The sequence below is a fragment of the Levilactobacillus tujiorum genome (assembly GCF_012641185.1).
GTDB lineage: Bacteria > Bacillota > Bacilli > Lactobacillales > Lactobacillaceae > Levilactobacillus > Levilactobacillus tujiorum.
The window spans coordinates 1-57,671 of record NZ_JAAXLK010000014.1 but is presented as its reverse complement, the minus strand read 5'-3'; the positions used below and the strand labels follow the sequence as shown (position 1 = coordinate 57,671).

Annotated in this window: 44 protein-coding genes (1 of these 44 running past the window's edge); 17 read left to right on the top strand and 27 right to left on the bottom strand. The window is 48.9% G+C overall.

Annotation, left to right across the window (positions count from 1 at the left end):
• Together HF569_RS08050 and HF569_RS08045 are read right to left on the bottom strand one after the other, a co-directional pair.
• Positions 1-328 carry the start of a hypothetical protein gene (locus HF569_RS08050; RefSeq protein ID WP_168902028.1) on the bottom strand. It extends 407 nt beyond the left edge of the window, so 328 of the gene's 735 nt are visible here — the first part of the coding sequence; its start codon is at positions 326-328; its stop codon lies beyond the left edge, outside the window.
• 184 nt (positions 329-512) lie between these two features.
• Complete coding sequence (locus tag HF569_RS08045; RefSeq protein ID WP_168902027.1) at positions 513-731, bottom strand: hypothetical protein; 219 nt, start codon at positions 729-731, stop codon at positions 513-515.
• A 178-nt stretch (positions 732-909) separates the two neighbouring features.
• Here HF569_RS08045 and HF569_RS08040 point away from each other — a divergent pair, with 178 nt between their 5' ends.
• The 4 genes from HF569_RS08040 to HF569_RS08025 all read left to right on the top strand — a co-directional run bounded on the left by HF569_RS08040 (position 910) and on the right by HF569_RS08025 (position 6,708).
• Complete coding sequence (locus HF569_RS08040) at positions 910-1,851, top strand: nucleoside hydrolase (RefSeq protein ID WP_168902026.1); 942 nt, start codon at positions 910-912, stop codon at positions 1,849-1,851.
• Positions 1,852-1,986: 135 nt separating this feature from the next.
• Positions 1,987-2,925, top strand: coding sequence for a DMT family transporter (locus HF569_RS08035; protein ID WP_168902025.1), 939 nt, complete (start codon positions 1,987-1,989; stop codon positions 2,923-2,925).
• A gap of 243 nt (positions 2,926-3,168) precedes the next feature.
• Complete coding sequence (locus tag HF569_RS08030; RefSeq protein WP_168902024.1) at positions 3,169-5,619, top strand: glycoside hydrolase family protein; 2,451 nt, start codon at positions 3,169-3,171, stop codon at positions 5,617-5,619.
• Positions 5,620-6,198: 579 nt separating this feature from the next.
• Entirely contained in the window at positions 6,199-6,708 is a 510-nt protein-coding gene (locus HF569_RS08025; protein WP_168902023.1) for a hypothetical protein, read from the top strand.
• A gap of 168 nt (positions 6,709-6,876) precedes the next feature.
• On the opposite strand, the gene HF569_RS08020 is transcribed toward HF569_RS08025, so the two are convergent.
• The 5 genes from HF569_RS08020 to HF569_RS08000 form a co-directional block, all read right to left on the bottom strand.
• The gene (locus HF569_RS08020) at positions 6,877-8,505 is read right to left on the bottom strand and encodes an ABC-F family ATP-binding cassette domain-containing protein (RefSeq protein ID WP_168902022.1); all 1,629 of its coding nucleotides are present in this window, start codon (positions 8,503-8,505) and stop codon (positions 6,877-6,879) included.
• A gap of 130 nt (positions 8,506-8,635) precedes the next feature.
• Positions 8,636-9,496, bottom strand: a complete 861-nt coding sequence (locus HF569_RS08015; protein WP_168902021.1) for an AraC family transcriptional regulator — start codon at positions 9,494-9,496, stop codon at positions 8,636-8,638.
• 829 nt (positions 9,497-10,325) lie between these two features.
• Entirely contained in the window at positions 10,326-10,511 is a 186-nt protein-coding gene (locus HF569_RS08010; protein ID WP_168902020.1) for a hypothetical protein, read from the bottom strand.
• 130 nt (positions 10,512-10,641) lie between these two features.
• Positions 10,642-11,847 carry an MFS transporter gene (locus HF569_RS08005; protein WP_168902019.1) on the bottom strand — a complete coding sequence of 402 codons (1,206 nt, stop codon included), beginning with the start codon at positions 11,845-11,847 and terminating at the stop codon, positions 10,642-10,644.
• A gap of 98 nt (positions 11,848-11,945) precedes the next feature.
• The gene (locus HF569_RS08000) at positions 11,946-12,824 is read right to left on the bottom strand and encodes a LysR family transcriptional regulator (RefSeq protein WP_168849704.1); all 879 of its coding nucleotides are present in this window, start codon (positions 12,822-12,824) and stop codon (positions 11,946-11,948) included.
• A 114-nt stretch (positions 12,825-12,938) separates the two neighbouring features.
• Between HF569_RS08000 and HF569_RS07995 the strand changes: the two genes are divergently transcribed.
• Entirely contained in the window at positions 12,939-13,979 is a 1,041-nt protein-coding gene (locus HF569_RS07995) for a YeiH family protein (RefSeq protein ID WP_168902018.1), read from the top strand.
• A gap of 518 nt (positions 13,980-14,497) precedes the next feature.
• Here HF569_RS07995 and HF569_RS07990 read toward each other — a convergent pair.
• Positions 14,498-15,103, bottom strand: a complete 606-nt coding sequence (locus HF569_RS07990) for a cadmium resistance transporter (RefSeq protein ID WP_168902017.1) — start codon at positions 15,101-15,103, stop codon at positions 14,498-14,500.
• Between the two features lie 69 nt (positions 15,104-15,172).
• Here HF569_RS07990 and HF569_RS07985 point away from each other — a divergent pair, with 69 nt between their 5' ends.
• A complete protein-coding gene (locus HF569_RS07985; protein WP_168902016.1) occupies positions 15,173-15,511 on the top strand; it encodes an ArsR/SmtB family transcription factor in 339 nt (112 codons plus the stop codon).
• Between the two features lie 645 nt (positions 15,512-16,156).
• On the opposite strand, the gene HF569_RS07980 is transcribed toward HF569_RS07985, so the two are convergent.
• The 7 genes from HF569_RS07980 to HF569_RS07950 all read right to left on the bottom strand — a co-directional run bounded on the left by HF569_RS07980 (position 16,157) and on the right by HF569_RS07950 (position 25,261).
• Positions 16,157-17,692: a multicopper oxidase family protein gene (locus tag HF569_RS07980; protein WP_168902015.1), complete on the bottom strand. Its 1,536-nt coding sequence runs from the start codon at positions 17,690-17,692 to the stop codon at positions 16,157-16,159.
• A 90-nt stretch (positions 17,693-17,782) separates the two neighbouring features.
• Complete coding sequence (locus HF569_RS07975) at positions 17,783-19,576, bottom strand: heavy metal translocating P-type ATPase (protein ID WP_168902014.1); 1,794 nt, start codon at positions 19,574-19,576, stop codon at positions 17,783-17,785.
• Between the two features lie 126 nt (positions 19,577-19,702).
• Positions 19,703-21,040: a collagen binding domain-containing protein gene (locus tag HF569_RS07970; protein ID WP_168902013.1), complete on the bottom strand. Its 1,338-nt coding sequence runs from the start codon at positions 21,038-21,040 to the stop codon at positions 19,703-19,705.
• A gap of 178 nt (positions 21,041-21,218) precedes the next feature.
• Complete coding sequence (locus HF569_RS07965; protein ID WP_168849711.1) at positions 21,219-21,623, bottom strand: iron-sulfur cluster biosynthesis family protein; 405 nt, start codon at positions 21,621-21,623, stop codon at positions 21,219-21,221.
• Positions 21,624-22,260: 637 nt separating this feature from the next.
• Complete coding sequence (locus HF569_RS07960; RefSeq protein WP_168902012.1) at positions 22,261-22,632, bottom strand: GntR family transcriptional regulator; 372 nt, start codon at positions 22,630-22,632, stop codon at positions 22,261-22,263.
• Positions 22,633-22,670: 38 nt separating this feature from the next.
• Positions 22,671-24,491: an FtsX-like permease family protein gene (locus tag HF569_RS07955; protein WP_168902011.1), complete on the bottom strand. Its 1,821-nt coding sequence runs from the start codon at positions 24,489-24,491 to the stop codon at positions 22,671-22,673.
• Positions 24,492-24,502: 11 nt separating this feature from the next.
• Complete coding sequence (locus HF569_RS07950) at positions 24,503-25,261, bottom strand: ABC transporter ATP-binding protein (protein ID WP_168849713.1); 759 nt, start codon at positions 25,259-25,261, stop codon at positions 24,503-24,505.
• Between the two features lie 756 nt (positions 25,262-26,017).
• On the opposite strand from HF569_RS07950, the gene HF569_RS07945 reads away from it, so the two are divergent.
• The 3 genes from HF569_RS07945 to HF569_RS07935 all read left to right on the top strand — a co-directional run bounded on the left by HF569_RS07945 (position 26,018) and on the right by HF569_RS07935 (position 28,481).
• Positions 26,018-26,968 carry an aldo/keto reductase gene (locus HF569_RS07945; RefSeq protein WP_168902010.1) on the top strand — a complete coding sequence of 317 codons (951 nt, stop codon included), beginning with the start codon at positions 26,018-26,020 and terminating at the stop codon, positions 26,966-26,968.
• Positions 26,969-27,369: 401 nt separating this feature from the next.
• Positions 27,370-27,636, top strand: coding sequence for a hypothetical protein (locus HF569_RS07940; RefSeq protein ID WP_168902009.1), 267 nt, complete (start codon positions 27,370-27,372; stop codon positions 27,634-27,636).
• 191 nt (positions 27,637-27,827) lie between these two features.
• Positions 27,828-28,481: a TetR/AcrR family transcriptional regulator gene (locus HF569_RS07935; RefSeq protein WP_168902008.1), complete on the top strand. Its 654-nt coding sequence runs from the start codon at positions 27,828-27,830 to the stop codon at positions 28,479-28,481.
• Positions 28,482-28,886: 405 nt separating this feature from the next.
• On the opposite strand, the gene HF569_RS07930 is transcribed toward HF569_RS07935, so the two are convergent.
• The 3 genes from HF569_RS07930 to HF569_RS07920 form a co-directional block, all read right to left on the bottom strand.
• Positions 28,887-31,043: an L-type lectin family protein gene (locus HF569_RS07930; RefSeq protein ID WP_168902007.1), complete on the bottom strand. Its 2,157-nt coding sequence runs from the start codon at positions 31,041-31,043 to the stop codon at positions 28,887-28,889.
• Positions 31,044-31,626: 583 nt separating this feature from the next.
• Positions 31,627-33,750 carry a lectin-like domain-containing protein gene (locus HF569_RS07925; protein ID WP_168902006.1) on the bottom strand — a complete coding sequence of 708 codons (2,124 nt, stop codon included), beginning with the start codon at positions 33,748-33,750 and terminating at the stop codon, positions 31,627-31,629.
• 573 nt (positions 33,751-34,323) lie between these two features.
• Positions 34,324-35,526 (bottom strand): MFS transporter, encoded by a 1,203-nt coding sequence (locus HF569_RS07920; protein ID WP_168902005.1) that lies wholly within the window; start codon positions 35,524-35,526, stop codon positions 34,324-34,326.
• Between the two features lie 123 nt (positions 35,527-35,649).
• Between HF569_RS07920 and HF569_RS07915 the strand changes: the two genes are divergently transcribed.
• The 3 genes from HF569_RS07915 (at position 35,650) to HF569_RS07905 (ending at position 39,555) form a co-directional block, all read left to right on the top strand.
• Entirely contained in the window at positions 35,650-36,012 is a 363-nt protein-coding gene (locus HF569_RS07915) for a winged helix-turn-helix transcriptional regulator (protein ID WP_168902004.1), read from the top strand.
• A gap of 285 nt (positions 36,013-36,297) precedes the next feature.
• Positions 36,298-37,230, top strand: a complete 933-nt coding sequence (locus HF569_RS07910) for a hypothetical protein (protein WP_168902003.1) — start codon at positions 36,298-36,300, stop codon at positions 37,228-37,230.
• Between the two features lie 9 nt (positions 37,231-37,239).
• Positions 37,240-39,555, top strand: a complete 2,316-nt coding sequence (locus HF569_RS07905) for a CDP-glycerol:glycerophosphate glycerophosphotransferase (RefSeq protein ID WP_168902002.1) — start codon at positions 37,240-37,242, stop codon at positions 39,553-39,555.
• A gap of 644 nt (positions 39,556-40,199) precedes the next feature.
• Here the strand turns inward: HF569_RS07905 and HF569_RS07900 are convergent.
• Both HF569_RS07900 and HF569_RS07895 read right to left on the bottom strand, forming a co-directional pair.
• Complete coding sequence (locus HF569_RS07900) at positions 40,200-40,634, bottom strand: Rrf2 family transcriptional regulator (RefSeq protein ID WP_168902001.1); 435 nt, start codon at positions 40,632-40,634, stop codon at positions 40,200-40,202.
• 17 nt (positions 40,635-40,651) lie between these two features.
• Positions 40,652-41,509 (bottom strand): SDR family oxidoreductase, encoded by an 858-nt coding sequence (locus HF569_RS07895; RefSeq protein ID WP_168902000.1) that lies wholly within the window; start codon positions 41,507-41,509, stop codon positions 40,652-40,654.
• A gap of 169 nt (positions 41,510-41,678) precedes the next feature.
• Here HF569_RS07895 and HF569_RS07890 point away from each other — a divergent pair, with 169 nt between their 5' ends.
• Together HF569_RS07890 and HF569_RS07885 are read left to right on the top strand one after the other, a co-directional pair.
• Positions 41,679-42,380 (top strand): SDR family NAD(P)-dependent oxidoreductase, encoded by a 702-nt coding sequence (locus HF569_RS07890; RefSeq protein WP_168901999.1) that lies wholly within the window; start codon positions 41,679-41,681, stop codon positions 42,378-42,380.
• Positions 42,381-42,516: 136 nt separating this feature from the next.
• Positions 42,517-43,260 carry a sulfite exporter TauE/SafE family protein gene (locus HF569_RS07885; protein ID WP_168850170.1) on the top strand — a complete coding sequence of 248 codons (744 nt, stop codon included), beginning with the start codon at positions 42,517-42,519 and terminating at the stop codon, positions 43,258-43,260.
• A 456-nt stretch (positions 43,261-43,716) separates the two neighbouring features.
• Here the strand turns inward: HF569_RS07885 and HF569_RS07880 are convergent, their stop codons facing one another.
• The 3 genes from HF569_RS07880 to HF569_RS07870 form a co-directional block, all read right to left on the bottom strand.
• Positions 43,717-45,822 (bottom strand): collagen-binding domain-containing protein, encoded by a 2,106-nt coding sequence (locus HF569_RS07880; protein ID WP_168901998.1) that lies wholly within the window; start codon positions 45,820-45,822, stop codon positions 43,717-43,719.
• A 230-nt stretch (positions 45,823-46,052) separates the two neighbouring features.
• Entirely contained in the window at positions 46,053-48,299 is a 2,247-nt protein-coding gene (locus tag HF569_RS07875; RefSeq protein WP_168902042.1) for a MucBP domain-containing protein, read from the bottom strand.
• A 398-nt stretch (positions 48,300-48,697) separates the two neighbouring features.
• On the bottom strand, positions 48,698-49,405 hold the full coding sequence (locus HF569_RS07870; RefSeq protein WP_168901997.1) for an MIP/aquaporin family protein: 708 nt from the start codon (positions 49,403-49,405) through the stop codon (positions 48,698-48,700).
• Between the two features lie 274 nt (positions 49,406-49,679).
• Here HF569_RS07870 and HF569_RS07865 point away from each other — a divergent pair, with 274 nt between their 5' ends.
• Complete coding sequence (locus tag HF569_RS07865; protein WP_168901996.1) at positions 49,680-50,453, top strand: C40 family peptidase; 774 nt, start codon at positions 49,680-49,682, stop codon at positions 50,451-50,453.
• Between the two features lie 122 nt (positions 50,454-50,575).
• Here HF569_RS07865 and HF569_RS07860 read toward each other — a convergent pair whose 3' ends face one another.
• The 3 genes from HF569_RS07860 to HF569_RS07850 form a co-directional block, all read right to left on the bottom strand.
• On the bottom strand, positions 50,576-51,004 hold the full coding sequence (locus HF569_RS07860) for a Spx/MgsR family RNA polymerase-binding regulatory protein (protein ID WP_168850164.1): 429 nt from the start codon (positions 51,002-51,004) through the stop codon (positions 50,576-50,578).
• A gap of 443 nt (positions 51,005-51,447) precedes the next feature.
• Entirely contained in the window at positions 51,448-53,271 is a 1,824-nt protein-coding gene (locus HF569_RS07855; protein ID WP_168901995.1) for a glycoside hydrolase family protein, read from the bottom strand.
• A 150-nt stretch (positions 53,272-53,421) separates the two neighbouring features.
• The gene (locus HF569_RS07850) at positions 53,422-53,805 is read right to left on the bottom strand and encodes a MarR family winged helix-turn-helix transcriptional regulator (protein WP_168850162.1); all 384 of its coding nucleotides are present in this window, start codon (positions 53,803-53,805) and stop codon (positions 53,422-53,424) included.
• Between the two features lie 262 nt (positions 53,806-54,067).
• Between HF569_RS07850 and HF569_RS07845 the strand changes: the two genes are divergently transcribed.
• Positions 54,068-54,886, top strand: coding sequence for an HAD family hydrolase (locus tag HF569_RS07845; RefSeq protein WP_168850161.1), 819 nt, complete (start codon positions 54,068-54,070; stop codon positions 54,884-54,886).
• Positions 54,887-54,911: 25 nt separating this feature from the next.
• On the opposite strand, the gene HF569_RS07840 is transcribed toward HF569_RS07845, so the two are convergent.
• Entirely contained in the window at positions 54,912-55,745 is an 834-nt protein-coding gene (locus HF569_RS07840) for an alpha/beta fold hydrolase (RefSeq protein WP_168901994.1), read from the bottom strand.
• A 294-nt stretch (positions 55,746-56,039) separates the two neighbouring features.
• Between HF569_RS07840 and HF569_RS07835 the strand changes: the two genes are divergently transcribed.
• Complete coding sequence (locus HF569_RS07835; protein ID WP_168850159.1) at positions 56,040-57,074, top strand: aldose epimerase family protein; 1,035 nt, start codon at positions 56,040-56,042, stop codon at positions 57,072-57,074.
• The last annotated feature ends 597 nt before the right edge of the window (positions 57,075-57,671 follow it).

The following is a 57,671-nucleotide window of genomic DNA, read 5'->3' as shown; positions in this document are numbered from 1 at the left end:
CCGTGCTGTAACTCTTAAGATGCTTCTTCCCCTGATAAATAGTCGTTTGAACCACGGCGGCATTAGAGCCGGTCCTCTCAGCAACCAGCGACTCGTAACGCTTGCCAGCCTGCCTTTGGGTCAATTGAACGGCCGTCACACCATCCTTACGCGCAATCAAGACGTTCAGCTGAAATCCCTGTGCTTTAAGAATCCGATTGGTCGCGGCACTATCTCGGTGATCAATCACATTCTTAGTCTTCGCTTGCGCCGTTATCCCCGTACCCAAGCCCAAGATTCCTAAACCTAAAACAATTAGCCCTAACTTTAACCCCGCTTTTATCCGCATCCTAATATCTCCCCAAAACCAATTATTTAGTTAACCTTATTAGGGCATTAACTAATGATTTTATAATCCGCCAAGCGGTGGTGATTGTCAAGCTGAACTGGCTCCCAAAACAAGGACTGCTCAAAGCAAAAAAGGCCCGAGGTTTTATCTCAGGCCTTTCTTCATCAAAGCGGCGTAATGTTCGTTAATTACTACTTGAACTATTTTGAGCCGGTAAGTCACTTGGCTTGCCAGATGGTCGGTTCTTCATGCCACTGGGCCGTCCTTTCAGTTGCGTTGGCTGGGCCGCCTTAGCCTGTTGTTGACCGATCAGGTAGCCCGTTCCACCGCCGCCAGCAAATAGTATAATGCCCACAACGACTAAAGCTAACCAATGTTTCGGCCCTTTACGAGTTGATTGCATTGCTAAATCATCCTTTCAAGACTTTTGTGATCATACCATAGACCACAGTATACCGAAGTTTCCTTAAGCCTGACTAAAACGTCTAAAAGTTCCTACTTGCTTTTCCAATCTAAAATCAGTATTATGTGAACTATGTTCTAAAACACCCTGACTAATATTCGGAAATGAGGAAGAATCTATGCGGAACGTATACTTTAACCACGACGGTGGTGTGGACGACCTAGTTTCACTGCTCTTACTGCTACAAATGCCCGATGTCCATTTGATTGGTGTCGGAGTCATAGGTGCTGACTGTTACCTAGAACCCGCCGTGGCCGCTAGCCAAAAGATTATTGATCGCTTTGGCCACGGCCACTCATTAGAAGTCGCGGCTTCTGACTCGCGTGGCGTGCACCCTTTCCCTAAGGAGTGGCGACTAGACGCCTTTAGCCTCGATGCACTGCCTATCCTGAACGAAAGCGGCACCGTGACCACCCCCGTTGCGGCTAAACCCGCACACCTTGACCTCATCGACAAACTTCAAGCTGAACCCGCCAAGACCACCTTGATCATGACTGGTCCGTTGACCGACCTGGCCCGTGCACTGGCCATTGACCCTAGCATCACCGACAAGATCGACCGCCTTTACTGGATGAGCGGCACTTTCGACGGCCGGGGCAACGTCGCCGAACCGGAACAAGATGGCACCACCGAATGGAACGCCTTCTGGGATCCAGCTGCAGTCAAAATCGTCTGGGATAGCCCCATCCCCATTCAGATGGTCGGCTTAGAAAGTACCCGACAGGTTCCCTTAACCCCAGCTATTCGTCAGCACTGGGCCAAATTACGTCGCCATCCTGCCATCGATCTGATCGGCCAGGGTTACGCATTGGTTCCTGCGCTACAACACTTCGAGACCAACTCAACTTACTTCCTCTGGGACGTCTTGACGACCGTCGCTAGTGAGACGCCGGCCATCGTCACGACTAAATCAGTGCTCAGCGACGTGCTTACCACCGGACCCGGTCGTGGTCGGACGTTTGAAACACCTAATGGTCGCCCAGTTACGCTGGTAACGCACGTTGACCATGACGGCTTTTTCCAACGGATCGACGAACTGGCCATCTTAGCAGACAAATAAGTTATACTAGAGGAAACGGAACGAAACCGTTTCCTTTTTTTAAATACTTACGAGGCCAGCAACGTTGCGCTTCACTTAGACTGCACTTGCTGAGCGGCTTCATCTTAAAATCTGTCACCCAAGGAGAAATCAACCATGCTCCCTATCACTATCGGCGTTGCGATCGGCGTCATCGTTTCCTTTCAGACTGCCGTAAATTCGCGGTTACGCCATTTTATTGGATCACCCTATCAGGCCTCACTGGTCTCATTCACAATTGGTACCCTTTTTCTTGCGATCATGACCTTTGCCAGTCAACACACGCTACTCGTTGCCCCCGACGTCATTGCCACTCAGCCGTGGTGGCTCTGGATTGGCGGTCTACTCGGCGTCATCTTCTTAACGGCAAACATTCTCTTATTTCCACACATCGGCGCCGTTCAAACCGCCATCATGCCCATTCTTGGTCAAGTGGTGATGGGCGCCATCATTGATAATTTCGGCTGGTTTCACGCCGACCGTCAGCCACTGACGCTAACAAAAATCGTTGGCCTGTTGCTGGCACTGGCTGGGATTCTCATCACGGTGGCACTCCCAGGACTCTTACATAAGCGACACCAATTGGCAACGGAAAAGTCCACAGGGAATCCTTTCATCTGGCGCCTCATCGGTGTTTTCACCGGTGCATTGGGGGCCACCCAAACGACTATTAACGGGCGACTGGGTCTAGCCTTACACTCGGCAATCCATGCGGCCTTCATTTCATTTCTGATTGGTACCCTCGGACTCCTCGTCATCGTGCTTATCGTTAACCACGGTCTGACCGAGATTCGGCGCGCCACCGGTCACGGCAAGCCATGGTGGCTCTGGATTGGCGGCTTATTAGGCGCTATCTTCGTGCTCGGCAATGCCTACCTGGCTCCTATTTTGGGAACTGGTCAAACGGTCGTCTTTGCCTTACTCGGTCAGATCACTGGTGGTCTACTGGTCGATCAATTCGGCTTGCTGGGCGCTCAGCGCAAGCCGGTAGCAGGTATTCAGCTGCTGGGACTGGCGGTGTTGATCGTTGGTGTTATGCTGATTCGGTTGTTTTAGAAGATCCTATCATCTACAAGTTCTGGCCTTAAATTGCAAATCATATATATATTTTACCAAGTATCCTTAAATACCAAATAATGTTTTTAAAATTAACTAGTCTAAAATCACTTCTACTTTAGACCAGTTTTTTGCTTCTTTGAACACGAACATAAGTTCCAAATATCCTTGACATAAGAACTTATGTTCGTATAATTGAACTTGTATCAAACGTTTGATAACAATATTTAGGAGGAATTCAATATGAGCACAAGCAGTACACTACTCTCATTTATTAAATCTCAAATGGATACAGCTAAGTTTCAATTTGATGTCACACTAGTCGAAAACAATAATACTTTGCAGGGTCAAGTTTCAAGTCTTCCAAACGGAGACGATAAAGTATTCCCGCAACACATTAATGTTGATCAATACTACTCTCCAGCATACTCTGGAACAATTTCTGGAACGTGGTTCAACCTACCCAATCCTGATAATTTTCAAGTCGAAGTTTATCTCATTACTGACGATTATTATCTTCAAGAAAGTTGTGATCTTTCTAGCAGCGGTCACTGGAGCACTACAAAATCCATTGGTTCAGGTTTAAAAGAGATCCGATTAGTCCAGGTTAACAGCGATAAATCTTCTAGTTTTGTTGAATATCCCTACGCAACTTTTACTAACTACAAGGCTCGCCTTTTCTCGCTAACTGATGCAGAATACCTCAGCGCTGAAGTCCCAATTTTTGATGTTGGTGCCGGTCGCTACATTTTCTATACTAACAAGGTATATCCTGGATTAAAAATCGCTAAAATTCTTCAGCGTGTTTGGCGGGCTAGCTCCTATGAATATGATGTCGTTGGCTTGACTGGTTCGGAGGCGAATATCCACGATGGGCGACTCCCAAGCTCATTCTTAATTCCTGCTAATGATCCCTCATATGATAAAGATGGGACTAAAGCCTTGCGCAAATATGGTTATATGCTCAACTCTCGTAGCTGGCTTTACGATATTGGATTGGCACTTTTAACATTTACAACTAGTGGCGATTATGATCTTTGCAAAGAAATTATTAATCGTCTAGCGGCTGAGCAAAATAGCGATGGATCTTTTGATTTTAGTTATGACAACTATATTGGTGATCTATTCGAACACTACGTTCGAACTGGTGCCGTTGGGTGGATTGTTTGGGGTATATGCCACTACATGCTCAAAACAGGAGATCGAACTCACCTGGAAGTAGTTAAAAAGGCTGGTACATGGCTTTTAAGTCAAATGGTGACCGATCCAAAAGATCCGCGTTATGGACTGCTTAAGGGTGGTAACGGTGAATACAGCAACAATTACGCCTTTTCAGACATTGAAATTCCCTGGTGTTCTACAGAGCATCAAGTGTCCAGTATGCAAGGCCTATATGGATTATTAAAAGTAACCAATGATAAAAAGTATCAGCATGCTCTTAATAAAATTCACACGCACCTTATCAATACACTATACGACGCCAAAAACAAACGTTTCTATCAAGGCGTTTCTGCCGACGGCGTAGACACGTCTTGGGCACTCGATTGTGTAACTTGGGCTGGTATGGCTACTATTCAAGATAAGGCATTCAATATTAATACCTCTGATTTCTTAAAAACAGCTCAAGCAGCTTTCCTTGTTAACAATGCAAAAATTGTCGAAAGTAGTGAAGAAGCCCATTATAATGAAACTTACAGTGACAGTACTACCGTATCAGGTTTCAAACCGTACAGTGACAGTAAAGGTGGCTACTCCGGTTCTCCAGATATTGTCTGGACCGAGGGTACGTTGGGATACATTGCTCTTTGCAAAAAATTAGGTAACACGAGTGAAGCCAATAAATATCTATCTCAAATGGAAGGACTTCAGACCATAAAGAATACAAACGGCGGGATGATTTACGCAACGGAAACTTACGCTTCACTCCCATGGGAATTCCATGTTTGGGAAAGTGTCGTCGGAAGTGCATGGTTATACCTGATCATTAATGATATTGATGCTGTTTTTCCATCATTATCATTTTCAACGGATCTTACTGAAAACACGCTAGATGCTGCAAACGATGATTTAAATTACTATCAGAACAATTTAGCATTCCTAAAAGCTATTCCTGAATTGAATTTCACCGCAACATCTACAACTTACACATTCGAATCTCCAGCTGTAGACGTTGCTTGGCGACTAAATGTTGGTGCCTCGATTTCTTCACCTGAGAGTGATAAGATTGTTGTGTATTCAATTAAAGATGGCCAAGTTACCAACAATCTCGATAGCATTCAAAAGCTCTTAACTCAAAATGATACATTTACCTTCGATAGCTTGAACCAAATTTTGGGTACCTTAGCTGTTAAAATCAAAAATGGTAAGCTCTGGATTGGTGCTGCCGCAAGTGGTTCTGGCTTCACACTGCATCTTGAAAAAGAGCATACTGAAGTTAACCATGTTCAAGTTACCGAAAGCTATGAAATTTCTCTAACTATTAAGTTTCACCAAATTACGGTAACGACGCCAACTGAAACGGTTATCGACTATAATAATGAAGTCACTCAATTACCAAAATTCAATTGGGTAGCAGCCGGAATTATCACAGCCACTTTAATCCTCACAATTGTTTTTCTCATGTCTAGTCCTGAATTTATTGTTGGGCTACTTGGCTTTTTAAGGAAACTTCAAATCATAGCCGCAATCGCATAATACTTTTATCCGGAAGGTGATCTTTTGCGAATAAACATGCCTCTTGCTCTCCTGATTAGTTCAGGAACAGTCATTCCCACCGTCATTGTCGCTTCCATTTGGTACATTACTCTAGCCGCAACTGCAACACCACTGGAATGGTGCTTGGCAATTCTGCTGGTGTTATGGATTGGCGGAATAAGTCTTATGGGATGCACACTCACCTTTTACTTGGCCGATGCTCGTCTTAGACAAAGATCAGCCCAAAAGTTTCTGCGATCATCCGACTTTGAACACCGATTAGCGGACTTGACTACCCAACAATTGTCCACAATGGCCCAAGTCCTAGAAGTTCAGAAAACTCGTGTCATCCTTCACAAACACGCTCACGAATCTAGTAGTGACGCTCGTAAACGATTGATCACCCTACTTAGAGAGCAAAAAGAATTCTTTGAACACACTGAGGAAAATAATTAATTTACCGTTGATAGTTCACATCCAATCTTGGGTACCTTAGCAGTTAAAGTTAACCGTGTTCAATCTACCGAGAACTATTGGCGTTTCACAAGATTATCGCATAAGAGGTTAAGAGGTGTTTACTTGTTCTCCAAGACAGAAATAATCCTTAAATTTTTTCAATTTGCGATCACTGAATGGCGCTTTCTTTTAAAGGAATGGAAATCCGTCCTATTGAGTACGATTGGCTTTGTCTTGCCAGTAACCGTCATCGTCGTTATTTGGAATGAAGACTTGGCAGTAAATGAGACCTCACTAGAACAATTTCTCTTGATCTTGCTGATGATCTGGATTGCTTTCACCATCTTCATGGGAAATGTCCTTCTCTGGGAAATCGTGTTGATCTTGTTTAATCGAAGGAAAGTCAATCGCTTCTTCGCCACTGACACATGGGAAGAAGAGTTGGAACATCAGAACGCAAATCAATTAGCTACGATTGACCGTGTTCTGATCCTCCAAATAAAACTGCGACGTGGTCTGCATCATCTGCCAAGATCGCAGAAAGAAACCCGACAACAACTCATAAAAAGCATTAAGCAATATAAGTCACTTCTTGATAAAGAAAAAAATGGCCCGCAGACTGTGGATAAGTGATCTCACTTGGCTATTTTCCAGTCGTTTCTAGAGTTTTAACTAGCCGATAAAACCCTCTTGCTACAGATGCTACTTCAATAATATTTTCCGCAAAACCATTCTTCATTACAGATGCAGAAAGGACGCCCACGTTTTCGTGAGCGTCCTTTCTATGTGCTTACACATTAATTATTCTTCATACAAAGCGGCCACCTGAGCTTGAACCTGCTCATGCGCCAAGAATTCATCGTAAGTCGTATCTGCCCGATCAACGATGCCCTTAGGACTTACTTCGATGATCCGGTTGGCGATCGTCTGGATGAACTCGTGGTCATGCGACGTAAAGAGGATACTGCCGCTGAACCCAACCAAGCTATCGTTCAACGCCGTGATGGATTCCAGATCCAAATGATTGGTCGGATCATCCAACAACAGCACGTTAGCCTTGCTCAGCATCATCTTAGACAGCATCGCCCGGACCTTTTCGCCCCCAGACATCACGTCAACTTCACGGTTCACGTCATCCCCTGAGAACAGCATTTTCCCTAAGAAGCCCCGCAGGAAGGTGTTGTCACTTTCTTCCTTGGAAGCAAATTGCCGCAACCAATCGATCACGGTCAACTCATTGTTGGCGAAGTAATCGTTCACGTTCTTAGGCAAGTAGGTCGTGCTGGTCGTTTGGCCCCACGTCACGGTCCCACTATCTGGTGCCATCTCGCCAGCGATGATCTGCATCAACACAGTGGTCGTCAAGTCATTCCGACTGATGAAGGCCGTCTTCTCATCGGGACGTAGCGTAAAGCTCACATCGTCCAGAATCGTGACGCCATCGATGGTCTTAGACACGTGTTCCACGCGAACCAAGTCGTTCCCCAATTCCCGTTCTGGATTGAACTTGATGAAGGGGTACTTCCGTGAAGATGGCTTGATGTCATCCAACGTAATCTTCTCCAACTGCTTCTTCCGTGAAGTCGCTTGCTTAGATTTCGAGGCATTGGCACTAAACCGGGCGACGAATTCTTGTAATTGCTTGATCTGGTCGGCCTTCTTAGCGTTGGCGTTGGCCTTCAGCTGTGCGGCTAGTTCACTCGATTCCATCCAGAAATCATAGTTTCCAACAAACAGGGTAATCTTACCGAAGTCCACGTCACACATGTGCGTGCAGACCTGGTTTAAGAAATGCCGGTCATGGGAAACCACAATGACGGTGTTTTCGTAATCCGCCAGGAAGTTTTCCAACCAGCTGATGGATTGGACGTCCAACCCGTTGGTCGGTTCATCCAACAGTAAGACGTCGGGATGACCAAACAAAGCTTGGCCCAGTAAGACTTTCACCTTTTGCGGTTCAGTCAGTTCGCTCATCTTGACTTGGTGCAAGGATTCATCGATCCCTAAGGCTTGGAGCATTTGGCTCGCTTCGGCCTCAGCTTCCCAACCGCCCATTTCACCAAATTCGCCTTCGAGTTCAGCGGCGCGAATCCCATCTGCGTCGCTAAAATCAGCCTTCATGTAGATGGCGTTCTTTTCAGTCATGATATCGTAAAGCTGCTTATGTCCCTGAATCACCGTGTTCAAGACCAACTCATCTTCAAAAGCAAAGTGATCTTGGTTCAAACTGGACATCCGCTCATTCGGCCCCAATGAGACATTCCCGGTCGTTGGCTTTAACTTGTTTTCAATGATCTTGAGAAAAGTTGATTTACCAGCGCCGTTAGCGCCAATGACCCCGTAGCAATTCCCCGGGGTGAACTTAAGATTGACTTCGTCGTAGAGCTTCCGGTCGGAGAACTGCATACTGACATTATTGACGGTTAACATGAACGATACCTCCTGGATTTTTGCGTAAAAAACCAACGCGTCAATTAACGGCAACGTTGGTTTCCACTCATATTCGTTGTGTTATGTTGGCCTAGTCTACCATAAATAACGGCGACAAGCAATGATTACGCTAAGACCACGTTCGCTGCGCAGCGTACCGTTCGCGATACGACTTAGGCGTCATCAAGAAATGCTGCTTAAACGTCACGAAGAAGTTCTTTTCCGTCCGGAACCCCGTCTTGGTCGCGATGGTTTGAATTGAATCATCCGAAGTCATCAACAATTCTGTGGCCCGTTCCAGGCGAATTTGTCCCAAGTAAGCCTTGGGAGAAATCCCCATATACTCCTTGAAGTATCGGGAGAAGTAAACGCTGGAATAGTTCAACTTAGCCGCCAAGTCAGCGATGGCGACGGGTTGCCCGTAATTTTTCTGAATATCGCTAACTGCTTCGCGTAAAGGTTCTGGCAATGGCAGCTGATCATTATCGACCTGACCATTAACTTTTAATTGTTTTAACATCTGACCCACTAATTGGTATTCCGCACCTAAACTAGCCAAATAGTCCGCCTGATCGGTGCGCTCATGGATGGCGTTGTCCACCAGAACCCCAACAGCTTGGCCAATTCCGCGGTAGGCCTCATCATGCAGATCCAGATCGACTGGCCCCCAGATTGGCAGTTGTTCATTATCAACGACGTTACGTAGCCAAGCTGACGGCAAGAGTAGCGTCACAATTTGATTATCTTCATCCAACATGGTCTCGTAACTATGGACCACTTCAGAGTTAATCACGTAGACATGCCCCGCTGCCATGTCAAAAGCTGAGCTCCCAATATGGACGGTTCCTGGGTGACCACAATACGGATAAGCCAGCTCGACAGCTTGATGCCAGTGTGGCAATACCAATTTAGGTCCACCCGTTCCATGACTAATAACTCGCAACGGCAATTGCATCGTAAAATTTAAACGTTCATGATACGGCCGTGGCATATTTGTTCCCCCATTTCTATAAAGTTACCTTCTGGTAAATAAGCACATTCAAACCTGACATCCCCAAGTAGACCAATTCTGGAAAATTGTTCGTATCAATAGCATACCACGTAAACAACCAAGGTGGTTAAAATAAGTAACGCAATCATCAAATTATGGGATTATGAAATTATTGAATCCCCAGTACAATGTACTTGTAACATCCGATGGGGGGCATCATCATAGCGCGTGTCAGTTACCCATCATGGCCACTGTTTTCTCGCTGAAAGTATGTCTATTCGCAATTGATTAGCGCCGCTACTGGGGAGTGCCAGTGCTGATCAACCTGATAATCCGTTGATTGCTCGATCGCTTGGGGGAGTGATCGACCTGTCAACGCGTCATCTCCTTTGGGGAAGAGATGACTGAACAAATCTGTGAAGAATCAAAGGGAGCTATGGCCATTAGAGGCTTTAGGGGGGAGCAGCTAGACGAGGTCTGGCTGTTTTTTGGTAGAGTGTGGAGCGAAGCGATTAGGTTTTGAGCATTAGGGAGCTAAGAGGCTTCTGTTCGGCTATGCCGGACAGGAGTCTCTTAGCTTTCTAAGCGCAGAAACCTGCTTCGCGCAACACGTTTCGGAGGCCGCAAGTACCATCAATATGAAGGCAACGACCAGTCTATCTGGGTAGTTGCTAAGCACACGCCGGACAGGAGTCTTTTAGCTTTCTAAGCACAGAAACCTGCTTCGCGCAACACGTTTCGGAAGCCGCAAGTACCGCCAATATGAAGCCAACGACCAGTCCATCTAGGTAGTCATCAAGCACACGCCGAACAGGAGGCCTTTATTTTTCTAAGCGGAAGAAACCTGCTTCGCGTAACACGTTTCGGAGGCCGCAAGTACCGCCAACACCAAGCCAACGACCAGTCCATCTAGGTAACTACTAAGCACACGCCGATCAGAAATCTCTGAACTTCCTAACCGAAGAACCTGCTTCGTACACCCCATCCCACCGCCAACCAAACTAACAGCTCCCAAAATACCGGACTCCCCAAACTAAATCCACTCCTCACTCCCAATATTTAACGGTTACGCCTAAAAACTTACCAAAACAAAAGACGACTGCCAGAAAGCCTTCTCGCAGTCGCCCAATTCATCATAGATTTTATTATTTTTCCGCAGCCGATGGCAATTGATCAGGCCGTTTCAGTAGAAAGGCCATCAGGTATGACACGATCAAGAAGACCGAAACCACTAAGTATGGATAATGCGGATTCATATCCAATAGCATCCCTGACATGATGGGACCGACAACGTTACCGACACTGGTCAGTGACATGTTCAGCCCATTAATGAGACCTTGATTGGACTCACTCGCCTTGGTCAACAACGTCGTAATGGCTGGCCGCAACAGGTCAAACGCAGAGAAGATAATCAACGTGGCAATCATCACGGCAATCTTACCGTGCGCTTGCGTAATCCAGACTACGCAGGCCGCCGCCAAGAAGAAACAGACCCGGATAACCCGCCGTTCGCCCCACTTGCTAACCAACGTATCAAACATGGCCACCTGGAGGAATAACGAAATGACCCCATTCAACGTCAAAACTAACGCGATGTTGCCTAAACTAAAGTGGAAGACCTCGTTGACGTAGATACTGTAGATACTTTCAAACCCTTGTAGGCCAAATGAAGACACCAGAATCATCGTAAATAAAATGATAATGGGCACCGTCCAAAATTCCCGGGTCATCGGATGAGCTGATGGCTGAGCCGCCGTGTCCGAGGAAGCCTCGCTGTCCCGAATCTTACTGGTCTCGCTATCACTAGGCAGTAGCACAATCAGCACCACCGCACTCAGCAACCCCAACGCACCAGCCGCCCAGAACGGCGTCTTATAGCTAATTCCTGCCAGAATTCCGCCAATCCCGGGGCCCAAAATAAGTCCCCCACTGAAGGCGGCCGACAACCAACCAATGACCCGTGCCCGTTGGCGTTTCGTGGTAATATCTGCCGCTAATGCCATCGCCGTCGGCACCACCATTGCTGCTGACAGACCACCAATTACCCGTGAAATGTTGAAGACCATCAACTGATTGGTCAAAGCAAACAGCACTTCGGAGGCCATGAACAAGAACAGCCCTGCCGTTAACACCGGTTTACGCCCAATCTTATCGGACATTCGACCGATAAGAGGTGACGCCACAAATTGGGCGAAGGCAAACAAGGCGCTCATGATTCCCATATCCGTCGCCGTTAGATGTAATTGGTTTTTCAAAAACGGCATGACTGGAATCACTAAACTAATTCCTAAACACACTAAAAATTCACTAAACACTAAGATAAAAATGGCCCGTTTCGTTTTCTTCGTCACGATGGCTCACCCCTTCTCGATATTTTTTAGAACAATAGCACTAATATATCAATATTTAGGGGGATTTGTCTAATCATCAGCTCATTTTCTCATAAAAATTATAATTTTCGCAACGCCTGGGCCCATTCCTGATAGGCCGTGGCAAAATAACTGTCCCGTGAATAGACGAGATCCAAGTCGTGGCGGAGCTGACCGGCTTGCAGTGGCAACACCTTCAACTCACCAGCCTGCAAGGCGTCTGCCACCACCGATCGGTACACAAAGCTAACGCCACCACCGCGGCGGAGAATCTCCCGAATGGCTGACAGATTATTCACCGTTATTAATTGTGGAAATTCAGCAAACGTGACGTTCGCGGCTCGCGCTAGATTTTCTAAAATTTCCCGACTGCCGGACCCACCCTCACGAATAATCAGGGGGTACGCCGTCAAGTCCGCCCAACTCACCGCCGCCTGCTGAGCCAGTGGATGATCGGCCGCCACCACACCCACGAACGGTTCCTGGCGAACAATTTCATACCCATACTGTTGCTTGTCAAAGTTACCTTCAATTAACGCAAAGTCACTGGTCCCCGCTTCAATGGCCCGTAACGCTGCTTGCGTATTGGTTACCTGACAATTGATATCGTGGTACTCGTGCTGTTGTAAAAGCGTAATCAACTGTGGCGCCAGAAACTCACTCAACGACAAGGTCGTGCTGAACGTCACCTGCCGAGTCTTCTGCGGATGCTGCAGCGTCGTCACCATTTTATCCGCTTGAACCTGAACCCGTTGAATAAACGCCGCTAACTCTTGCCCCGCTGGCGTAATGGTCAATTTAGGTCGCTCATAGTGCACCAACTCTAGGTCTAACTCGGCTTCCAGGCTCTTAATCTGCTGAGAAACTGCGGGTTGACTGATATAAAGCTGTTGGGCGGTCTGGGTATATGATTTGGTCGTCGCAAGGACCAAAAACGTTTGATACCGGTGATCCAGCACCCTGCCATCCCCTCTTCATAAGTTCTAGTTATATCGTTATTATTCATTCCAATTTTATCTTATAATCGACTTCCGGTAAACTAGGCGTAGACATTTTTTGAGGAGGAGATTCATTTGGATATTCGGACAACTGTGGTGAGCCGGGGCTTCTGGCTGGCATCACTACTCACTTTAATCTGCGCGGTCGCCGGCAGTTTACTGGCTCAGCTCCCTTACTTAAACCTGGTGGGAGCTCTGGTCATTGCCCTACTATTAGGGATGGCGTGCCAAGTTCAACCCCAAGTCATCAACGCTAACCGTGCCGGCATCGGGTTTATCAGCAATAAATTTCTGCGTCTCGGCATTATTCTGTTAGGCTTCAAGCTTAACTTGGTCCAACTCGCCCAAGCCGGCGTTAAGACGATTACCCTGGCCATCTTCGTGGTCACCGGCATGGTGCTGCTGACCTACAATCTTAGCCGTAAACTTGGCGTTGAGAAGGAACTCGCCATTCTGACCGCAACGGGGACCAGCATCTGTGGTGCCGCCGCTGTCATGGGTGTTTCCCCGCAGATTAAGGTTACCGCGGACAAGGCTGAACGTCAGCGGGAAAACGAAGTCCTCGCCGTGGCCATCGTTGCCATTCTAGGAACCGTCTTTACCTTGGTTGAAATTGGGCTGAAACCCCTGCTCCATTTAACCGCCGTTCAATTCGGCGTGCTCACCGGGGGCTCACTCCATGAAATTGCCCACGCCGTTGCTGCCGGGAGCGCTGGTGGCCCGATCAGCCTAGACACTGCCATCATTACCAAGCTTTCCCGAGTACTATTACTCGCGCCGGCTGCCTTAATTATCGGCTGGTGGTACCAGCACCAATCCCGCAAGGCTAACCCTACCGCAGCTAACGAGGGTCCAGCTAAGCTACCGATCCCTTGGTTCATGGCTGGCTTTATCCTAACCAGCATTATCGGTACCTTCATGCCACTAGGCGATGTCGCCTTGGCCGGACTGGTCAAATTAGCTTACATCTTCTTAGGAATGGCAATGGCTGCGCTAGGGATGAGCGTTAACTTCCGCGTGATCTTCCAGCGCGGTGGCAACGTCTTTCTCGCCGCGACGATTTCATCCGTCATCTTGATGAGCTGTGTCGCAGTTGCCAGCAAGTTGTTCTTCTAAACTAAAGGTTGAAAGAACTATAATCTTTGTCAACGCTTGATCAACAAGGACTGTAGACTAGACCCATCACCTGCGGCTGGCAGAGATTCCGCCTGTTGTGGGGACCGCCTGCGGCCTGAGAAGCGGTCCTCCGGCTCGGTTGGAAGCCCGGCAGTTCACTGGTCTCCCAGCACGTCCCACGCTGTAAGCCGAGAATCGGCTAACACCGTCGACACAGCTGGCTCCATCTCTGCCCTCCTCCGGTTAAGCTAGTCTTTGACTAACAAATTGGTTTAAACACTTGGCACGTCAGCATTTAGACAATAGTAGCTGACAACCACCACGTAGCCGTGAGTGAGCTCAGACTTGGCGAACGGCAAGGCGGCAGAAATCATTTATGTTGTCTATTTCCCAATCATTCAAGCGTGCTGCCACGGCCCTTACAGAATTTTTTAAGTTGTAACCTTTAGTTCTAAAATAAAAAAACGTCCCACCAAATGTCCGGCCACTCGGTCAACATTTGGTGGGACGTTTTATTTCTAAAGCATTTGGAACAGGTGCTGAAATGTGCCGCTATCCCACATGATATACAATCCAATCAGGATGTAGACCGCGATTGTCAGGTAACGTCCCTGCTTTTCCAGAACATCCGCCACCTTGGGCAAGCAAGCCAAGCGGTACCCAATTTCCCAGAAAATGACGACCATCACCGCAAACGTCAGTAAAATCAATGGAATTTTTGCTGGGTCAACGGTCGTGAAAATTGGGACGTAAATGCCCACGTTGTCTGCTCCACACGTAGCCATCGTGATCAACGCAACACTACCGATTAGCCCCTTGGGATTAGCGACTTTCTCGGCAACCGCGTCCGTATCATCGTCATCGCCCTGAATCCACAGCTTAACCCCCATATAAATGGGAATAATCCCCAAAAGCCCCAACAACCACTCCGCGGGTACGAAGCCTAGGAAGAACGCAATGGCCAGTGAGCTGCCCACCAGCACCGCGGTTCCCGCAAAGTCCCCCGCCAACACGAGCCACCGATCTCGATGCTTTACGCGACCAAAGATTACCATTAGAATAATGAGGTAGTCGAGTCCCGTTGAAATATACGCGGTGACCCCCGTTAGAATTGTTTTAACCATGATATCTCCTCCCACACATGTTATCCACAACATATGTTATCATCTACATATGAAAGGAGCAAGCCTTTTATGTCTAATTCTTCAGAAAAAGTCACCTTAATCGCGCCCAAGATGGCCCAGGCGGCTCAGTTGATCTTTAAGCTGCTGAGTAACCCCACCCGGTTACAGTTGCTCTACCTGTTGGAACAAAAAGAGCTCAACGTCAGTGAACTGAGCGGGCTACTAGCAGTCGAGCAATCCGTCATCTCCCACCAATTGGCGATGCTCAAAAAAGAACAATTGGTGGCCGTGCGTCGCGTTGGTAAGCAAAACTTCTATCGTCTCGATGATCCCCATATTTTGGACATCGTAAACGAGACCCTAGCGCACGTAGATCACGTGCTCCGCGGTAAAACCCATGGTCATTAGCCATGCGCGGATGAAAGTGGTTAGTCAACGTTTCGGCTAGGTTTATTTGGCGTGTACAAATCGGGCTGGGAATTTTTCCCAGCCCGCTTTGTTTTTGTGATTGGATCGGTTGTTGCCTCGATGTTGTCGGCACTTGCGGCTTTTGAAACGTGCTCCGCAAAGCAGGTTCCTGCGCTTAGAAAGCTAAGAGACTCCTGCCCGGCGCCATGCTTATTAGCAACTACTAGGTTTTCGTGATGGGATCGGTCGTTGCCTCGATGTTGGCGGTACCTGCGGCTTCTGAAACGTGCTCCGCAAGCCAGACTCCTGCGCTTAACAAAAATAAGCACCGGCTCGGTTCCACCGAGCGGGCACTGTTTCCGCTGATGTTGGCGGTACTTGCAGCTTCCGAAACGTGCTCCGCAAAGCAGGTTCCTGTGCTTAGAAAGCTAAAAGACTCCTGTCCGGCGCCGTGCTTATTATCAACTACTTAGTTTTCGTGATGGGATTGGTCGTTGCCTTGATGTTGGCGGCACTTGCGGCTTCCGAAACGTGCTCCGCAAGCCAGACTCCTGCGCTTAACAAAAATAAGCACCGGCTCGGTTCCACCGAGCGGGCACTTATTTCCGTTAATGCTCAGAGTCTAAGCGGCTTGCTACGCACTCTTTACATCTTCATCCCCATCTTCTCATACGAACTCATTCCCGCTAAGTGGAGATCCTTAACAGCAATTCCCCGCTCCTTAGCGACCGCGTTCATCAATGTATCCATATCCATTAATTTGTAAGTTTGTGGATGATCTGGGTCATAGGCTTCAATCTGCGCCATCATGCCCCCGTCTTCGTGTTCAATGATATGGCAGTGGTACATGTAAACCCCGGTATGCTCGAACCAGACCTTCAACCGGACCGTTTCCCCCGGATTGACACCGACCGTATCCTTAAAACCATGTTCGTTTGGATAAGGCGCCTTACCGTTGCGGGAAACCACTAGGAATTGCGTCCCATGCATGTGGAACGGGTGAACCATGCCGCCATCCATATCATTCGTATTCGTCACGTCCCATAACTCAACGTTGCCGACTTTTTGTTTGGCATCAATTCGCTGCATTTCAAATTTCTTACCGTCGATCATGACCTCTTCGTCCATCCCGGACATGACGACCTTGCGAATCGGCGTATCCGGCGTCACTTCTGGATCAGGAATATCGACGAGATGTTCAGGTAATGTGGTCGTATCCGTAGCGAAATCGTGAACTCGGAAACGAACCAACGGGACATCGTCAGAATACAACGTCACCGTGTGCCCGGGCGTCACTTTTCCGAAATCGACAATAACTTCAGCGCGTTCGGCACAGGTCAGCATTAAATGCGTAAACTCAACGGGTTCTGGCATCACGCCACCATCGGAGGCCACTTGTGTGAATGGCAGATCATCACTAAAGTGTAGCCGCCATTCCCGGCGGTTCGCACCGTCCAAGATTCTTAGCCGAATGCGTTGCGTCGTGACATCAAAGTAAGGGTTAATCGTCCCATTGATCATCGGGGTTGGTCCTTGAACGCCATCTGGATCATAATCCGCGTTGTAATCCCACTGATTATCTTCGTGGAAACGCCGGTCCTGTAAGACTAGTGGAATATCATCAACACCGTAATTCCGTGGAAATGGTAATTTGGCTTCTTGCTCGTCGGTCACTAACGCCAGGCCGGCTAGACCGCGCCACACCTGTTCCGCCGTTGATGGACATGGGTGCGCGTGTAGCCACAACGTTGCGGCCGGTTGATCAACCTTAAAGTCAATGTGCCGGGTCTGCCCAGGATAGACTGGTGCGTGGCAGCCCCCATCTGTGTAAGGCCCCGGCACGTTTAATCCGTGCCAATGGAACGTCGTCAGCTCGGGTAAACTGTTCTTCAAGTCAATATGCATGGTCTTCCCCTTAGGAAAAACAATCGTTTGACCGAGCAAACTCCCGTTATAGCCCCACGTCTTGGTCTTCTTACCAGGTAACAGCTGGGTTTCCCCCGCTTGTGCTTCCACCGTATAGTACGTATCGGTAGCCGTTTCCTTATCCGGCTTCAACAATGGCGGTATCCGTAGCGGTTGTTGGGGCGTTTGGGGCTCCTCCAGCGGCACGTAGCCACCGTCATGCGTGTTAAAGGCCGGTTCATCAAAGAAATAATCGGTGTTGATTGATTTTGTCATCTTACAGGCTCCTCTTCGATTAAATTTGGCAACACTGTACATTTCTATGATACCGCATTCAGTCTCCGAGGGGAAAGCAACTCATTATTTTTAACGATCCGTCCGGGCCCGCAAGGCGTAGAGAATGGTGACCGTATCCACGACTTCTTGGAAGACGGCCCCAATGATGGCGGGGATAACCCCGAAGCTGGCAATCACCATCAGCCCCGTACAAATGAAGATCCCGATCAACACCGCTTGCTTGGCCACGCGCATGGTATCGTGAGCGATCTGACGGGCCGTGCTGACCCGGGTCAAATCATCCTTTAAAACGACCGCATCGGCGGACTCACTGGCTGCCGTAGCGCCGTGGGCTCCCATGGCGATTCCCACGTCCGCCGTCGCCAGCGAGGGGGCATCGTTAATCCCATCGCCCACCATCGCTACCGGACGTTGGACGGCCGGCAGCTGATCCAGCACGTCAATTTTATCCGCTGGCAAACACTCGGCATGCACTTGGTCAATCCCCACCTCACGTGCAATCGTTTCTGCAATGGGCCGCCGATCCCCGGAGATCATCAGCAAATGCGTCGCCCCGGCTGCGCGCAGCTGCGTCATCGTTGCCTGAGCTTCTGGCCGGACCCGGTCATTGAAGCTCACGTACCCCTGATAAATCCCCGCGATTGATACGTAAACGGCCGTTTGATCAGACTTTTCTATCGGTTCAGAGGTCACGAAGCTACTCTTACCTACCCGGATTTCTTGACCATCCACTGTGGCCGTTACCCCTTGGGCTGTCGTTTCATTGACCTCGGTTGCTGGTAACAACGGTTCTGTGTTTGCCGCTACCAGTGATTGGGCGAGGACATGCCCAGAATGTTGCTCTGTACTAGCCGCTAACTGCAATATTTTTTCAGCAGGCAAGGCCGTCACGGGGACGACTTGGTCAACGACCAGCCGACCTTGTGTAATGGTCCCCGTCTTATCAAACGCAAACGTTTTGACCTGGGCTAACTTTTCTAACGTGGTTCCTGTCTTGACGATAATCCCGTTACGACTGGCCCGACTCATCCCCGAGATGAGGGCAATGGGGGCAGCCAAGATCAACGGGCACGGTGACGCGACCACTAGGACTTCCGCCAGTCGCACGGGATCGCCGGAGAAGTACCAGGCTAACCCGGCGATGACGTAGGCCAGCAGCGTAAACGGTACCGCATACCGGTCCGCCATCCGGACGAATTTGGCCGGCTGTGCTTCCGCTTGCTTGACCAAGCGCACAATATTTTGGTACTGACTGTTCTCAGCCGTCTGATCCGCCTGCAGGTAAACGGAGGCTTCGCCGTTAACGCTACCGGACATCACCGTCTGACCCACTTGCTTCTCAATGGGGCGCGCCTCACCGGTCAAGGAGGCTTCGTTTACCGTGGTGGGGCCCGTCATCAAGGTCCCATCAACCGGCATCACTTCTCCCGGCTTAACCAACAACTGATCGCCTACCGTTACGAGACTAACCGCAATATCCGTGACAGCCTCCCCCTCAACCTTGTGGGCCGTTTGGGGCGAATGGTTCAATAACTCCTGCAGTTCACTGTTCGCACGACTGGCCGCAAAGTCTTCCAGCGCATCGCCCCCAGTCAACATTAAGAGGACAATCAACGCCGCCCAGTACTCGCCGACCGCTAGAGTGGCTAGGACCGCCGTGATTGCCAGTAAATCCACACCAAATTTACCAGAGCGCAGCGTCCGCACCATTTCAACAAACATGATGATCGCTAGGAGTAGCCCTAACCCCGTGATTAGGATCTGAGCCCACTTAGCTTGTTGATTAACAAACTGCAGCCAGAGCGCGATCGCTCCTAAAATGATGACAAACCAAAATTGTCGATACTGCCGTAATTGCTGCATGTCAATCTCCTCCTCAGAAACGTAATCGTTACCTTGAGTATATCAAAGCTTGTGACTTTTGACACATATCATTCCAATGAAAAAGGACTCGCCTCAGCCAGTCCTCTTGGTGTTGCTATTTAGTCTTTAAAAATGCCGGCGAATCACTGCGCCGAGTCCTAACGTGGCTAGAACCAGCGTCCCGCCAATAATCCCAGTCAGGTTTCTCTGATCATTAGTCTGGGGCAACTTGGTGTTCGTCTTAGTCGTGCTTCCCGGATTCTCCGTAGCCGTTACTGGGGCAACGGTATGTTTAGCCGCCTTGCTTTTATTAGCTACCGACTTAGCTTTAGCGGGCTTGGTCGCGGGCTTTTTGGCTGTTTCCTTAGCGGCCTCTTCCTTAGCCTCTTCCTCTTCGCGGGCAGCCTCTTCTTCATCCGTTTCGGTACCGCCATCCGTGTCAGTGGTGCCAGTCCCCGTATCTTCATCCGTATCAATCCCAGGTTCCTCGGTTTCATTCGTGTCGCCACTCCCAGAACCACTGTTTCCCTTAGAGGATGACACCTTACCGTTAGCCTCTTCGGAATTCTTGGTGCCTGAAGTACCACCACCCCAGGTCATCAGTGCATTGTTTCTAAATTTATAACCAGAGTCAATTAACGAAGGATCGGTGACCTTGGTATAGTAGTCAATGATGACTAAATTATTGACAGTATCGTTAAAGGATAAGTCGAAGCCATCGTTATTATATGTAACGTTGTAGTCCTGGCCCTCGGTCATGGCAGGCTTTTCACGCTGGAACGTGGTGGTATTTTCCCAGTGACCGTTGCTAACGGTCATGCCGTGAATCATTTCTTGGTTCGCGCCAATCGTATCTTTAATGTCCAAATTCTTCATTTCAATTTCGCGCCGATCCACGAGAATGGTCCACTTAATGGTGCCATCGTCCTGGAGCGTCCCCTTCTTAGAAAGGTTGGCTTCGTTAGCTACGATGTTGATCTGTGAGGTGCTATTGCCGCCATTTTCTAGTGGGAAGACGACATCTTTTTCACCCGTATCTTCGTAGCGGTACTTCGTCATCAGGTTCAAGGTCAACTTGTCATTCGTCTTGCCTTCCAAGGCATCGTTCATGGTAATGACGACCCCCTTATCGGATACGACCGCTTCCCCAATCACCGTGCCATCTTGGTCATAAACCTTGAACGTGTCCCCCGGCGTCTTGCCCTTCAGATTCTCCGGAAAATCCAGTGTGATCGTATCACCATTATGGATTGGTGTACTACCGAAATTCAGATTGTATTCAATATCAATCGTATCGGCATGCTTGAAATCCGGTCCATTCGTCACGCTAGCTGAGGTGGTAAAGTCTGCGCCATTGTGATTAGTCGCAGCTTTGGCTGGTGTCCCTGTTTGGCTAACTACTAATAGAAATACTAAACTAAAGAATCCAATTAGCAGTCGCCAAGCCTTACTGTTTAACTTCAAAAATATCCCCTCCCGAAACTTTTACATATCCAAAGTATACGCGCTTGTGCAACCGTTTGGCAACAGTAGCCCGACAGGTCATCGGAAATGGGAAGACGGTTGGGCATTGCCCCTCTGGAAACTAAAAAAGCCCGGACTAAACCATCCGGGCTCCTACATTCACACTTATTTGACTCGGTTAGCAGATCCGCGTCCCGAGTGTTTGCATCTCTTGCTTTAAATCTAATTTAGACTTTTCCTCCGCCGTATACGTCACCAGACCCACGGCACTGTCTAAGACACCGCTGTCGTCGCGTAAGGACAGTTGATTAAAGACCCGGTCCAAAATCAGGCCGTTACTCAAATACAACTGGGTGTCGGCGTTGGTCTTGATCGTCAATCCGGCATTGTTTGTCACGGCAATATCATAGTCGGGATCATCAGCGGTCAAGGCGACAAATTGGAATTTATCCCCGATAGCACAGGTACCCCCAACCGTTGAATACCGGTTCGAACCGTCATCAGTGGTCAGTAATAAAATACTTCCGGGCTGAACGTTTGCGTCCAAGTACGCCTTTGCTGCATCTTTAATTGTCATTTCCATTATGCATTTCCCTCTTTCTTGCCAACCAACTGCCAATCAATTGTGCACAATTAACTATACCGTGATCTCCACGTTTTGTAAAACAAAGCGACTTACGCCACTAAAAAAACGCGGCCAGCCGTCATCACCAACGACCGCACCGCGTTACTTCTGTTGCATCTATCTAATTGTTCTCACTGCACCTTGCAGAAAATACTCACAGCTCCCGCCTTACCGTTCGCCAACTTTGGGCTGGAACGCTGTGGGGAGGACGGCCAGAGCCATAGAACGGTCTCTGACCTCGCTTTGAGCCGCAAATCACGTCTCAAAGGCGCCATTTACCAAGCAAACCACTTGGTAAATCCCACGGCTGAGCCCAAATTTGACTCACTCACGGCTACATTGACAATTGCCAAACTGTTGTCAGAACAGTCATGTAACCGGAGAAAGCCAATGATGGAGGCAGCTGTGTCGACGCTGTTGACCGAGGCACTCGTTTTACAGCGTGGGACGTGTTGGAAGACTGACGGTCTTGGTCAGGCTTCCAACCGAGCCGGAGGACCGCTTCTCAGGCCGCAGGCGGTCCCCATAGCAGCCGGAATCGTTGGCAGCCGCAGGTGATCCAGCAGGCATAACGCTCCAAACAGTTTGGTGCTTGTCAGTTATCCTCGTAGCCGCGCTTGATCAGGGCGATGACTTCAGCTTCAGATAGGTTGAGCTTGCGGGCCTCACTGGTGAAGCGACTGACGTAACGGTCATAGAACTCCGCCCGCCGCTTCTCGCGAATGGTTGCTTCCGCCGTTGCCGTCACGAACATCCCCACGCCACGGCGCTTCTCAATGACCCCCGCCGCAACGAGCCGATTGATCCCTTTGAGCACTGTTGCTGGGTTGATATGAAATTCTTTGGACATTTCTGTCGTGGACGGCACCTGCTCGCCCGCCCGGTAGATGCCCGTGAAGATGGCCTCTTCAACTTGTTCGGCGACCTGCAGGTAAATCGGTTCCGGACTATCAAAATTAAATTTCATTTTACTTTCCCACATTCTTTGTGAAGTCGTTCTGTCGACTAATCAGTCGGCGCTTTCGGTAAGACAATCCGCCAGTACAACGTCAATGTGATCACGTAGTAAATCGCATATAGCCCAATAAAGATGGCAAAGATACTCCCGATACCTAAATAAGGACTCATCGGGCTTTGCATCAGTGGCTTGAACATTTGGAGTCCGAACAGAACATCAATTACTCCCATGATACCAGGAATTAAGAATAAAATCCCAATTTCTTTAGCAATCCCGTGGCGCATCAGGCTGTGGCGTACCCCGACTTTGTAAAGCATCCGGTACCGTCGCTGATCGCCAGGCGCGCCTGAAAGAATCTTAAACATTAAGCAGGACGCTAACATTGCCAAGAAGGCAATCCCTAGGAAGTAGCCCATGAATTCCAGTCCGCCAAAGAAACCACTCATCAACTCGTAAGACTGGTAATTGCCGACCGTCATCTCTGCTGGTTGGGCAAAGCGCTTCAATTCTAGTTTATTCAGTTGTTTCAAGACTTGTTTATCCTGATCCATATCCTTGACCCGCACCGTCGTTACCGTCACAGTCTTCCCCGGTTGCTTAGCAAATTGCTGCGCACTCACAATCTTGGGTGCAAAGAAGCCCTGTTCACCGCGAATAGCCAAGCTTAAGAAGTCTAGACTTTGACTCCCACTCTGCTTAAACTTCTTCAGCGACTCGTTATAATACTTTGGGTGCGTTTGGTACTTGGCTTCGGTCGTGCCCTTGTTCAATTCAAACGGCTGTTGCTTAAGTTCCGCGGCATTGTAGTACACCACCTTGCCGTGACGCTTCTGCGTATAAGTCGCTTGATGCTTAACATTTAATTGGTCAATCAGTTTCTGTTCCTGCGCAGTTTTATCATGAACCGCAATGGTGTAGGTTCCGAGACTATTCGCCATCATGGGCAATTGTCGGTGATAACCGGAACCCACCGTAATTGCACCCAGCGCCATGGCAAATAACAACGACACGATCGTCAACATGCGGGTGTAATTGTATACCCGAAAGTTCAACTGGCCTAGCAAAAAGCCATTGAGGTGTTTTCTCGCCCACTTAGTCCGCCGCAAGCCCTGAATAATGACCAGAATCGTCGCCCGAAAGAGTAAATAAGTCCCAATCGTAATGGTCACTAAGGCTATCGGAATCGCTGCCACTTGTAACGCTTTGATTGCTGCCAACGCCCAGTAGCCAATTGCGAGCAAGACAATCCCTAAGATGGCCGACACCGCTTGTCGGAAGGGATGATTCTTAGGCTGATTAGCCTGTTCATCCGTGTGTAGTAATTTCAAAACGGTCGTGCGGGTCAACCGGATTAAGTTGAACAGCGAGGCCAAAATAAACAGCCCCACATACAGCACCGCCGTCGCAATGATGGCCGGCAAATAAAAGGCTGAGAGGTGTGCGAGGTGTAACCCCAGCATATCTAACAAGAAGCCCACCAGGAATTGGCTCATCAATAGGCCGATCACAATCCCCACGGCCGTGGCTAAGGTCCCTAAGATTAAAGTCTCTAAGAAGACCAGTTCGCCAACCCGCTTTCTGGTCGCGCCCAGCATCATGAATAAGCCATAATCATGCTGGCGCATACTCAATAGAAAACTATTGGCGTACATAATGTAGACCACGGTAATCAGAATCAATAGAGCGGCGCCAAAACCAAAGATCAATGAGGCCTGACTGACCACAGCGTTGGCTTTAATAAAGGCGCGATTGGTTGCGAGATTGGCAAACATATAAAAGATGGCCGCTGACATCGTCAGACCTACCAGCAATACCAAATAATCTCGACGCCGGTGTTTGATACCAGCTAGTGCTAATTTTCCTAACATTTTGTTGCCCCCTACTCGTTGAACGTGCCCAGTTCGTTTAAGATCTGTTGGTAAAAGGCACTTCGATCTTGGTCACCCCGCTTAATCTCTGAGCCAATCTGACCATCCTTAATGAACAGAATGCGTTGACAGAAACTGGCGGAGAACGGATCATGCGTGACTAACAGGACCGACATATGTTGCTTCTCATTAATCGTCGTCATTAGGTCCAGTAGTTCCCGCGCACTCGTGGAATCCAACGCTCCCGTGGGTTCATCTCCCATCAGAATAGCCGGATGATGCACGATAGCCCGTGCCGCAGCCACCCGTTGCTTCTGGCCTCCAGACAATTCTGAGGGGTATTTCGACAATAAATCAGCGATTGATAGCGTCTCGGCTACTTCGTGAATAGCTTGATCCATCACGCGAGAAGCAGTCCCCTTCAAAGCCAGGGGCAAGCCGATATTTTCTTCCGCCGTCAAGCTCTCTAGTAAGTTAAAGTCTTGGAAAATAAACCCGACTTCTTGGGCCCGAAAATCCGCCAACTGGTTGCCCCGCATCTTCGTAACGTCGTGACCATTGACCACCACGTCCCCCTTAGTCGGGACATCCAGCGTGGACAACATATTCAGCAGCGTCGTCTTCCCTGAGCCAGAGGCCCCCATGATCCCAACGAATTCGCCCGCTTCAACCGTAAAGTTCAGCCCCTTCAAGGCTTTATATTGTCGTTCATTAGCTTTACCATACGTTTTTTCTAAGTTGTGTACATCAACTACCGTGTTTGTTGCCATTTTAAAATTCCCCCGCTCTTCAGTGTATTGGTTAATTACTTGTGTAACTAACTATAATGGTTCAGGGTCAATTGTCAATGTTTTTTTCATAATTACAGCTGATCAAACTCGCCCAATCCTTGCCACGCCCCGCGTTCAGCACCGCTTTATTTATTCGCCATCTCTGTTAAAACTTCCACCTGCGGCTGCTCCACTCGCCTTACCGTTCGCCAACTTTGGGCTGGAACGCTGTGGGCGGACGGCCAGAGCCACAGAGCGGTCTCTGACCTCGCTTTGAGCCGAGAAACACGTCTCAAAGGCGCCATTTACCAAGCAAACCACTTGGTAAATCCCACGGCTGAGCCCAAAGTTGACTCACTCACGGCTACATTGGTGAGTATGGGTAGATTTACATAAGCCAGCATGGTTTAAGCAAGCATCGTGGTGAGATACTTCCGTAACCGGAGGAGGTCAATGATGGAGGCGGCCGTGTCGACGCTGTTGACCGAGGTCTCTCACTCGGTTTACAGCGTGGGACGCGTTGGGAGACTGACGGACTTGGTCAGGCTGCCAACCGAGCTGAAGGACCGCTCCTCAGGCTGCAAGCGGTCCCCACAGCAGCCGGAATCGTTGGCAGCCGCAGGTGGCAAAGCTACCCATGACAACCTTTTTTATCGGTAGTGTGACACTTGGCAGATGTCCTAACGAGAAATTTAGGGCCGGGCGTTGTACAATTAACTTTGTAAGCGTCAAATCTGAAGTAAGGGAGTTTTTCCAATGAAACAACTGCAACTAGGTAGCAGTAACTGGCAAGCATCTGCTGTTGCTTTAGGTATCATGCGCATGGGCGTGCTGGATCAAGCAGCTGCCGTCAAAGCACTGCAAGCCGCCCACGAAGCCGGAATCAATTACATTGACTCCGCCGATATCTACGTCAACGGCAAGTCCGAAGAAGTCTTTGGTCAAGCGCTTAAAGCGTCTGGGCTATCCCGCGATGACTTCTACATTCAATCCAAGGGTGGCATTATCGTCGACCCTAACCGGAGTCACGATGACCTGGTCTTTGGCCAACGGTACGATTTCGGTAAGCAGCATCTAATTGATACGGTCGATCAGATTCTTTCACGGATGGGCATCGATTACTTGGATGCTTTCCTACTCCACCGGCCAGATCCTTTGATGGACCCCGCTGAAATTGCCGACGCCTTCAACACATTACAACGCGAAGGAAAGGTCCGCCACTTTGGGGTATCCAACTTCAACGTTCAACAATACCTGATGGTTCAAGAAGCCGTTGACCAGAAATTAATGTTCAATCAACTTCAATTCAGCGCGGCTCACGCTGGCATGGTCACGGAAGGTCTCCACGTCAACATGGGTGACGTGCCAACCCACAACGATTTCGGCATGCTAGAATTTGCCCGGCGCAAGCACATCACCATCCAAGCATGGTCTCCATTCCAATACGGGCTGTTTGCGGGGATGTTCATCAACGATCCGAAGTACCCTAAATTAAACAAGGTTCTGCAAGATCTGGCCGACAAATACGGTGTTTCCAAAAACGGGATTGCGGTGGCCTGGATTCTCCGGCACCCCGCTAACATTCAAGTTCTACTCGGCACGATGAATCCAACTCACATCAAGGACAGTGCAGCCGGCGCTGACGTCACCTTAACGAAGCAAGAATGGTACGATGTCTACTTGGCGGCTGGCAATGATTTACCTTAAGTTCGTCGAGTAGTCACAACATTTTAATTAAGTTCACTTAGAGATCGGCGCGTCTGCCCGGTCTCTTTTTTTCTGATCAAACGCACAAAATTACCCTACCCACTTAACTAAATCTGCGACCGTTAGCCTCCATCGATACCAGCGCAAACCACTCAGTAAAAACCCATTGGCGGTGACTGCGAGGCTAACCGATCTAGTACGACGGCTCAACTGTTTCTATTTTAGAAACTTGCACTTCCTTAGGCGTTGAAAAATCTCCCGATACCACTGATCTAGCGGCCTGCGAAAAGGCTTCCAAAAAAGTCAAAATAGGGGTTGTACTTTTCTAAAATGGTGGTACACTGTAGTTGTAATCAAGGGCGAGTGATTACTCGCTCGATAACTAGAAAGGGGATTTTAATATGTTTACCATAACATTTTGGATTCTTGCTATTTGGTTAGTTATCAACGGGATTTGGACCTTCACGGCAACGACAAACCGGGAATTAATGAAGTGGTTCGGCTGGATCAACGTGGTTGCTATTATTGCCGGCTTCTGGGTATTCTACGGTGTCAGTGGTGCGGCTGGTCTGACCGGCTGGTTCACGGCGGTCAACTGGATTAACGTTATCCTCGCGATCACCCAATTCTACTTTGCATACAGGAGCACAACTGCACAGGCACATTAAATGAATAATCTGAGCACTTTACTTAAAGACCGGGGATGACTGCGAGCATGCCCGATTTTTAATGCCAATTTTTCTAAACTTGTTCCCCCATTCTTTCCTACCCAATCTACCGTTTCGTTGGTATTTTGGCGTTAGGCTGTTAAAATTAAACTTAGTCACGAAATCAGTCTTAAATCAAAGGGGGTTGCACCATGTCGATCAATAAAATTTTAGACCAATTTCCCGCGACCATTCAGGCAACGAAGGAACTGACCCAAAAGCAAAAAGACGTGCTCATTGCTAGTATTCAGCTCTTTGCCAAGCAGGGCTATGCCAACACCAGCACCCATCAGATTGCGGTTGCGGCTCACCAATCTGAAGGAACCATGTTCAAACATTTCAAATCTAAATCGAATATTCTTCGCGCGGCGCTGGAACCCGTTATTCAACAAATTATTCCAGATATTGCGGCGGAACTTAAAAAGGATACCCTGAGTCAGCCGTTCACTAATCTTCACGACTTTCTGGTGATCTTCGTGAAGAACCGGATGGCCTTTGTTGAGGCCAATCAGGATGCGATCAAAGTGTTCTTCAGTGAGCTCCTCTACAACGAAGACCTCCGGCAAGAATTTATCGTGGTGGCGCGGGCCCAATTCATCGGGTCATTTGAAGATACTGTCGTCCACCTGCAGAAACATCACCTGATTATTGACTGGCCTTTCAATATGATTTTCCGGTATATCGCCTCGATCATCGCCGGCTATATTCTCGACCGCTACGTCCTGTTTCCCGACCGGGAATGGCGCGATGCCGATGAAGCGAAATACATGGTGGCAGAGCTCGAAAAGGTTCTCCAACCAGAATAATTCGGTTCTAAGTACGCAAATAGCCCAGTAAAGTTGGATTAAACGCTTGTCCTCCGACTCTACTGGACTATTTTATTTACTAAGCCACCATTAAAGTTCTCACACCAAACTTTGTCTACGGTGGTAAAAGATAGATTGCCACCATCACCAACACAAGTATTCCACTTTGAGAAGAGCCGTAGTTACAGTTCCGACAGCGTCCTCTTGACTATCAAGGTAGCCGTGAGTGAGCCAAATTTGGGCTCAGCCGTGGGATTTACCAAGTGCTTTACTTGGTAAATGGCGTCTTTGAGACGTGTTCTGCGGCTCAAAGCGAGGTCAGAGACCGCTCTGTGGCTCTGGCCGTCCTCCCCACAGCGATCCAGCCCAAATTTTGCGAACGGTAAGGCGGTTATCTATAGTCCATTATGGAGCATCGGTTAATTGCCACAGCAGCTCGCCCTGGTATTCTCCCGCGACCGCATCTCCATCAACCGCCATCAAGACGCCTTCCTTGGCACCCCAATGTCCCGCAACGTCGGTCACTTCATCATCCTGCTTGGTCGTCTGTTGCTCAATCACGGTCGGCTCTGTCCCCAACGTCTTAGTCGTGCCGTCACAACAGTACACCATGTCACCGCTCAGCTGGTTCCCACTGGTGGTCGTAAATGACTTGCTAACGCTCAGCTGTAATTTCCACGAACTCCCGGTACCCCGATCATCGCGTACCTGTAGTTGCCAGCCCTTATCACGCGCAATCATTTGCTTAGCGCCCGTCAGCTCGCCCTTAAAGCTACAGTGACAAGGTACCGTTTCAAACGCCAAGTCTCCTGAGTGTTGGGTTGCTGCAACTTTCAACGGTTCCGCCTTATCCTGACGGTTGGTCGCTTCAATCTGAATCTGATTGGTCTTTTCCTTCAAGGCCCAGTTAGGTACTTTCAAGCGAAACTCGCCCTGAGTCCCCTGCCAGCTCCCATTCAACTGCTTAAAGGTAAAGGACATCTTGTTAACGTTGACTTGAATCTGACTTTCCTTCAGCATCTCCGCCGTTAACGGTCGCCGGCCATTCGTTAACTGCGCCTTCAGCTCAACATCCTCACCCTTTTCAAAACTCAGCGTGTCTTCCCCCAAGTTCTTCAACTGCAAGTTGAGCTTACGTTTGACCGTATACCCCACCGACTTAACTTCCACAAAGTGATCCGGTCCGGCGAAGACGACCTTGCGGGGCGGCACGTAGGTATCGTGATCCATTGCCTGAACCTCAGTATTGAGTAAAAATTGTAAATTCGGCTGAGCCGTCGTAAAGACCCGCTGACTGAGCCGAGTTTCCACGCGATCCGCCAACAATTCGTTCTGATTGAACGTGTATAATGGCGTCGCGCCCCCCTGCGAAAACTCGCCGTTCAATCGTTTAATGGCAGAAGCGGTGGGCAATAGCGCTGTCACTGTCGTCAGCGATCCCCGTTGCGTGGGCCGCTCATCAATAGCTTGCAAATCATACTGCAATTTTTCCCCAGCAGTCACGGTATCGCCTTCCTTAAGCTGACGTTTCGCCGCCGTCGGTTGGATCACCATGGTCTTCGCAGAAGTCGCAAACCGCAATTGCCGCGGCGTTTCGTCTAAGACAACCAATTGGTTCGCGCTATTTCGCCGTCCCGTCGATCCGGTAATGCCCCACGTCGCGGACTTGGCGGGCGTCCGGCCATCCGGTGATAGCTTGGTTAAATCAATCGCCAGACTATCCTTCACCTCTGGCCGCTTGGTCTGGCGCGTCTGTGGATCTTGATCGTTGAAGGCATAGGATAAGCGACTCCCCTTTGCTTGCCAGTCGATCGTCACGTGGCGCCAATGACCATCTGCGGGATGCGCCATTAACTGCGGACGGTGGTGATTGAGCGAATAGTAGTACCGGTTCTTCGTCCCATTTTGCTTATACGTCGCGGCCTGCGCCGGGTAACCACTCGCAATGTGTGGCCCCTGGCTAGGAATGCTGTCATGGTCATAGTAACTCCCCGCACCAACGCTCGGTGAGTTATTCACGGTCGTATCAAACTCCAACGCCCAGCTGTTCTGAACCGCACGTTTGGCCAAGCCATCAGCGGACAGGTAGCCGTTCACATCGCCACCCCATACGCCTAGCGACTGGCCCTTACCAGCATTGGCAATCGCACTGGTCGCTTCGTCATCGTTTTGAAGCACAAACGCCATCCCCGAACTAAGGTTGGTCCGCTTGTTCCCAAAGTACATCCAAAAGGACCAGCGGGTATTCTGCGTTAAATCAATCTTAGCAGCGGTCTCGCCTTGTGCTTGTGACCAAAATGCGCCGATTTGTTCCGCTCTAGGTTGGATATTATCATTCGTAATCTGGGCAATCGATTGCTTGGTGACCAGCCCATCCACCAGCTGCGTGGCTGAGAAATCAATACCATTCGTATTAAATAGCGACGACAGCGTCATCCCATTCGGCGCAGTCTTCACTGCCGCTTGCATATCCTCATCCAACGCCACCCCAGCAGCCTGGGCTTGCTGATTACCCAGCAAACCAATTCCTAGAAACATCAAAACAATTAATAATCGGCGCATTTTCGTTTTCCTCCCGTATGTTCTCGAATTACACTCGCTAAGCGATTATACCGAAGAAATCGACGCTGAAAACCCTAAACCAGCAAGTTCGCCAATTAATTGTGTGAAATATAATTGTGAACAACTAGAATCCTTGTCGTATCAAGGTTTCTCAATTCTGCCAGCCGTTGCGTTTTCCGAAGGCCCAGCGGTTAAAATTGACCAGCCACGCAAAGTCAGCATTGATTAAGCCCCATCACTAGCGGATCGACTTAGAGTGGAACGAACTAAAGTCATTACCAACGCTAAAGTGACCAGGATTTTAGTCTGAAGAATAGTCTAAATCCGTTCCCTGCGGCTGGCAGAGCTTCCGCCTGCTGTGGGGACCGCCTGCGGCCTGAGAAACGGTCCTCCCCACAGCGTTCCAGCTCAAAGTTGGCGAACGGCAAGGCGGTAGAAAATATCTATTTTTCAATCATTCAAGCGTAATACCACAGCCTTTACAAAACCCTTTTATCGTTCAACCTTTAGCGACCAATTAAAAAAGCGCCTGAGGACTAGCCCCAGACGCAACTCATCTTTAATTTTTCGGCTAATATCGTGGCTACTCTGCGTTGGTCAGCGTCCACTGTAAGGTTCCCGAATACTGTCCGTGCAGCGCATCCGCCGCAACCGCCAACAGAATATCCATCTTTTCTTTCTTCAGCTCATCTTCTAGCCAAGTCACTTCACTATCACTCTGGCTTTGCTTGTCGATCACGGTGGCCCCCGCTGGATCAACCGGCTGTTGCAACGCGCCGGACTTAATCACAATGGGTTCTCCCCGCAACTCTCGGTGAGCGTCCGTCATGAAATCCTCATGCAAAGCCACCTGGAGCCGCCAATGCTTTTGCGGGCCCCGTTCATCTCGAACGGCCAGCTGCCAATCATGATTTCGTCCCAGCTGCAGCTTCTGTCCAGTCAAGGTCCCCGACGCAAAGGAAACCTTCTGCGGAACTTGCTCAAAACTCAGGGTGCCCGGTGATTGGACTAGTGAAATGCTCACATTATTAGACTGCTTGTCACCATCGGTTGCCTGTAATTCTAGCGTGTTCTCACCCTCATGCAAGACCTTTCCCGGTAGCCGCAGCTGATACGTATCCCCACTGAGTTGACCATCGAACTCCGCCAGCGAATGTACCGCGCCGTTTAGTTTGATGTGCAACGGGTACTGCGCGACTACGGCGGGCTCTAATGGTAGATCCCCATTTTGTAAACGCACCTTGACCGTCGCGGCTTCGTGGCGTTTCACCACCTGCACATCATCCCCCAAGTTTTTTAGCTGCAAGTAAAGGCCACCAGCCACCTGATACTCCGGCGCCTTTAGACTCGTCTGATAATTATCCCCGTAAAAGTTCGCGATGGCCGCGGGGCGAGTCGTCGTCTGCAGCGCCGGCAACGCCCGTCCAGTCAGTGTGACCGTGGCGTGATGCCGATTTTTGGTCAGCGATTTGGACCACGTCATCTTCAGCTGTCCATCCTGGGGTGGGCCAATCTGATCTTCCGTATGATCATCGTAGGTCACCCGTCCTTGACTCACGGCCAAGCCTTCTGGTACTGGCATGGTCATCGTCAATGGCGCCAGCGCCTGTTCATCTTCTGTTGGTTGATAGTCGAACTCGTAGCGATAAGTCAGCTGATCCCCAGCCGCCACTTTGTCTCCCGCCATAACTTCTTTCTGCTGGGTCTTATTATCCAAATGAACCGCAGTGGTCACCTTTCCCAGTGATGATGAATGATCAATCATCACGAGGTTATTCGATGTATTAAGTGGTCCGGTGGAACCCGTGATCCCCCAGAAAACCTTGGTCAAATCCTGTTCACCAGCTGTGATATCATCTTTTTTTACGTGAAAACTATCAGAATTAAACCACTCTCGTTGCTCATTTGTCACCGGATCGATATCATCATAATAGTATTCTAAGTACTCTCTGGCGGGATGCCACATCATCGTCAAATGATGCCAGTTTCCATCCGCACCATGCACGAGCGGGTTCGCGTGGTAGTGTCGCAACGTATAGTTTCCACTTCGACCCACTCCGGCTTCCGGAACATTAACGTAATAATCTTTATCCGCCGGTGATGCATACGCAATGTGCGGATTATTTCTCGTAGCACGCGCCCCATCAAAATACCCCGTTAAATCGCGATAGTCTGCATTAGCGTGCGTATCCAGTTCCAGCGCCCAACTCTTTTGAATCGCAGTTTTGGCAATGGTCGCTGACTTCTCCTTATCGCCAGTGCTAACCAACCCCCAGACGCCTAACGATTGACCACTTAGTCCCAGCGTTTTGTCTTTGTCAGGTGAATTTTGCACCACAAAGGCCATCCCCTCGCCGGCAGCATCCCCCTTGTTACCGAAATAAAACCAGAACCCCATTTTCATTTCACTACTTAGGTTAAACTGATTGCGTTGTTCGCCCGTCCCCATCCGTGACCAAATTGCGCCCACTTGGTTGGGCACTTCAGGCGTAATTTGGGCAATTGATTTAGGGACCGTCGGCGAATCCAATAACTTAGTTGCCGACCCGGGAATGTCCGTCGTAAAGACGTGATCTAACGGAATGCCGCGTGGCGCCGTCGCGATAGCGTGGGCCAAATCAGCCTCACCATCTGCCTGAGCAAGCGTGGGCTGTCCCCAGAAAAACAGCGCCCCTATCAACAACGCTAAAAAAGTGACTTTCTTCACTGTAATCCCCCTAATCTGCTTTAGCTCAAAACAAATTATACAAGCTTACGGTAGTTGACGGTATAAAAAAATCTGAATACAAATAATTAAATATTCACTCACTAATGTTAGCGATTTCATTTGAGGTTAAATAAAACGACAGCGTATTTACTACCCTGCCGTGTCATTTTAAGAGATTAAATTAATGGTCCAAACGTTGAAAATTTTCAGGAGCTGAGTGGCTAAAGTAATGGACTGAAAATTGTCAATACCAGTCACCTGCGGCTATCAGCTCTAATCTCTCTCGACTCCAATTGCGTTTTATTCGAGTAGGAATTAGAGTAGTTTCCATTCAACTGATAGCAACCGTGATAGGCATTATCTCAGTCAGCTAAAGGCACTATGTCAGCCGTGAGGTCAGCAGATATGGGCTCAGGCGCGTCGTTCTACTTAGTCAGTAAGTGCTCTTCTTGCTGGCTTAGTAGAAAACCAAGCTTGGAGACTCGGTACTTTCGAGACTTCAAGTTGTGTTCGCACCGATCCAGCCCATATCTGCTGACCGGCAAGGCGACAGTCCTATCCATATTGTCTGTTTTAGTGATTGAACTTGCGAATCAAGAACTTTGAAGGCCGAGCCAATCGAATCAACCCGATCGTCAGGACAATACTAATGGCAACCATGCCCGCACCAAAGAGTGGTGTCCAACCCAGGCCAACCTGACTAGTTACTTGGCCGCCAATCCCCGATCCTAGGGCAATGCCGACATTAAACGCCGAAATATTTAGCGCCGAAGCCATGGTGATATCTGCTGGCGTGTATTTCTCGGCTAGTTGGACAATGTACAGCTGCAGGCCCGGAACATTCATGAAGGCAAAGAATCCCATCACGAGAACCGTCAGCAGGCCTAGCCACTGACTATTCGCCGTCAACGTTAACACCAACAGCGTCGCAAATAATCCCGTAAACATCTTCAGTAGCGCCGCCAACGGCTTAGCATTGGCCCACCGACCGCCTAGCGTATTGCCAATGGCAACCATCAGTCCGTAAACGACCAGAATGACCACCACCGCACTGCTAGACCAGCCCATCCGTTGTTCCAGCAACGGTGAAAGATACGTGTAAGCCACAAAAGTTCCACCGTAGCCTAGCGCCGTGACCAATAGCGCCAAGACAATCTGGGGATTACCCAGCACCCGTAAGATGCCACGGGCAGTTGCTTTGCTAGGTAATGGCAGGTTGCGCGGCACCAACAGGTAGTCGGCAATTAAGCCGATCAGACCGATCACACTGATAAAGATGAACGACCACCGCCAACCACCTAGTTGGCCGATCATGGTGCCCAGCGGAACCCCCGTTACGGTGGCAACCGTCAAGCCCGTGAACATGACGGCAATGGCCGACGCCCGTTTAGATGGCGCGACGACATCTGCCGCAATCACCGATGCCACCGTCATGAAGATGCCGTGGGCTAAGGCCGCAATGACCCGTCCCGCTAGTAACACGCTAAAGGCTGGGGCAAAAGCCGCCACTAAATTTCCTGTAATGAACAATAACATGATGATGACCATCAATGTGTGCCGGTTGATCTGCCCCGTCAGTAAGGTCATGACGGGTGCGCCGACCATGATGCCTAGTGCGTAAACTGAGACTGTCAGCCCCGCCTGTGCCAAGCTGACGTGGAAGCTTTGGATCAATAAGGGAATTAATCCCACGCTGATAAATTCAGTGGACCCAATGGCGAAGGCGCTCACGGCCAATGCCAGTAATGTAAAAGTTGGTGAAAGTTTTTTTGTCATAATGACCTCCTTGAATTGCGAACTCGATAAATATTGATTATACTGGCTAAGAACTTTAGAACAAGAACCCACTTTAAAGTGCCCTACCCACCAAAAAGTAACCATCAGTCAGGAGGCCGTTTTATGCCCACAAAAACTTATCACATTGGTGTCGAAGCCACGATGGAAATCATCGGCGGTAAATGGAAGTCGATTATTCTCTGCCATTTGCGGCACCATACCATGCGTACTGGCGAGTTGGCCCGAGCTATCCCCCAAATCTCGCAGAAGATGTTAACCCAACAACTGCGCGAACTGGAAGCCGCCAACATCGTGTCCCGTCACGTCTACCAACAGGTCCCACCCCGTGTCGACTACGCGCTCACGGACTACGGCCAATCATTATCTGGCATTCTCCACGAGCTGTGCGTGTGGGGCGAAGATAATATCGACCGACGCCAAGCTAGCGGTGAATCCATCACCTTGCTGAGTCGGGATGATGTGTAAGTGAATACGTCAAAAAGGTCTCGCCAAATTCGTGATGAATTTGGTGGGACCTTTTTGACTGCCGTTATTTTTATGGTACTAGAAACAGTGACACTAACTAGCTAAGTCAAACGCCTATCCGGTAAAATCATGGTCTTTTGATCATCAATGACTCTAAAGGTTAAGTTTTTCAACCAAGTTTTAAATAAGTCGTGCACCGGGCTTACAAACCCGGTATAATATGTGAGTTATAGCTCTGTCAGGTTTCATTTATCAGCTACATACTTCATCGGAGAAGGGAAAAACATGCACATTTTAATCAATGTCGTGCCGCAAAATCAGCTGGACTGGTCGTGTCTAACCACACTAGTCGGGGAGTTCACACAGCAGAATTTTGCAGCCGCAACTTTTAACTTGCAGTTACCAGCGGGGCAAACGCTTACAGCAGCTCAGCAACAGCAACTTACTGACTGGCAAGTTACCATTAACCAACACTCAACTACGTTAACCGCAGACCATTACATCATTAATTTACGCGAAACGGATCACCTACTACCGGGTGCCCTGCAGCAATGGGCCCAAGTTATGGCTAAACATCCCGGTAGTCCCATCAGCCTAGCTGCCTTTGATACATCGACCCCATTAGACGATCAAATCATGGCTTACGTGGCCGATCATCAGGAATCGATGCTTCAACAGACCTATCGGCAACTCACGTCCGCCACGATCGACGACGCCACCGAACGGTTAATCACGCTGTGGAGCCTGCAAAGTTACAGCGTCCAAACGAATCTCCAAAACGGTCGCCTGTTGACGCAACGTATTCGGCCAACTGGGATTCTCCTGCCGGCTGAATTGTTGACGCCGACGTTACCACTGTGTTCGGCCGCCCAAGCCTTCGCGGTTCTTCGTCAAGCGCCAGATATTGTCCGGCTACACGTTCCCACTCTCCAGCGCGAGATGTGGGCAGAAGCCACCCCCATTGCCTGGCTCAACGAATTAGAAGCGATTGACGCTACCAAGCTAGACGTCATGTGGCAGCCCGTTTACGCGGACTACTTCCAACGGCAACTGAATACCCTACTGACGACCGCTGGACACAAGCAACTCTCCCGTTCCGCACACCTGGCGCTTTTAGCCCGTATCAAGCAACGGACGCTGCACCCCACTCACCGCTGGTCACGCCTGGGACTACTGCACATGCTGTCCCCTCGCGTTGCTCACCAGCTGTTCTACTAGGAGGCACTCATGAAATTTAGTATTATTACTCCTTGTCAATCGGCAGAATTACCCCAACTATTGGCGTTGCGGCAAAATCTGACGATGCAAGTCAACCAAGATTTTGAGTGGCTCATCGCGTTAAATACGCCCTTAGATTTAACCACCCCTGACTGGCAAACGGCCTTTCCGGTTCATCAAATCACTTTCACCGGCCAAACGCTGGGGGCCGCGCGCAACGCCGCCATCCAAGTTGCGACTGGGGATTGGCTCGTCTTCATCGACAGCGATGACTACCTCACGCCTAATGCCTTAGCTGAACTGGCTGCGATTGACCCACTGCCAGCGGACACCCTTGCTGACCTCTATCAGTTTCCAACCTATGAGCCACACACTTCCTTTGTCGCCAGCCAGGATCAGACCAACGTGCCGGATAGTTTGCCTAAATGGGGCGGTGCCAAACGCCGTCAACCCAAGAACCACGCACTGAACCTGGAAACTGTCGTGTTAGGGCAGCTAACCCCGACAACCACGGTGGCCCCGGCAGCGCTCAACTGGCTGGAACATAAATTTACGCGTAATGCTGGGGTTAATCGGTGGGAACAGTTTAATCGTCAACTCAAGATTACGGGTAAGGTGATCAACCGCCAACTGGTCCAAGATAACCAGTTAAGCTTCGATGAAACCAATGCCCTTTATCCAGACTACACCTTTCTCACCCAAGTCATGGCGCGCACCACAGCCTACGTCCGGTTAGCCAACCCCACCTATATCCGGGTCAAACACAATGATCCCGTCAACCAACCTTCCGTGCATCAGCTCGATGTCCCGGACAGATGGCAACAACGCGTGGCAGCCTGGCAGAACAGTCTCGTCGCTATCACTGATCCCGACCTGCACTTGGCCTTTAGTCGCTACTGCCTCTACCGTCTCCACCGTTTCTTGTACATGGCTCTAGCAACCAGCGAGACCGTTGATTCCGCCACCATCGTCGACATCCCCAACTTTATGACGCAGCTTCACCAGTTCTTACAGTTGGTCGATGATGAAGCCTTGGGCGAAATCTCCATGCTGAGTCGCCACATCTTAACGCGGATTCGGCGGCAACCGGTCTACCCGCGGCACGCCATTAACCGCATTGTTCATTTACGCCAATTAGGGCGGGTCATTAAGCACCGCGGACGGGGAATTACCCGGTTAGCTTACACGTGGTGGTTCACCAAGCTGCCCATCAAATCTAAGACGATTCTCTACGAATCCTTCCTGGGCCGCAACTTCTCGGATAGCCCTAAGGCCGTCTACAATTACTTGCAAGCCCATTATCCTGGTCAATTTAAGCACGTCTGGATTTCTAACCCGGGGGTCACTGGCATGCCGAAGGGCCAACCGCATACGACCGTGGTTAAACGTTTTGGCTGGCGGTATATGTACTATTTGGCCACTTCTAAATTTCAAGTGATCAACATGCGCCAACCGAAATGGTTCGTCAAGCGTCCCGGCACGAAGTTTCTCGCCACTTGGCACGGTACACCCCTCAAGCATCTGGTCTTCGATATGGATAACGTGGCGAGTGCCAACCCGCTGTACAAACAGATTTTCTTCCAGCAATCCCGACAGTGGGACTACTTAGTTACCGCGAACCAATTTTCCGTAGACGTCTTCGAGCACGCCTTCATGTATCCCGTCGCTAAAATGTTGAAGTCGGGATATCCCCGCAACGACATCCTCAGCGCACCGAACCGCGATGACCGCGCGCGCCAGATTAAGGAAAAACTCGGGATTCCCCTAGACAAAAAAATCATCCTCTACGCCCCGACTTGGCGTGACGATGATTACTATGGCGTTGGGGATTACAAGTTCACGTTGAAACTCGACATCAATCGACTGAAGCGTGAGCTGGGCGATGAGTACGTGCTGGTTCTACGGACCCACTACTTTATCACTGAGCACCTCGACACCACTGGCTTCGGGGACTTCGTTTACAATGAATCTAGCTACGACGACATCGCGGAACTATACTTGATTTCCGATGTCCTGATCACCGACTACTCCAGTGTCTTCTTCGACTATGCGATCCTGAAACGGCCGATTCTCTACTTCGTTTACGATTACGAAAAGTACGGGAGTGTCCTACGGGGCTTCTACCTCGATATGGAGAAGGACCTGCCGGGACCGCTGTTGAAGACCAATGATGACGTGTTGAATGCCCTCCACCACCTCCCACAAGTCACGCAGGACTACGCGGCGGCTTACGCCAAGTTCAGTCAGCGCTTCAACGCTTGGGAAGACGGTCACGCTTCGCAACGCGTGGTCGAGACCTTCTTCAATGAGTCTGACTTGAAGTAACTTCGCTATTTAACCAGTAAGGCCACTAGACTGATGACGTCAATCATCGGTTTAGTGGTCTTTTTTAATATCATCTAAAAGTTGAAGCTTAAAAGGGTTCTGTAAAGGCCGCGGCATTACGCTTTTGAAAAATAGACAAACAGATAATCTCTACCGCCTTGCCGTTCGCCAAATTTGAGCTGGAATGCTGTGGGGAGGACGGCTAGAGCCATAGAGCGGTCTCTAACCTCGCTTTGACCCGAAGAACACGTGTCAAAGTCGCCATTTACCAAGAAACCCACTTGGTAAATCCCACGGCTGAGCTCAAATTCAGCTCACTCTCGGCTACATAAATATTGTCATCTATATTTGCCAAGTGCCGATGTACCAAGCGATTAAACCAATTTGCTAATCAAAGGCTAACATAACCGGAGGAGGGCAGAGATGGAGCCAGCTGTATCGACGGTGTTAGCCGATTTTCGGCTTACAGCGTGGGACGTGTTTGGAGATCGGCGAACTTCCGAGCTTCAAACCGAGCCGGAGGACCGCTTCTCAGGCCGCAGGCGGTCCCCACAGCAGGCGGAATCTCTGCCAGCCGCAGGTGACGGGTTTAGACTATTTTTCAGACTAAAACCCTTGTCACTTCAGCCATAGCAGTTGATAGCTTATCCAGTCGTTGATTGCTCGCGCCACCAAATATCATCAATCACCGCAGCTAACGTGATCGTTGCCAACTCCCGTTCAGCCGCCTTCTGCACCTGTGCGTAGGCACCACGCAACGTCTCCTGAATGTTACCACCCACGATACACTGCGGATTGGTGCGATCATCAATATGCAAAAGCTGATCAGCTGGCTCAACCGCTCGATAAATGTCTAACAGCGAAATCTCGGCCGGTTGACGCGTCAACGTTGGTGTGGCCGTGCCGCGTTGAGTTGCTAACAGCCCCGCTGTCCGTAACGCCGCCATCAACCGCCGGATTAGGCCGGGATTTGATTCCACGCTGGCCGCAATCGCCGTACTCGACAAATCACCGTCATGATAAATCACGATGTACGCCAGAATGTGGACGGCATAACTGAGTTTGTGAGAATACCGCATGCTGATCACTCCCTTAGTTATTTAGTGACATTAGCCGCTAGAAAGTTGGGTAAGGTCTGTGCAGGATGTCCCATGATTTTAACGTAGTCATCCGTGACCGTCGCCAGCAGGCCTTGGCTTCCTGCAGCATACATCGACGCCAGCATGTGACCCTCGTTGCCCTGGTTGTACAGGTCCGCAAATTTACTCAGCGTCACGGGCGCGTAGCCAATCGGTTGTCCCGCAACCTCACTCAACACTGCGGCCAAAGCTGGCATGGTGTAGGAGCGTTGCTGCGTCAACGTGTAGGTCGACTGCCGCCATAAGGCCGGAGTCACCGCTACTTTGGCAAACGCTGCCGCACTGTCTGCCAAGCTGATGAAGCTCAGTGACGCGTCCCCCATGGGATAGATCACGTTATGCCGCTCAATCAATTCTGGCAAATAAGGCACCAACGGATCGGCATACAACGCATTTCGTAAAATCGTATAGCTCAGGTTGCTGGCAGCCAAACGGCGTGGCACATAGCCGTAAAAGGCTGACAGGTCGAATGGATTATTGGCTTGATCAGCAATAAAGCCCATCACGATCAGATGCCCCACGTGGGCCCGTTCTGCCGCCGCAATCACATTTTCAAATTCCGTGACCCGACTAAAACTATCATGACTCTTGCTGGGAACGTAGATAGCCACGTCAGCGTCTTGTAAAACTGCCGCGACCGTCTGTGTTTCACGGTAGTCCAACGGCAGGACCGTCATCCCCCGTTGTGAAAGATCCGCAGCTTTAGACGGCGTGTGTACACCCAGCGTGATTTCCCGTGGTGAAACTAACTGTGCTAACGCCCACACAATCTGACTGCCTAGATGACCAGTGGCCCCTGTGACAACGTATTTCATGTTCAAAACTCCCTCCGCTTTGTTGTTACTTTTAAAATAACACCAGTAGAATCACGCGTCAACGAATTTTACTTGTATTTGATAAATCACCACGTTTCTCACGCAGAAACGACTATAATGAAATTGAGATAGATAATCCCAAAAATAGTTTCGCTAAGGAGTGAGTAACGTGGTTCAACAATTAACTAAGAAAGTCGCCATCGTCACTGGTGCTGGTTCCGGTAAGGGCCAAGCCATTGCCGAATTATTTGCCAAAGAGGGCGCTCAAGTTGTCGCTGCCGATAGTAACGCTACGGCCGTGAATGCCGTAGTCGACGAGATTACAGCCGCTGGTGGCACAGCCATCGCGTCCGTCACTGACGTCACCCAAGATGCGGAAGTCACCGCCATGGTTCAGCTGGCCATCGATCAGTATGGTCACCTCGATATTCTGGTCAATAACGCTGGTATGCTGGATAAACTCGCTCCTGCGGATACCCTGACGAATGAGTTATGGGACCGGGTGATGACGGTCAACACCACCAGCGTGATGTTAGCCACTCGTGAAGCGTTAAAACGGTTCACGGCTCAGGGCGCCGGTGTGATCCTAAACATTGCCGCTGTCGAAGGTGAAACGAGTGATCGGGCCAGCGCGGCCTACGCTGCCTCCAAACATGCCGTCGTGGGACTGACTAAGAATACGGCTTTCATGTACCAGAACGCCGGCATTCGGACCAATGCTATCGCCCCAGGGAATAAGGATGCCGCGTCACCCATCGGTATCGCCGTGCCGACTACGCCTAATGGAAATAAAATCGCCCAAACGGCATTATTCTTATGTTCCGATGCCGCGAGCTACGTCAACGGCGTCATCGTCCCAGTGAAATTCTAACTTTGCCTCGAATGCCCCAGTTTCACTTAGAAAGTGAGCTAGGGTATTTTTTTGTCGCCGCTCAGATTATTACTATAAAATTGACGGTCTCCACCACGACTTGTACACTGGAAAACAGATAGGAGATGCAACATAAATGACGTGGTTAGTATTACTCGTAACAGGATTTCTAGTAGGCCTCTTGGTGATCTCAACCGGTGGTGGCGGGGCCGCGATCTACCTTGGGTTATTGACAACCGTTTTCCACCTCGCACCAGGAGCCGCCGCTGCCACTTCCCTCTTCACCGCATTTCCCTCCCTCGTTGTGGGCGCTTACGGACATTACCGAACCGGCCAAATCCACTTTAAGGTCGGCAATCAAATGTTGATTGCGGCTATTCCGGCCACCATTGTCGGCGCCTTACTCTCACCCTATATTCCGCTGAAAATCTACACTTGGCTGGTCGCCATTATTCTCTTCTTGTTGGGCGTGCAGATCTTAGTCAAACGCTTTAGTCACCGCCAAAGCCGACCGAGCCAACACCAAGGTTTAGCGGCAGCTAGCTATGGCGTTCTGAGCGGTCTTATGGTTGGTGTCGCTGGATTATCCGGTGGCGGTCCCATCATCGCCGGCCTACTGGTCCTGGGCCTAGATATGATTCCCGCTGCCGCCACCTCAGCTTACGTGCTGGTCGGCACGACCTTTGTAGGCCTCATCTTCCACATGTCAGCGAACAATGTCGATTGGGGAATTGGGATTAGTCTCCTGATCGGCGCAATGCTTGGCGCCTTCTGTGCTCCTCGGCTGTTGATGCACGCTGACCCTCAGAAATTAAATCTGTATCTCAAGCCATTTATGGGCGTGCTCATCATCTTCATGGCTCTCAAAATGGTGTTTTAATCACGAGGTAAATGTTCAAAAATTCCAGTCACGTCAGTCTCAGCAGTCACAGTGGTTCTTACGCCTTACCGTTCGTCAAATTTGAGCTGGAGCGCTGTGGGGAGGACGGCCCGAGCCACAGAACGGTCTCGAGCCTCGCTTTGAGCCGAAAGAGCACGTCTCAAAGACGCCATTTACCAAGAAAATCACTTGGTAAATCCCACTGCTGAGCTCAAATTTAACTCACTCACGGCTACACGAAGGCTGTCGACTTTTTCCTCTCAACTACTGCTCCAATAAACCGTAGTTAGAATCCCTGCCAGCCGGAGTGCGACCAGATAAAGCAAGAATTAAACCGCTCAACCATTAGTGCTCTAACTCAAAGCAATCAAAAATTAAAGCCAAAAAGGGTGCCATCAGACAGTGACTTAATCACTATCCGATGGCACCCTTTAATTTTCAACTATTCAATTCAGCTTAGTTGCGCCGCTTTCTGATAATACCAGCGCCTAACGTTCCTAAGAGGCTGGCCAATAATGCAGCACCAACGGCTGGCGCCACCTTATTTTGCGTTTCGCCCGTCTGTGGTAAGCCGCCTAAGTCAGCCAAGATGCGGCTCTTAAGGGCTTCCAGCTGAGCAACGCGCGCCGTGTTGCCTTGCGCTTTCGCCGTGGCAATCGCTTGATCAACTCGCTGGAGAAGTGCTTCTTCACTCGCGTGGGCTGCGGATGGCGCCTTCTCTTCATCGTCGATCAAATCATCCCAGAAATCTTCCACGACTTCGTCCTCATTGTACTCTGGACGTTCGTGTTCGTAGGTCAGATCCTCATCGTCACCATTTTCTTCCTCATCAGGTGCCTCGGTGTCTGGCTCTTCTGTATCGGGTTCTTCAGGATCTGGCGTTTCCGGTTCCTCAATATTTGGCAACTCAACGTCAATCCCCGGATGAACTGGCTTTTCGAACTCTTCTTCGTCGTCCTTATCGCCGTTTCCTTGCAAATCCCAACGGTGCGTTTCGGCGTTGACAATCACCTTATCAGCGATCAAGTTACCGTCAACGTTTTGGTTAGCCACGATGGTTGCGGATGGGGCTAACATGCTGCCTTGGAATGGCGCATTGACATTGATGGTCCCACCAAACTGCTTGTCACTAGCCGTACTGTCGTAGAAGTTCCACAACAGGTGGTTATCGCCAAAGTGTTCCGTTTCGTGGTTGTTCCGTTCGCTGCCGTCACTGTAAATAATCTTGATTTGCGAATTGATCATGTAGTCCTCTTGACCACCCGTATCGACATTGATAATGATGGTTGGCCCTTCCTCATCGGGAGACAAGCCCTTAATCGTCAGCGGTGTGTTGCCTTGCAAAACATCTGGCGACAAGTTCAGCACAATCTGCCCATTGGCATTCGGCGTCATATCAGTGACGTCAATCACGCGACTGTTCTGATCACTAAAATCAGTGTTGGTGTAACTGGCTTCGCTCTTCTTATTAGCCAATGATTCATTCAAAGCTTTTAATTTCGCAAATTCGGCGTCAAAGTCAATATACGTCTGCCCATTTTGATCTTGGTAGACTTCACTGGCTAACAGGTGGTCAATGTAGACACCGTTGACCATCGGCCGGTTAGGATTACTGATATCAATTGAAATCCCATCGCCAAAGACCACTTTGTTTTCTCGCGAATCACCTTTAGAAACAAAGGAGCTTCCCGCGATGTTGGTAATATTTTGTATGTAGGAAATATCTTTGTCCAGGAGTTCTTCGATAATGCTCGTCCCGAAGTTCACGTTCCCAATCAAGTTCTGCACGGCGACGTTCCCGTTCGTGTGGGCATTCAATTCAGCTTCCCGCGCAAAAATATGGAAAACAGAGGACACACCCAACAGATTGTCTAAATCTGGATAGTCATCATAAACGGACCCACCAGCCTGAATTTCGGCTTCAGCCAAAGGTTCCAGCGCTGTGGTCTTGGCTGGTAGGTACTTGTCCTGTGCCCGTTCAACCAAGTTATTAATTTTTTCTCTAAGTTCAATATTGTTTTGAACCTGCTTAAGATGATCACTCATTGATTGGAGTGAAACCTCTGATGACTTGGTGTGATTGTAGCGTTGCTTCGCGTTATTCGTCGGCTGCTTCGAATTCTTCAGCGAAGACACCTTTGTATCACGCTGTTTTTGCGGCGCTTTTTCGGGAGAAGACGGTTGATCTGAAGACTGCCGGTCTTGTGAGCCGTTGCTTTCATTATCATCAGACTCCCCAGTATCAGGTTTGCTCTCATTAGTGTTAGTGTCAGGCTTGCTCTCATTCTGCTGCTGTTCCTCAACCTTCTTAGCATTAGAATCAGGCGTATCTGAGTCTTGCTTCCGACCCGAAACATCCCCTGACGCCTCACCTGAATTGCTAGAGCTAGTAGTCCTACTCGTCGGTTGCTCCGTGGACGGTGTAGACGATGAACTGCCACTCTGCACATCCGCGTTAGCCGTGACGACACCGCCACCCCCAATGGCTAGTACAATGGCGCAGGCGAAGACCCACTTCCGACCGCTTTTGTACATCTTAAAATGCGTGCGTTTCATTTCCATAACGACTAAATCCCTACCTTTCACTAAAAGACTCCAGTTCTATTTTCGTTCACTCGCCAGCAACAATCAACGTTATTTTGAAATTATTTTTTAAATTAACAAATTAACTTGAATATAGTTTCGCTAGGAAATATTATTCTCTTCGGCTCTGCTGGATCTTCAGAGCGCACAAAAACGGGCCTGAGATAACATCCCAGGCCCGCCTTAGCTAAAGTTGTACCCAATATTTTTTAATGTGACTTACGCTTTAAACCTAAGCCAGTTAAGACCGTTCCGAGCAGTAAGGCCAAGCCAGCCCAAGCGGAGGTCGTTGTTGCATCGGTCTGTGGCAGAGTCGTTGCCTGTTGGCTTGCCGGCTTAGCCGCTGCCGTATCTGCTGTCGACGTGGTTGCTAAATTGACAGTTTTAGCGGCGGTCGCCGTTGCAGCCCCCCCTCGCTTAGCTGACACCGCTTGGGCGGCACTCCCACCGTTAACGGTATCACCCGTTTCGTCGACGACCGGTTTCTTCGGATCGGTCGGATTCGTTGGATCAACCGCGTCGCCATCGCCACCAGAACTCAGCGCCTGGTAGGTAAAGGTCACGGTCTGTCCGCCAGCGGTGTAGGTCCCACTAGCGACCCGATCGCCAACCAGCTTGTATCCCTTAATGGTTGGCGCATTGATAGTAAACGCATCCCCAACGTTCCCCGTCTGTTGAGACTGGCTGATAACCTTACCATCCTGATCGACATTAACGATGGTAACGGTTCCCGTCGTCACACCAGGATCCGGCGTATCAGGATTACCGGGGTCAACTGGCTTTTCATTTTCAATCTTAAAGGTGATGTAGGCGCTGTACCCCCAAAGCGCGCCAAAACTCTGATTGAGCACCTGAATCGTATAGGTGCCATCGGGAACATCCTGCTTGGCGGTAAACGTCAGGCCAACTTTATTACCAGAAATCCGCTGGACGCTAAACCAATCAGTGGCGTCCTCTGCAGTCGCCGCCCACGCTGGAATCTCCTCAGTTGGCAGGTTAGGATCGAGATCGCCATACGCAATCGTGATGCCATTAGCTAATGCGGCCGTCCAAGTCCCTTCATTATCGTCAATTTGACCAGTCTTCATGTCCTGGAAGCCCGTGACAACCCCCCTCACGGGATCAAAACTGCGCTGATCCGCTGACAATTTGAAGGTCTTTCCTTGCAGCCGCTGGTAAACCCCATAATTTACCTCTGGCTCACCATTTTCACCTAAGTCTTGAATCACGCCACTCGTCAGGTGGTTAAACATATACGACAAACTTCCTCTAAAGTGGCTTAAATCCGGTAAGTCTCCCGTTAACTGGTTGTAGGAAACATTCAGCGTCGTCATCGCCGGCCAATTTCCGATATCAGGAAACGCCCCACTCAATTGGTTGTGACTGACATCAACCGACCATAGCTCAGGAAGTGCACTGAGGTCGGGAATGCTGCCAGTCAATTGATTATTGGGTAGATAAATCATGGTCAGCTTAGTATATTTGCTCAGATCCGGAATATTTCCCGTCAAATAACTGTCGGGTAGCTTCAGGAATGACAGATTTTCATTATGGCTGAAGTAAGTGTCCATAATTGTCTTCAGGTCATGGTTGGCCCCATCATTCGCTAGATATAAACTGACATAAGACAAACTAGGAACCACCGAAAAATCAATCAGCGCAGATAATGGAATCCTCACATTGGTAAAGTTCAGCGAATGCAAGTTAGGAAAATAGTTTAGTCCGGTAAAATCAGTGATTGGTCCAGTCGTCGCGTCGTCATCAATCGATTGTAATTTATCAACGTACTGGTAAAGATTGGCTTCAGTAGCGATATAGGTTGGCTGACCGTTATACGTGGGAGCCATCTTGTTAATCACTTTGATAATCTGTGTCCGTAACGAAGCGTCTGGAATCCACTCACTAGCATTCACGCCATCAATTGGTGATACCGCCGCCCGAGCAGATCGAGCAGCCTTGACAGGTGCGGGGGTCTCTGGTGCCGGTGTATCCGTCTTCTCTGGATTTTCTGCTGGTGCCACGGGTTCAGGCGTTGCCGGTTTCACTTGCGTGTCTGCGGGGGCTGTTGGTGCGGGGGCTGTTGGTGCGGGCGCTTCTGGCGCTTTGGGATTCGTTTCAGGGGTTTCTACAGCTGCATCCCCTGGTGCCTCAGCGGCAGGCGCTTCTTTAGCATCCGCAGCGTCCCCTTGTTTGCTGGCATCACCCGGCGTTTCTGCCTTTTCGTCGACTTGTGGCGTGGCGTTCAAGGTCACCTGCTTGGCCTCTGTCGTTGATGTACCCGATTTAATCGACGATGAGGTGTCATCTGGGGCTTCCGCAGTATTGGCCTGTGCTGTTTCCGTGGCGCCCAATAATCCTAACCCCAACGTCACCACCGAAAGACTAGCTACCATCCAGCGTTTACCTGCCTTGTAGCTCTTATAGTGAACTTTAGTTTCGCTAGCCATCTTATTCATGAGATTTTCCTCCTCAACGTTTATATGCTAATTAACTTATTGGTCGAAAATTTTAAGGTTACACATTATTTAATCTGGATAAAGCCTATACCTATATTGTAACCGAATTCATTGCCATTTTATAGGTTAGTTCCTGACCATTTCACTTTGGATTAGTTAATCCGAGAAACTAACGAGCCTGCGATAACTGGCTAAAACGTTACACCCGTGATAGCTAGCGTCTTCAAACACGACGATAACGTTTCATGAGTAGTACGTTTTATGGCAATAACCATTATTAGTTTGACACATTATCGGTTTCTTATGCCACAATTATTAAAAATTGTTACTTTTGTGACCTCGCTGGTCCACAGAAAAAAAGCCCGCGAAATCTCTTCGCGAGCCTGATCATCATTGTTTTATTTAAGCCATGCCTGTAACCCTGCGGCTAACAAACCACCCAATAGTGGGCCAAACATGGGTACCCAAGCGTAATTCCACTCGGCCGAGCCACCGTTGGGCACCGGTAGGATGGTGTAAGCTAATCGCGGACTCCAATCCCGGGCAGGGTTGATCGCGAACCCGGTGGTCGTCCCTAAGCACATCCCGATCGTCATAATGAGGATTCCCACCATAAATGGCTTCAGCCCCTGCGTGAAATCTCCCATATTCAGTAAAATAAAGATAAACGCCCACGTGGCCACAACTTCAGACACAAAATTGAAGAAAGGATTCTTAATCGCTGGCCGGGTCGCAAAAATCCCAACACTATTGCCGGCGGATTCATCGGGTGTCGCTTTAAAGTGAGGGTAGAATTGGAAGATGGCAATGGCCGCCCCGACAAAGGCCCCTAAGAATTGCCCAGCTAAGTAAGGCCCGACCTGTGCCCACGGAAAAAAGCCAAACGCTGCAAATCCAATGGTCACTGCTGGATTCAAGTGACCAGCTGAGCCCAACATACCAGCCACGTAGACGCCCATCGTTACAGCCATGCCCCAGGCAACGCTGACGAAGGTCCAGTTACTCCCGGTCGCATACGTCTTTTTTAGGTTAATGCTGGCACCGGTTCCCGTTCCCAGCAGGATCAGAATCAGCGTTCCAAAGAACTCTCCAATAAAACCATTCATAAAATGACACCCACCTTGTTATATTTTACAACGCAAATTTCAAACTATTCATAGTCTACCATAACCGGTAAACAATAAGCTGCTTGAATTCACGCCACGGCAACTATCATCACGATTATTATATTTTCGACCAACCATTGGAATATTACATCATCCCCTAAAAGCGTAATCGCAATAATATTCACGTGTAACTTGGCTGTAACGAAAGAGGGCTATCTTAAATGATGAAAGTAAGCGATGACAATCTTTACATAATAAGGGATGGATATTGAGAATGATGATGAAAAAAATTGGTTTAGCGGTCGCTTTTGCTGCCGCAATCGTTCCTGCAATCAGTCTGGGGACCACCACCGCGCAAGCAAATAGTACGAACACGATCGTCAGCACGAGCAACATGCAAGACACCGCCTACGTCCGTAAGAGCGCAACCGGCTGGACTTACAACTTAGGTGGCACCGCGACAAATATGACGTTCGGCAAGAAGACGCATTACTTGAAGAACTATCCTAACACCACCTGGCACGCCACTCAGAAGCGCTACATCGTCAAGAAGAACGGCGTTAAGTATTTATACTACTATGTGACCAACGGCCGCAAGACCGCCTCTGGTTGGATCTGGCACGGTTACTTGCAAAAGAAGAACTACGCGCACACCACGACAACTACAACCAAGGCAACGGGTAACTATGCCGCCGTGTTAAAGGCTGCTCAGGCGCAATTAGGCAAGCCCTACGTTTACGGCGCTAACGGTCCCAGCGCGTTCGACTGTTCTGGATTTACCAAGTACGTCTTCAATCAAGCCTTAGGCCAGACGTTACCACGGACGGCTCAGGAACAGTACAATAGTTATCAACACGTCAGCGCTAAGAACGCCAAGCCGGGGGACCTGATCTTCTTCGGCACCAGCGCTAACAACATCACCCACTGTGGGATCTACTTAGGCAACAATAAGATGATCGACGCCCAATTACGTGGGGTCATCACCGAGGCTACGAACGTCTCCTGGTGGCACACCGTTGGCTATTCACGCCCCGCAACATTAAGTTAATTGCGATCAAAGACTGCGATCATTATCGCGGTCTTTTTTTTACGCCATCACCTTAGATCATTGATAAACAAAAGGCTCCCAGTACCATTGCGTACTGAGAGCCTTCCTTACTTAATTTAAAATTATGCTGGTGAAACGTCCAGGTTCTTGCTGCCACCATTTAAGATCTTGAAAAAACTAGCCAGTTCCTTCTTCCGGTAAGCGGCGGGCACAAATTCCCGAATCGTTTCCAAGTCGAATCCGGTGGCCAACTTATTGCGGTCAACCACAATCGGGTTCTTCAGGATGCCGGGGTTCTTCTGTAAGAGATCGACCAGCTCGTTCATCCCCATATCCTGTACGGATTCTGGTAGGGCCTTGTAAGCCTTAGAACGAGTGGAAATCAGATCATCCGTCCCATCTTCTGTCAGGGACAGCATGTAAAGAATTTCATCACGAGTTAATGGTTGTTTTTTAATATCACGAGCAGTAAAGATGGCGTCGTGGTTAGCCAGCCACTTCATTGCCTTCGTTACCGCAGTAGTCTTAGCATGAAAGTACATTTTAATCATAGAATCGCCCTCCAATTTATCTTCTCTTCGATGAGGTACTTGATTTAGCACTCTTTTGTTCGAGTGCTAATTTATATTTCTCATTGTACACCACAATAAGCAATGATGAAACCCATTACCCTCAGTTCACGCCACCTTTTAAGACTTTCGCAAGATTCTTGCTGGCTGAACCACCGCGCAACAATCCCCGTCTACCGGGCTTACAATAACCTTAGCAATAAAATCCACTCTTTTCAGGACAGAAAAATGAAAATTTTATGAATTTGTTAGGGCTTACATTTTTGAGTTCCACATGAAAGACTCATCCACTTAGCAAGCCCCTTTTCTTGAATGTTGGAAACAGTGTACCATTTTTCCAGGCGGCTGTCTTTGATTTTAATCAAAACTAAAAGAGTCGACTCCCCCGAAAGGAAAGTCGACTCTTAGTATCGTAATTTTAATTTTTAAGAATCTAAATCAAATGCCAGGGCCCGCGTCCACAGACCATTATCCATTTGATAATACGTTGAGACCTTACCATTTGAATCCGTTCGCTTAACCCGGTGTGTAATGGTGACTCGACGTTCACTAATATCTGACGTCGTTCCCCTTTGCTTGGCCAGCAGCGGATCGTTGAATGGTCGGGTATAAACTGGGTAGACCTTCATCAAGTTAAAGGTCCGATCATAAGATTCACTCTTGAAAGTATCAAACTTCAAAGCACCCTTACGAATCCAGTACTTCTGGGCCTTAGTGCTCTTGTCAAACCGAATTCGGTACCACTTACCAGTATCGGCGTTAGCCCGCATATCAATGTAAACCCGCTTATTCTTAATGCTCTTCCAATTGAACTTCAGAATATTCCAGTTCTTATGACCACGAATATGGTTGTAGATTGCGTAAGTCTTGTACTTTGCGGCCAGTTGCGCATGCTGCGTTGCTAATCCTGAATAGTACTTTTCAGACTTATTCGTCTGCTTACGCTTTTTGAGCTTCTGTGAAGTCGAGTGGGCAACGGTCGTATTGGTAATTGGTCGCTGAGTTGATACCGCTGGCTTAGTTGCCTTAGCCTTCTTGATGGTATTCTTAGCAATATCGATCGTGTCACCGTTCAATGAGAAGTTGCTCTTTACAAACGAAGCCCGTTTCTTAGGCGTCGTCGCTTTGTTCCCAATGATTGATACTCCGGTCATCGGATTATCCGCATCGGAACTATCTAAGAAGATATACTGCTTAGTTGGATTAACGTTAGTAAACGTATTATCCTCGATAGTCAGGTTATTCATATTGTAGTCAGGTTCAGAATTGTACAGGTAAATGTAGTTTCCGGAGCCCAATACGTGCTTGTTAATAAACTTGTTCCCCGTAATCCACAAGTCAGAAATACCCTTAAAGTGGATGGTGGCAACCCCGTCATCCATCAATGGCTTGGGATCAACGACCGTGTTGTTCGTAAAGTAAACATTATGAATAATACCTGCTTTACCATGGCCATAAATGGCATGCTCACCAATTGGATTTGGTGCGTAGGATTTCACTTGACCAGATTTCTTAGACACTGGTAAGAATTGATTCTTGTTAACCTTAACATCGTAGGTTGGCAGATTATCATACTGATCGCCTGGATTCTTGTATGACATGGCCTTTTTGTTAGAGTAATCAATCTGGATGGCTTCCTTGAAGTCTTGGGAGCCATTAAACCCAGTAAAGACAGAATTCGTAATGTTAATGTCATGGCTACCATCAAGATCAATGTAGTGGCCAGTAGGTGATTCCGCATTGTCAAAGACACACTTATCAAAAGTGATGTTGGAGGCGTGGTGGACACTTTGGGTGAAGACACTCTGGCCCATCGACGTGTTATCGCCTTGGAACGTTGCCCCTTCCCACTTTACGTTACTGATACCACCATCGTAGCCTGCTTCGGGACTAGGATAAACGAAGTTAACCCGGTTACCTGACGTAATCCGGAAAACTGCACCTTTATCAAATTTGAATGTAATATTTGAATGCAGTTTAATGTTACCCGCATCAAATACATAGGTACCCTTAGGAACGTGAACCGTTAAATCATCGCTATCCCACTTGTCCAACATATCTTGTAACGCCGCATTGTTCACGGTCTGCGAATCGCCGACCATACCTTGATGCTTAGCGTTAATCGTCGTCGCTGCTTGGGCAACGATGGTGTTGGTTGGTTGCACCATACCCGGGAAATCACCCAATCCCAGGACGGCTGCCCCCAACGCAACCGTGGTTAGCAAGCCGATTTTTATCCTCAACTTCAAAAAATCCCCTCCATTTTAAAATTCTTCCAACAGACTCATTATAAGCTAAGACTTTAAACCGTTGGGTCATCTTAACCTAATTGTCACACGAATGAAAGATTTTAGTCGCATAGAGGGGATTTTTTTCAATTGTAAATTAAGTGAAAATTGTTACATCAATTTGGCAATATCAGCATGCAAACCGTCAAGGCGTTCAACGACGTGTCCACGAACAGACGTATAAGCCTTAACACCATCTGGCGTTAACTTAAGGTTATGTTGACGACGGTCAACCGTTGAAGCAATGCTTTCAATCAAACCAGCCCGTAATAACCGTGAAATCTGACCGGAGATCATCGACTTAGAAACCCCGATCTGACCGGCAAACTTGGTCGGCGTGAATTCTTCGCGCTGAGTCGTGATAGCATGTAACAAGTTGAATTGTTCCAGAGAAATCGTGATCTCCTCCGTTTTAATCGTTGTTACTGGCCGCATAATCTTTTGGAGTTGGGAAAACCATTCCAAGGATTGGTTTAAATCGTTAGTTTGCGTCATTTTCTGCTTTCTTCCTTTCCAGTTGGACTATCAGGTACGCGGGGCAAAAACATGTTACTATTCTTACCCGCTAACCATTTATTATAGCCCTCATTTTCAACCTTTATGTTACCGATTCATTAATAGTTTATAGCATTACGAATGAAAAAACTAGTAATACGTAATCATTTTATGATATTTCTTCAAGATTAGAACATTGAATTCAGAAACTGAACCCCGTATGATTAAAGTTAACAAAAATTAAACGATTAAGGAGCTTGGTATGACACGAATTAAAATGATTGCGACTGATGTCGATGGGACTTTTCTAGATCAAAACCGCCACTACAATCAGCAACGCTTTGCTCAACAACTCCAGCAATTAGAAGCTGCGGGCATTCGTTTCGTGGTCGCAAGTGGTAACCACCTCGGCCATCTACGCCGCGTCTTTGCACCAACGCCGGCCGTTCAAACCTTCGTAGCGGAGAATGGCGGCTTGATTGTGGACCACGATCAAACCCTGTTTGCGGACTTAATCCCGACCCCGACCGTTCACCAGATTGTACGCGACATTCTCGCTGATCAGGCTTTGCGGCCCCGGATTCTCCGCCTATCTGGCGCACATGGGACCTACATTAATCGCCGTGACCATCCCAGTGATGAAGCCGCACAAGACTACTTTTTTAACAACATTGTCCTCGTCGACGATCTCACCCAAGTTGAAGATGACATCTACAAAATCAACGGCGAATGGCCCAACGAGACAATTCAACACCTGGCAGCTCAGTTGAATCAACGCTTCCCCGACCAAATCAACGCCATGGCCAGTGGCTTTGGGAGCATTGACATCGTGGCAGCGCACATGAGCAAAGCCATCGGTCTCACGCAGTTGGCTCAGTCCTGGGGAATTGCCCCAGCAGAAATTGCCGCCTTCGGTGATAACGATAATGATCGTGACATGCTGGCCCACGTGGGACTAGGCGTCGCCATGCAGAACGGCAACGATTCCGTCAAAGCCGTGGCCAACCTGATTACCCCGACCGATAACAACCATGATGGTGTGCTCAACGTCATCGACGCCATTTTAGCAGGTGAAGTTTAAAGCTAACTAAATTTTCAGTCGCTAACTAATCTCTGGTTAGCGGCTTTTTAGTCTGGCCCCACAAACTTTCACCGATAAAACGCCACACTTTAGGCGAAGCGTGCAATTGGCCGTGACTGGTTCGAGCTAAGTGCACCTCGTGATAGGTCACTGCCCCCCCACGCAAGATATCGCGGAGCGCCGTCACCTGATAAACGGGGACGGAACCATCCGTTTGACGACCGGCCAAGGTTCCGTAGACGTTAATCACTGTCGCATCCAGTGAACGCAGGCGATGACGCGCGGCATGCAAGCGCTGATAAGCCAGATCAACCGCACCACCCGGACGACCTTCATCGACCGGTGCGCCCAATAAAATCATCCGGTGTAAGCGTGGCAACGTTCCCGACCTTTGCTCGCTGACAACGCTATGGATCGCCGCGCTACCGCCCCACGAGTGGGCAACGACGTTATACGCTGTCACCCCGTATTGTTGCTTCAACGCCCGCAGAATCGCCGTAATCCAGTCAATTTGCGGCTGGTAACTCCGCGTCAGGCTGTGATCAAACAACACCTGAATTAACGGATTCGTCTCCGTAGGCTGCCATTGCCCACTAAAATGAAGGTGACCGTGCCAATCAACCCGGACCGTCAACACCTTATGCCCGTACCCCTGCATCGCCAGCCAGTGTAACAACCGATTATACGTCCACGCATGACCACCCCATCCAGGAACAAAGAGTGTCGGCGTTTTTGAATAATCCACGTCTGATCGCCGTTGTGCCAACGGTTGGGGGGCCACTGCTAACTGACACCACCACCGATAGCTCAACCAACCGCCGATAAAACCCACGGACAACCAACGCCATTTAAGAGACAATGCGATCCCCCCTAAACTAATCTATTATGCCAGTTCTTTTGATTGCGTACAAGTGAAATTTTGTTCGCTTTATATTTATTATGGTGAACAACCGCCGTCAAAAATTTATCCGCACAAAGAACCTACGCTGTAAAACACTGTCGTTTCGGGGATAGATCATTTAAATTTAGAATTTATCCCCCGATTATTGATTTTAGTCCCAAGTATATTTGACAATTGTACGGATAAAAATATAGAATAGAGCCAGAAATGAAAACGCTTTAATTTAATCTTATAGAAATCGAGGACTTGCTCATGAAAACTGCTACAACGAAATGGGATACTTACCAAAACCAAGCTGTCACCGAATATACGATTGAAAACAAGAATGGCGTTAAGCTCGGCATTCTTAGCTGGGGTGCAACCCTACATACCTTATCCGTTCCCAGCAAAGACGGGGACAAGAATTTGGTGCTATCTTACCACAAAATGGAAGATTACTTATCTAATCCGTTCTACGTCTGCATGGGAATCGGCCGGATTGGCGGTCGTCTAGGCGGCGGTACCTTTGAAATGGGCGGCAAGACTTACACGGTCGACACCAACGAAGGTAAGGATACCACGCTTCACGGTGGCCCTCACGGCTTCAACACGGTTAACTGGGACGGTGAAATCGACGACTCCGATGCTAACGAAGCCAAGATCATTCTGAGCCACACGTTCAAGTCAAGCGACGACTCCTTCCCTGGTGATATGACGGCGAAGATGATCTACTCATTGGACAACAACGATCGGGTTAACTTGAAATTCGAAGCCAACTCAACTGCTTTGACCCTCTTCAACCCTACCCTGCACGTCTACTTCAACCTGAGCGATGACCAATTAATCTCTGGTCAAACGCTGCAAATCAACGCCAAGGAACACTTGGAAGTTACCAGCGAAAAGATTCCTACGGGGAACTTCATTCAAAACGCTGGCACACCATTTGACTTCAGTAAAGGCCAAAACCTGGGCGAAGCCATTCGGGGCATGCAAGGTACGACTGAAAAAGGCTTCGATGACTTGTTCCACGTCGAACCAGCCGCTGACAATAAGATTGCCGAATTGAGCGATCCGCAATCCAATCGTTCTGTCACCATCAAGTCCAGTCGCAATGGCTTAGTGGTCTTCACCGCGAACTCCTTCACCTCTGACATGAAGTTAGCCACCGGTGCTGGTCAACCTTACATGGGGGTTGCGTTGGAAGCCCAAACCTTATCCGACACCCCACACCATCCAAACTTCGGTGATGTCTCCGTTCCTGCCGGCAAGACGCAGACCTACGAGATTGCTTACGAAGTGAAGTACTAAAAGCACTTAGTTGCCGACCCAAGACAGGCGTCTGAGACAGACTTATCTATACCTCGAAAGATAAAAACGACGATCACTAATCTCTTAATGATAAACTATCATTGAAGGATTAGTGGTCGTCGTTTTTATTGGTTTTTTGTTGGGGGCATGACTCACCTAACTTATAAGCACCCCAAATATAGCTATTGAGTATGAATATAAAATTACATTTTTTCAGGCCAGGAATTTTCTATTACAAGTACAGAATACATTACACGTCCTATTCTCCCCTATACCCTTTTGAAAAAATTTTGACTAAAAAGTGTCGGATAGTTTCAATGATGGCTAATCCTGCTACCAGCAATATGAACAAATCGACCAGTAGAGCTACTCCTGAACCATAGAAAAAGAACTCGTTAGAAAAAAATTTAGCAATATTAAAAATCAAGAAAACAATTAGAATCATTATACTCAGGTACATAAATTTTTTTGCTATAATATTACCCCTGAATTATTCACCAGAAACTCCAAAATCCCCATCAAACACATGATTCAAGTGCTTGATGGGAATTTTACGTTTTCACCTTTTAAGTGCAGAAAAAGAGCCTCAGCTCTGGT

What these genes read in the sequence shown, in the direction of transcription:
- HF569_RS08045 (WP_168902027.1), bottom strand. Translation starts at nt 731, where the DNA reads ATGCAATCAACTCGTAAAGGGCCGAAACATTGGTTAGCTTTAGTCGTT.
- HF569_RS08040 (WP_168902026.1), top strand. Translation starts at nt 910, where the DNA reads ATGCGGAACGTATACTTTAACCACGACGGTGGTGTGGACGACCTAGTT.
- HF569_RS08035 (WP_168902025.1), top strand. Translation starts at nt 1,987, where the DNA reads ATGCTCCCTATCACTATCGGCGTTGCGATCGGCGTCATCGTTTCCTTT.
- HF569_RS08030 (WP_168902024.1), top strand. Translation starts at nt 3,169, where the DNA reads ATGAGCACAAGCAGTACACTACTCTCATTTATTAAATCTCAAATGGAT.
- HF569_RS08020 (WP_168902022.1), bottom strand. Translation starts at nt 8,505, where the DNA reads ATGTTAACCGTCAATAATGTCAGTATGCAGTTCTCCGACCGGAAGCTC.
- HF569_RS08015 (WP_168902021.1), bottom strand. Translation starts at nt 9,496, where the DNA reads ATGCCACGGCCGTATCATGAACGTTTAAATTTTACGATGCAATTGCCG.
- HF569_RS07990 (WP_168902017.1), bottom strand. Translation starts at nt 15,103, where the DNA reads ATGGTTAAAACAATTCTAACGGGGGTCACCGCGTATATTTCAACGGGA.
- HF569_RS07985 (WP_168902016.1), top strand. Translation starts at nt 15,173, where the DNA reads ATGTCTAATTCTTCAGAAAAAGTCACCTTAATCGCGCCCAAGATGGCC.
- HF569_RS07980 (WP_168902015.1), bottom strand. Translation starts at nt 17,692, where the DNA reads ATGACAAAATCAATCAACACCGATTATTTCTTTGATGAACCGGCCTTT.
- HF569_RS07975 (WP_168902014.1), bottom strand. Translation starts at nt 19,576, where the DNA reads ATGCAGCAATTACGGCAGTATCGACAATTTTGGTTTGTCATCATTTTA.
- HF569_RS07965 (WP_168849711.1), bottom strand. Translation starts at nt 21,623, where the DNA reads ATGGAAATGACAATTAAAGATGCAGCAAAGGCGTACTTGGACGCAAAC.
- HF569_RS07960 (WP_168902012.1), bottom strand. Translation starts at nt 22,632, where the DNA reads ATGAAATTTAATTTTGATAGTCCGGAACCGATTTACCTGCAGGTCGCC.
- HF569_RS07955 (WP_168902011.1), bottom strand. Translation starts at nt 24,491, where the DNA reads ATGTTAGGAAAATTAGCACTAGCTGGTATCAAACACCGGCGTCGAGAT.
- HF569_RS07950 (WP_168849713.1), bottom strand. Translation starts at nt 25,261, where the DNA reads ATGGCAACAAACACGGTAGTTGATGTACACAACTTAGAAAAAACGTAT.
- HF569_RS07945 (WP_168902010.1), top strand. Translation starts at nt 26,018, where the DNA reads ATGAAACAACTGCAACTAGGTAGCAGTAACTGGCAAGCATCTGCTGTT.
- HF569_RS07940 (WP_168902009.1), top strand. Translation starts at nt 27,370, where the DNA reads ATGTTTACCATAACATTTTGGATTCTTGCTATTTGGTTAGTTATCAAC.
- HF569_RS07935 (WP_168902008.1), top strand. Translation starts at nt 27,828, where the DNA reads ATGTCGATCAATAAAATTTTAGACCAATTTCCCGCGACCATTCAGGCA.
- HF569_RS07930 (WP_168902007.1), bottom strand. Translation starts at nt 31,043, where the DNA reads ATGCGCCGATTATTAATTGTTTTGATGTTTCTAGGAATTGGTTTGCTG.
- HF569_RS07920 (WP_168902005.1), bottom strand. Translation starts at nt 35,526, where the DNA reads ATGACAAAAAAACTTTCACCAACTTTTACATTACTGGCATTGGCCGTG.
- HF569_RS07915 (WP_168902004.1), top strand. Translation starts at nt 35,650, where the DNA reads ATGCCCACAAAAACTTATCACATTGGTGTCGAAGCCACGATGGAAATC.
- HF569_RS07910 (WP_168902003.1), top strand. Translation starts at nt 36,298, where the DNA reads ATGCACATTTTAATCAATGTCGTGCCGCAAAATCAGCTGGACTGGTCG.
- HF569_RS07905 (WP_168902002.1), top strand. Translation starts at nt 37,240, where the DNA reads ATGAAATTTAGTATTATTACTCCTTGTCAATCGGCAGAATTACCCCAA.
- HF569_RS07900 (WP_168902001.1), bottom strand. Translation starts at nt 40,634, where the DNA reads ATGCGGTATTCTCACAAACTCAGTTATGCCGTCCACATTCTGGCGTAC.
- HF569_RS07895 (WP_168902000.1), bottom strand. Translation starts at nt 41,509, where the DNA reads ATGAAATACGTTGTCACAGGGGCCACTGGTCATCTAGGCAGTCAGATT.
- HF569_RS07885 (WP_168850170.1), top strand. Translation starts at nt 42,517, where the DNA reads ATGACGTGGTTAGTATTACTCGTAACAGGATTTCTAGTAGGCCTCTTG.
- HF569_RS07880 (WP_168901998.1), bottom strand. Translation starts at nt 45,822, where the DNA reads ATGGAAATGAAACGCACGCATTTTAAGATGTACAAAAGCGGTCGGAAG.
- HF569_RS07875 (WP_168902042.1), bottom strand. Translation starts at nt 48,299, where the DNA reads ATGAATAAGATGGCTAGCGAAACTAAAGTTCACTATAAGAGCTACAAG.
- HF569_RS07870 (WP_168901997.1), bottom strand. Translation starts at nt 49,405, where the DNA reads ATGAATGGTTTTATTGGAGAGTTCTTTGGAACGCTGATTCTGATCCTG.
- HF569_RS07865 (WP_168901996.1), top strand. Translation starts at nt 49,680, where the DNA reads ATGATGATGAAAAAAATTGGTTTAGCGGTCGCTTTTGCTGCCGCAATC.
- HF569_RS07860 (WP_168850164.1), bottom strand. Translation starts at nt 51,004, where the DNA reads ATGATTAAAATGTACTTTCATGCTAAGACTACTGCGGTAACGAAGGCA.
- HF569_RS07850 (WP_168850162.1), bottom strand. Translation starts at nt 53,805, where the DNA reads ATGACGCAAACTAACGATTTAAACCAATCCTTGGAATGGTTTTCCCAA.
- HF569_RS07845 (WP_168850161.1), top strand. Translation starts at nt 54,068, where the DNA reads ATGACACGAATTAAAATGATTGCGACTGATGTCGATGGGACTTTTCTA.
- HF569_RS07835 (WP_168850159.1), top strand. Translation starts at nt 56,040, where the DNA reads ATGAAAACTGCTACAACGAAATGGGATACTTACCAAAACCAAGCTGTC.